47 protein-coding genes and 1 pseudogene (1 of these 48 running past the window's edge) are annotated in these 57459 nt (G+C 70.6%); 23 read left to right on the forward strand and 25 right to left on the reverse strand.

What is annotated here, in order from left to right; all coding sequences use genetic code 11:
* Window positions 1–310: 310 nt before the first annotated feature.
* On the forward strand, window positions 311–4213 hold the full coding sequence (locus tag OHA25_RS25080) for a metallophosphoesterase (RefSeq protein ID WP_327589947.1): 3903 nt from the start codon (window positions 311–313) through the stop codon (window positions 4211–4213).
* Between the two features lie 70 nt (window positions 4214–4283).
* Window positions 4284–5405 (forward strand): HupE/UreJ family protein, encoded by a 1122-nt coding sequence (locus tag OHA25_RS25085; protein WP_327589948.1) that lies wholly within the window; start codon window positions 4284–4286, stop codon window positions 5403–5405.
* Between the two features lie 66 nt (window positions 5406–5471).
* Here the strand turns inward: OHA25_RS25085 and OHA25_RS25090 are convergent, their stop codons facing one another.
* The 3 genes from OHA25_RS25090 to OHA25_RS25100 all read right to left on the reverse strand — a co-directional run bounded on the left by OHA25_RS25090 (window position 5472) and on the right by OHA25_RS25100 (window position 8778).
* Window positions 5472–7232, reverse strand: a complete 1761-nt coding sequence (locus OHA25_RS25090) for a S1 family peptidase (RefSeq protein WP_327589949.1) — start codon at window positions 7230–7232, stop codon at window positions 5472–5474.
* 132 nt (window positions 7233–7364) lie between these two features.
* Window positions 7365–7694, reverse strand: a complete 330-nt coding sequence (locus tag OHA25_RS25095; RefSeq protein WP_327589950.1) for a hypothetical protein — start codon at window positions 7692–7694, stop codon at window positions 7365–7367.
* Window positions 7695–7698: 4 nt separating this feature from the next.
* Window positions 7699–8778 (reverse strand): LacI family DNA-binding transcriptional regulator, encoded by a 1080-nt coding sequence (locus OHA25_RS25100; protein WP_327589951.1) that lies wholly within the window; start codon window positions 8776–8778, stop codon window positions 7699–7701.
* Between the two features lie 254 nt (window positions 8779–9032).
* Here OHA25_RS25100 and OHA25_RS25105 point away from each other — a divergent pair, with 254 nt between their 5' ends.
* The 3 genes from OHA25_RS25105 (at window position 9033) to OHA25_RS25115 (ending at window position 14884) form a co-directional block, all read left to right on the forward strand.
* The gene (locus OHA25_RS25105) at window positions 9033–11762 is read left to right on the forward strand and encodes an exo-rhamnogalacturonan lyase family protein (protein WP_327589952.1); all 2730 of its coding nucleotides are present in this window, start codon (window positions 9033–9035) and stop codon (window positions 11760–11762) included.
* Window positions 11763–11866: 104 nt separating this feature from the next.
* On the forward strand, window positions 11867–13720 hold the full coding sequence (locus OHA25_RS25110; protein ID WP_327589953.1) for a DUF2264 domain-containing protein: 1854 nt from the start codon (window positions 11867–11869) through the stop codon (window positions 13718–13720).
* A gap of 156 nt (window positions 13721–13876) precedes the next feature.
* A complete protein-coding gene (locus tag OHA25_RS25115) occupies window positions 13877–14884 on the forward strand; it encodes a hydroxyacid dehydrogenase (RefSeq protein ID WP_327589954.1) in 1008 nt (335 codons plus the stop codon).
* A 5-nt stretch (window positions 14885–14889) separates the two neighbouring features.
* On the opposite strand, the gene OHA25_RS25120 is transcribed toward OHA25_RS25115, so the two are convergent.
* Both OHA25_RS25120 and OHA25_RS25125 read right to left on the reverse strand, forming a co-directional pair.
* Window positions 14890–15996 carry a sensor histidine kinase gene (locus OHA25_RS25120; RefSeq protein WP_327589955.1) on the reverse strand — a complete coding sequence of 369 codons (1107 nt, stop codon included), beginning with the start codon at window positions 15994–15996 and terminating at the stop codon, window positions 14890–14892.
* Window positions 15993–16646: a response regulator transcription factor gene (locus OHA25_RS25125; protein WP_327589956.1), complete on the reverse strand. Its 654-nt coding sequence runs from the start codon at window positions 16644–16646 to the stop codon at window positions 15993–15995. Before OHA25_RS25125 ends, OHA25_RS25120 begins: the two co-directional genes overlap by 4 nt.
* Window positions 16647–16752: 106 nt before the next feature.
* Between OHA25_RS25125 and OHA25_RS25130 the strand changes: the two genes are divergently transcribed.
* On the forward strand, window positions 16753–17088 hold the full coding sequence (locus OHA25_RS25130; protein ID WP_327589957.1) for a hypothetical protein: 336 nt from the start codon (window positions 16753–16755) through the stop codon (window positions 17086–17088).
* Here the strand turns inward: OHA25_RS25130 and OHA25_RS25135 are convergent.
* The gene (locus OHA25_RS25135) at window positions 17074–17400 is read right to left on the reverse strand and encodes an ArsR/SmtB family transcription factor (protein ID WP_327589958.1); all 327 of its coding nucleotides are present in this window, start codon (window positions 17398–17400) and stop codon (window positions 17074–17076) included. The two genes, OHA25_RS25130 and OHA25_RS25135, sit on opposite strands and share 15 nt — an antisense overlap.
* A 104-nt stretch (window positions 17401–17504) precedes the next feature.
* On the opposite strand from OHA25_RS25135, the gene OHA25_RS25140 reads away from it, so the two are divergent.
* Window positions 17505–18503 carry a zinc-dependent alcohol dehydrogenase family protein gene (locus OHA25_RS25140; protein ID WP_327591040.1) on the forward strand — a complete coding sequence of 333 codons (999 nt, stop codon included), beginning with the start codon at window positions 17505–17507 and terminating at the stop codon, window positions 18501–18503.
* A gap of 33 nt (window positions 18504–18536) precedes the next feature.
* On the opposite strand, the pseudogene OHA25_RS25145 reads toward OHA25_RS25140, so the two are convergent.
* From OHA25_RS25145 to OHA25_RS25155, 3 genes and pseudogenes are all read right to left on the reverse strand, one after another.
* Window positions 18537–19865, reverse strand: a pseudogene (locus OHA25_RS25145) (HAMP domain-containing sensor histidine kinase); the annotation flags it as partial.
* On the reverse strand, window positions 19862–20563 hold the full coding sequence (locus tag OHA25_RS25150; protein ID WP_305915290.1) for a response regulator transcription factor: 702 nt from the start codon (window positions 20561–20563) through the stop codon (window positions 19862–19864). The gene OHA25_RS25150 and the pseudogene OHA25_RS25145, both read right to left, overlap by 4 nt.
* Before the next feature lie 45 nt (window positions 20564–20608).
* Entirely contained in the window at window positions 20609–21556 is a 948-nt protein-coding gene (locus OHA25_RS25155) for a metallophosphoesterase (RefSeq protein WP_327589959.1), read from the reverse strand.
* A 127-nt stretch (window positions 21557–21683) separates the two neighbouring features.
* Here OHA25_RS25155 and OHA25_RS25160 point away from each other — a divergent pair, with 127 nt between their 5' ends.
* Together OHA25_RS25160 and OHA25_RS25165 are read left to right on the forward strand one after the other, a co-directional pair.
* Complete coding sequence (locus OHA25_RS25160; RefSeq protein ID WP_327589960.1) at window positions 21684–22190, forward strand: SigE family RNA polymerase sigma factor; 507 nt, start codon at window positions 21684–21686, stop codon at window positions 22188–22190.
* On the forward strand, window positions 22187–23284 hold the full coding sequence (locus tag OHA25_RS25165; RefSeq protein ID WP_327589961.1) for a hypothetical protein: 1098 nt from the start codon (window positions 22187–22189) through the stop codon (window positions 23282–23284). Before OHA25_RS25160 ends, OHA25_RS25165 begins: the two co-directional genes overlap by 4 nt.
* 49 nt (window positions 23285–23333) lie before the next feature.
* Here OHA25_RS25165 and OHA25_RS25170 read toward each other — a convergent pair whose 3' ends face one another.
* From OHA25_RS25170 to OHA25_RS25180, 3 genes are read right to left on the reverse strand one after another with little or no spacing between them, the layout of a single operon-like run.
* On the reverse strand, window positions 23334–24707 hold the full coding sequence (locus tag OHA25_RS25170; protein WP_327589962.1) for an ABC transporter substrate-binding protein: 1374 nt from the start codon (window positions 24705–24707) through the stop codon (window positions 23334–23336).
* Between the two features lie 23 nt (window positions 24708–24730).
* The gene (locus OHA25_RS25175) at window positions 24731–25654 is read right to left on the reverse strand and encodes a carbohydrate ABC transporter permease (protein ID WP_327589963.1); all 924 of its coding nucleotides are present in this window, start codon (window positions 25652–25654) and stop codon (window positions 24731–24733) included.
* A complete protein-coding gene (locus OHA25_RS25180) occupies window positions 25651–26571 on the reverse strand; it encodes a carbohydrate ABC transporter permease (RefSeq protein WP_305915284.1) in 921 nt (306 codons plus the stop codon). The genes OHA25_RS25175 and OHA25_RS25180 overlap by 4 nt, the downstream gene beginning before the upstream one ends.
* A gap of 319 nt (window positions 26572–26890) precedes the next feature.
* Between OHA25_RS25180 and OHA25_RS25185 the strand changes: the two genes are divergently transcribed.
* Entirely contained in the window at window positions 26891–27937 is a 1047-nt protein-coding gene (locus tag OHA25_RS25185; RefSeq protein WP_327589964.1) for a LacI family DNA-binding transcriptional regulator, read from the forward strand.
* Window positions 27938–28108: 171 nt separating this feature from the next.
* Here the strand turns inward: OHA25_RS25185 and OHA25_RS25190 are convergent, their stop codons facing one another.
* Window positions 28109–28351, reverse strand: coding sequence for a hypothetical protein (locus OHA25_RS25190; protein ID WP_327589965.1), 243 nt, complete (start codon window positions 28349–28351; stop codon window positions 28109–28111).
* Between OHA25_RS25190 and OHA25_RS25195 the strand changes: the two genes are divergently transcribed.
* The 5 genes from OHA25_RS25195 to OHA25_RS25215 all read left to right on the forward strand — a co-directional run bounded on the left by OHA25_RS25195 (window position 28326) and on the right by OHA25_RS25215 (window position 34412).
* The gene (locus OHA25_RS25195; RefSeq protein WP_327589966.1) at window positions 28326–30413 is read left to right on the forward strand and encodes a beta-galactosidase; all 2088 of its coding nucleotides are present in this window, start codon (window positions 28326–28328) and stop codon (window positions 30411–30413) included. The two genes, OHA25_RS25190 and OHA25_RS25195, sit on opposite strands and share 26 nt — an antisense overlap.
* A 227-nt stretch (window positions 30414–30640) precedes the next feature.
* A complete protein-coding gene (locus OHA25_RS25200) occupies window positions 30641–33100 on the forward strand; it encodes a sensor histidine kinase (protein WP_327589967.1) in 2460 nt (819 codons plus the stop codon).
* Window positions 33081–33506: a roadblock/LC7 domain-containing protein gene (locus tag OHA25_RS25205; protein ID WP_305915280.1), complete on the forward strand. Its 426-nt coding sequence runs from the start codon at window positions 33081–33083 to the stop codon at window positions 33504–33506. The genes OHA25_RS25200 and OHA25_RS25205 overlap by 20 nt, the downstream gene beginning before the upstream one ends.
* Entirely contained in the window at window positions 33503–33850 is a 348-nt protein-coding gene (locus OHA25_RS25210) for a DUF742 domain-containing protein (RefSeq protein ID WP_327589968.1), read from the forward strand. Before OHA25_RS25205 ends, OHA25_RS25210 begins: the two co-directional genes overlap by 4 nt.
* Window positions 33831–34412 (forward strand): GTP-binding protein, encoded by a 582-nt coding sequence (locus tag OHA25_RS25215; RefSeq protein ID WP_327589969.1) that lies wholly within the window; start codon window positions 33831–33833, stop codon window positions 34410–34412. Before OHA25_RS25210 ends, OHA25_RS25215 begins: the two co-directional genes overlap by 20 nt.
* An 18-nt stretch (window positions 34413–34430) precedes the next feature.
* Here the strand turns inward: OHA25_RS25215 and OHA25_RS25220 are convergent, their stop codons facing one another.
* The 4 genes from OHA25_RS25220 to OHA25_RS25235 are packed head-to-tail and all read right to left on the reverse strand — an operon-like array spanning window position 34431 to window position 38584.
* A complete protein-coding gene (locus tag OHA25_RS25220) occupies window positions 34431–36074 on the reverse strand; it encodes a thiamine pyrophosphate-binding protein (RefSeq protein WP_327589970.1) in 1644 nt (547 codons plus the stop codon).
* A 13-nt stretch (window positions 36075–36087) separates the two neighbouring features.
* On the reverse strand, window positions 36088–36858 hold the full coding sequence (locus OHA25_RS25225) for an amino acid ABC transporter ATP-binding protein (RefSeq protein ID WP_327589971.1): 771 nt from the start codon (window positions 36856–36858) through the stop codon (window positions 36088–36090).
* A complete protein-coding gene (locus tag OHA25_RS25230) occupies window positions 36855–37694 on the reverse strand; it encodes an amino acid ABC transporter permease (RefSeq protein ID WP_327589972.1) in 840 nt (279 codons plus the stop codon). The genes OHA25_RS25225 and OHA25_RS25230 overlap by 4 nt, the downstream gene beginning before the upstream one ends.
* On the reverse strand, window positions 37691–38584 hold the full coding sequence (locus OHA25_RS25235) for an ABC transporter substrate-binding protein (RefSeq protein ID WP_327589973.1): 894 nt from the start codon (window positions 38582–38584) through the stop codon (window positions 37691–37693). Before OHA25_RS25235 ends, OHA25_RS25230 begins: the two co-directional genes overlap by 4 nt.
* Window positions 38585–38688: 104 nt before the next feature.
* On the opposite strand from OHA25_RS25235, the gene OHA25_RS25240 reads away from it, so the two are divergent.
* Window positions 38689–40143, forward strand: coding sequence for a PucR family transcriptional regulator (locus tag OHA25_RS25240; protein WP_327589974.1), 1455 nt, complete (start codon window positions 38689–38691; stop codon window positions 40141–40143).
* Here OHA25_RS25240 and OHA25_RS25245 read toward each other — a convergent pair.
* Window positions 40133–41260 (reverse strand): acyltransferase family protein, encoded by a 1128-nt coding sequence (locus OHA25_RS25245; protein ID WP_327589975.1) that lies wholly within the window; start codon window positions 41258–41260, stop codon window positions 40133–40135. The two genes, OHA25_RS25240 and OHA25_RS25245, sit on opposite strands and share 11 nt — an antisense overlap.
* Before the next feature lie 85 nt (window positions 41261–41345).
* Between OHA25_RS25245 and OHA25_RS25250 the strand changes: the two genes are divergently transcribed.
* Window positions 41346–41948, forward strand: a complete 603-nt coding sequence (locus OHA25_RS25250) for a TetR/AcrR family transcriptional regulator (protein ID WP_327589976.1) — start codon at window positions 41346–41348, stop codon at window positions 41946–41948.
* Entirely contained in the window at window positions 41945–43564 is a 1620-nt protein-coding gene (locus OHA25_RS25255) for a CocE/NonD family hydrolase (protein ID WP_327589977.1), read from the forward strand. Before OHA25_RS25250 ends, OHA25_RS25255 begins: the two co-directional genes overlap by 4 nt.
* Before the next feature lie 78 nt (window positions 43565–43642).
* On the opposite strand, the gene OHA25_RS25260 is transcribed toward OHA25_RS25255, so the two are convergent.
* The 3 genes from OHA25_RS25260 to OHA25_RS25270 form a co-directional block, all read right to left on the reverse strand.
* Complete coding sequence (locus tag OHA25_RS25260; RefSeq protein WP_327589978.1) at window positions 43643–44929, reverse strand: RNA polymerase sigma factor; 1287 nt, start codon at window positions 44927–44929, stop codon at window positions 43643–43645.
* Window positions 44926–45270 (reverse strand): YciI family protein, encoded by a 345-nt coding sequence (locus tag OHA25_RS25265; protein WP_327589979.1) that lies wholly within the window; start codon window positions 45268–45270, stop codon window positions 44926–44928. Before OHA25_RS25265 ends, OHA25_RS25260 begins: the two co-directional genes overlap by 4 nt.
* A 344-nt stretch (window positions 45271–45614) precedes the next feature.
* Complete coding sequence (locus tag OHA25_RS25270) at window positions 45615–48023, reverse strand: sensor histidine kinase (protein WP_327589980.1); 2409 nt, start codon at window positions 48021–48023, stop codon at window positions 45615–45617.
* Between the two features lie 399 nt (window positions 48024–48422).
* Between OHA25_RS25270 and OHA25_RS25275 the strand changes: the two genes are divergently transcribed.
* Genes OHA25_RS25275 through OHA25_RS25290 form a run of 4 tightly spaced genes read left to right on the forward strand, consistent with a single transcriptional unit; the run spans window position 48423 to window position 51997 of the window.
* On the forward strand, window positions 48423–49415 hold the full coding sequence (locus OHA25_RS25275; protein ID WP_327589981.1) for an ABC transporter substrate-binding protein: 993 nt from the start codon (window positions 48423–48425) through the stop codon (window positions 49413–49415).
* A 34-nt stretch (window positions 49416–49449) separates the two neighbouring features.
* Window positions 49450–50427, forward strand: a complete 978-nt coding sequence (locus OHA25_RS25280) for an ABC transporter substrate-binding protein (RefSeq protein WP_327589982.1) — start codon at window positions 49450–49452, stop codon at window positions 50425–50427.
* On the forward strand, window positions 50424–51203 hold the full coding sequence (locus OHA25_RS25285) for an ABC transporter permease (RefSeq protein WP_327589983.1): 780 nt from the start codon (window positions 50424–50426) through the stop codon (window positions 51201–51203). Before OHA25_RS25280 ends, OHA25_RS25285 begins: the two co-directional genes overlap by 4 nt.
* Window positions 51200–51997, forward strand: a complete 798-nt coding sequence (locus OHA25_RS25290) for an ABC transporter permease (RefSeq protein WP_327589984.1) — start codon at window positions 51200–51202, stop codon at window positions 51995–51997. Before OHA25_RS25285 ends, OHA25_RS25290 begins: the two co-directional genes overlap by 4 nt.
* On the opposite strand, the gene OHA25_RS25295 is transcribed toward OHA25_RS25290, so the two are convergent.
* From OHA25_RS25295 to OHA25_RS25310, 4 genes are all read right to left on the reverse strand, one after another.
* Entirely contained in the window at window positions 51988–52989 is a 1002-nt protein-coding gene (locus tag OHA25_RS25295; RefSeq protein WP_327589985.1) for a nitrilase-related carbon-nitrogen hydrolase, read from the reverse strand. The genes OHA25_RS25290 and OHA25_RS25295 overlap by 10 nt on opposite strands.
* Window positions 52986–53423, reverse strand: a complete 438-nt coding sequence (locus OHA25_RS25300) for a hypothetical protein (protein WP_327589986.1) — start codon at window positions 53421–53423, stop codon at window positions 52986–52988. Before OHA25_RS25300 ends, OHA25_RS25295 begins: the two co-directional genes overlap by 4 nt.
* 3 nt (window positions 53424–53426) lie before the next feature.
* Window positions 53427–54806: an aldehyde dehydrogenase family protein gene (locus OHA25_RS25305; RefSeq protein ID WP_327589987.1), complete on the reverse strand. Its 1380-nt coding sequence runs from the start codon at window positions 54804–54806 to the stop codon at window positions 53427–53429.
* 69 nt (window positions 54807–54875) lie between these two features.
* Window positions 54876–55715, reverse strand: a complete 840-nt coding sequence (locus tag OHA25_RS25310; RefSeq protein ID WP_327589988.1) for an SDR family NAD(P)-dependent oxidoreductase — start codon at window positions 55713–55715, stop codon at window positions 54876–54878.
* 87 nt (window positions 55716–55802) lie between these two features.
* On the opposite strand from OHA25_RS25310, the gene OHA25_RS25315 reads away from it, so the two are divergent.
* On the forward strand, window positions 55803–57459 hold the 5' portion of the coding sequence (locus OHA25_RS25315; RefSeq protein WP_327589989.1) for a helix-turn-helix transcriptional regulator. Its footprint extends 1184 nt past the window's final position; the window shows 1657 of its 2841 coding nt (coding positions 1–1657); its start codon is at window positions 55803–55805; the stop codon falls past the right edge of the window.

Genomic DNA, 57459 nt, shown 5'->3' on the forward strand with positions numbered 1-57459 from the left:
TCCTCTCCTTCATGGGGCCACCTCCTGACACTCCCTGAGCTTCGTCCTGGGTTGACCGGGAACCAATGGAGATTTCCGGGTTGCCGCGTGCAGTGCCCGGTTGTTCCCGTCCTGTGACGGATGACCAGAATGAGTTGATCGTTCCTCGTCCCTTCAGCCTCTGGACGCACACCGTTCACTCGTGCACTCGAGGGTGTCCGCCCGGAGGGCAAGCCGCCCGACGACAAGCCACTTGGCACGTCAATAGAAGGGACCGCACCCGATGCAGCAAGAGTTACTGGGTGCCTTACGGAGGCGAGGACGTCTCGGTATGGCCGCCGTGGTCGCGGTGCTGCTGGCGAGCAGCCTCGTGACGGCGGCGTACGCCGACCCGGGGGAGCAGGATCGGGGACGGCCCACCCCGACGCCGACCAGCTCCCCGAGCCCCCCGACGCTCACTCCCGCCGGCGGTTCCTACCTGGAGGGCACGGTGAAGGTCGCGGCGGTGCCGGCCGCGGCCGGTGACAGCGTCGCCAAGCTCGACATCGACGGCACCGCGCTCAACGCCACCCGGACCTTCGGCGTCTCCAAGCTCAGCTTCGACGTCGGCTCGAACTCGACCTCGGGGCTGTACCACAACTACGTGCTCGTCAACGGCGCGTACCGGAGCGACATCGGCGACCACGTCAACGAGCGGGCGACCATCGAGATCCCGAACGAGCACCTCGTCAAGGGCGAGAACACCGTCGAGATCGTCGTCGGCGCCATCTCGTCCTCGTGCGGCCTCAACTACGACGACTTCGTGCTGTTCGATGTCGGCCTCGAACTGCTCGGCGAGGTCGCGGACGGCGAGGAGAACCCCTACTCCCTCGCCTTCGGCGACGGCGATTGCGGCACGAACACCTCGCTGCTGAAGCGCGCCACGCTCAAGTTCTTCGTCCTGGGAGACCCGCAGGGCACCACGGGTCTGGCCGCGGACGTGGACACCACGACGCTGGCCAACGGCGAGCACGCCATCACCGCCACGACCGCGGCAGGGGTGACGGTCAAGAACACCGTGACCGTGAACAACGCCCCCGCCGGCGCGCCGCGACTGCTGCCCACGGACGGCACGCTCGTGGCCGGCACCAAGCCGGTCTTCGCGAACGTCCCGGCCGCCGGCGAGGGCGGCGTCAAGTCCCTCACCGTCGATGGCAAGGAACCCGCCACGAAGGCCACCCTGGGCAACGGCGCCGCGATGCTCGCCTTCGACGTCGGCGCGGACTCGATCGATGACAGGCACGACAACTTCCTGCTCGTCAACGGCAAGCGCATCGACCTGGGCGGCTCCTGGGCGAGCCGGCGCGTGACCGTCGCGGTCCCGGCCCGGTTCCTGGCGCCCGGCGACAACACGATCAAGGTCGTCACCGGGGACTATCGGCAGGCGTGCGGCAATGACCGCGACGACTTCGCGATCTCGAACCTCGCGCTCACCCTCGACGGCGCCACCGTGGCCGGCCAGGACATCAAGCCGGCGTACGAGATGGGCGACGGCGCCTGCGGCAGCAGCCAGACCGCGCTGCGCGAGGCAGAGTTGCGCTACACGATCGACGCCCCCGCGGTGCACATCGTCGAAACGCTCGGCTCGGGCAACGCCACCCTCAGCTTCAACGTGGGTGCCAACGCGATCGAGGCCCGCTATCAGAACTTCGTGCTCGTCAACGGCCAGAAGATCGTGCTCGACGGCGACTTCCTGAGCCGGCGCGTCGACTTCACGATCCCGAACGAGTACCTCGTGCCCGGCTGGAACACGATCGATTTCGTGACCGGCACGTTTCCGACGTCCTGCGGCAACAACCGCGACGACTTCACGATCTCGAACATCGTCCTCACCCCGGCGCAGGGCACGGCGGCCGGCCAGATGCTCAAGACCTCGTACGGCATGGGCGACGGTAACTGCGGAGACAACGTCAACCCGCTGAGGGAGATCGACCTCGAGTTCCTCGTGACCGCGCCGGCCCGTGGCCTGCGCGCGGACCTCGACACCACCAAGCTCGAGGACGGCAAGCACACCATCGCCGCGGTGTCGACCACCGGGGAAACCGCCACCCGGCTCCTGATCAGCGACAACTCGGCCCCGAAGATCGCCCAGAGCGTCCCGGCGGCGGACGAGAAGATCACCGCCACGGTCGTGCTGGACGTCAAGCTGGAGGACGCCAACGGCGTCGTGTCCGGGCCGGACGTCAAGCTCGACGGCCAGCCGATCGCGCTGGGCGCCAAGGTGGGGCCGGGCCTGCGGGCCGGCAAGCACACGCTCGCCGTGACCGGCGCCGACGGCCTCGGCAACACCGCGACCCGCGAGATCGTGTTCGAGTCCGCGGGCATCCCGGACGTTCCCGCCGACTTGTCCCCGGCGTTGGGCGCCGTCGACGTGTCGGACCCCGTCAAGCTGTCGGCGAAGGTGGCCGAACCCGACGGCGGCCAGGTGACGGCGACGTTCTCCGAGGCCAAGATCCTGACCCCGAACCAGGTGTTCCAGGGCACGGCCCAGTCCGTCCCCACGACCCTGCGGGTCCCCGGCGAGAAGCAGGTCAAGGGCGACGGGCTCGAGCCCGCCGACGGCAGGACCCTCGACGCGCCCGCCGGGCAGGACCTCACCTACCAGCGGTACGACATCCAGGTGAAGGGCCACGTGGACTCCCCGGTCCTGCGCTGGGAAGGCGCCATCGACCCCGAGCGCCTGGCGTCGTTGCGGGTGTGGAACACGAAGAGCAAGGCATGGGACCTGCTGACCAGCGCCCGCGGCGCGGCCGAGGGCAAGACCGTGCTCAGCGCCGTCGTCGACGCGGACTACATCGACAGGCAGCAGGTCCACGTCATGGTGACGGGAGAGGACCCGTTCGCCGACGACATCGAGCCCGGTGACCCGAACGGCTTCGCCGACCCCGCCACGTACGACTTCTCGATCGCGCACTTCACCGACACGCAGTACATCTCCGAGGGCGCGGTCGAGCAGGAGAGCGCCGAGGAGCGCGCGGTGTGGGAGTCCGCGTACGCCGGCATCGTCAACTGGATCAAGGACAACAAGGACCAGCGCAAGATCTCGTACGTCGCGCACACCGGCGACATCATCGAGAACAACATCCGCAAGCCCGCCGACGAGGCCATGCAGCGGCAGGTGACCGGCGAGTTCGAGGTGTCCTCGAGGCAGCAGCGGGTGCTGGACGACGCGAAAATCCCGAACGGTGTGGTCGCCGGCAACCACGACAACCAGTCGGGCACCGAGAACGGGCCGGAGGCCATCTACAACACGTACTACGGCCCCAACCGGTACCAGGACGCCTCGCAGGGCTGGCAGCACGCCGAGTACGGCGGGCCGTGGAAGGAAGGCGACAACCAGAACCACTACGACCTGTTCTCCGCCGGTGGCCTGGACTTCGTCGTGGTCGGCCTGTCGTACGGGGTGACGAGGGAGGAGGCCGAATGGGCCGACTCCATCTTCAAGAAGTTCGCCGGCCGCAACGGCATCCTGCTCTCACACGACTACATCGTGCCGAGCAGCAACCCCGACGGACGCGGCGCCGGGTTCTCCGCGCCCGACGGCTCGGTCTTGTACAAGACGGTGGTCGAGAAGAACCCGAACGTCTTCCTCATCCTCGCCGGGCACGAGCACGGCGTGGGGACCAACGTGAAGCCGAAGGTCGGCCAGGTCGGCAACGGCGTGGTCGAGCTGCTGGCGGACTACCAGTTCTACACGGTGTCGGCCGACCGTCTCGGGCTCACCGAGATCGGCGGCTACAAGCCGGACGACCAGCTGCAGTTCGGCGCGAGCTTCTTGCGGCTGCTGCAGTTCAACGTCGAGCGGGCGGAGGTGAGCGTGGACACCTACTCTCCGCTGCTCAACGACTTCGGCGCCACCGAGTTCGACCCGAGGCGCCGCTACAACGGCCTCGAGGACAACATGGTGCTGCCGGTCGACCTCACCTCCCGCACGACGACCTTCCAGACCGACTCCCTGGCGCTCTACGAGCCCACCCGGATCATCGGCAAGAGCACGGTCGCGTCGGGCCAGGTCGCCTCGGTGACCTGGGACCGTCTCAAGGACAACACGGCCTACGCCTGGTTCGTCACGGCACGCTCCACCGGCGGCGGCGTGACCGCCTCCGAGCCGAGCGTCTTCGTCACGAAGGACGAGCATGGCCGCCCCGGCACGTGGGGGCCTGACTCGCCGATGTACGGCTGGTTCAAGCGCTGACCCATCGCCGCCGTCCCGGACGCCGAGTCCGGGGCGGCGGCCCTGATCCCCGAATCTGGAGAAACGAGACATGCCCTGCTGGCGCCGGCTGTCCGCCGTGGTGCTCGCCGTCATCGCAGGCGTCCTGGTGCTCCCCGCTCCCGCGGCGGCGCACGAGGCGACCACGAAGGCCCACGCCGAGGTGACCGGCACGGGCGCGAACGTCAAGGTCGTGCTCGACCTCGAGTACGACCTGCTCATGAAGTCGGCCTGGCTCTACGCCGAGGCCTACGAGGCGAAGGAGCGGACCGAGCAACTTCGCCAGCTCGCGATCAATCGCGACGCCGTGACCGAGTACGTCACGGAGCGCTTCGCCGTGACGTACGACGACAAGGCCTGCACGCCCACGATGGCCGGCGACGCGGACGTGCGCCTGCGCGGCAAGGCGGCCTTCGCGGTGCTGACCTTCTCCTACGCCTGTGGCGGCGAGGGCGGGGGAGTGCACGCGATCTCGAGCGCGCTGTTCCCCGACGCCGAGACCTTCGTCCACAGCACCGAGACGATCGTCCGCTACGACCTCGACGGGGAGAAGGGCTCCGCGGTCCTGGTCGCCACGAGCCCCACGGTGCGGGTCGGCGAGCATGACATGTGGCAGCAGGCCGGGGAGTTCTTCCTGCTCGGCGCCGAGCACCTGGTGTTCGGCCTCGACCACATCCTCTTCCTGCTCGCCCTGCTCATCGGCGCGCGCGGTCTCCGCGACGTCGTCATCACGGTCTCCGCCTTCACGGCCGCCCACAGCATCACGTTCCTGCTGGCGGCGATGGGAGTCGTGGACGTGCCCGGTGAGATCGTCGAGCCGGTCATCGCGGTGTCGATCATCGTCGTGGCGCTCGCCAACCTCCTGGGCCGCGAGGCGGATCGGCTGGGCAGATGGCGGCTGCCGGTCGTCTTCGCCTTCGGCCTGATGCACGGGCTGGGCTTCGCGGGCGCGCTGGACATCGACCAGAGCGGGTCCTGGGAGCTGCTTCTGTCGCTCCTGAGCTTCAACGTCGGCATCGAGGTGGCGCAGCTCGCGATCATCGCGGTGCTCTTCCCGCTGCTGGCGCTGCTGCGCCGGACGCCGGTGGCCCGCTGGGCCGTGGTCGTGATGTCGGTCCCGATCGTGGCGGTCAGCCTGTACTGGTTCTTCGACCGGATTCCGCTGCCGCTCTGACTCACCTCGCCACTCACGCTCCGCTGACCCGGCCTGGGAGCCCTGGCCGTTGTCAGGGCTCCCAGCTCAGGCGTTCCTGTCGTCCGGCGGAGGCATGAACTGGCCGTAGCGGACGGCGCGGGTCTGGTCCCCGAGGGGCGCCTGGCCCTGCGGGGGCGCGGGGTGTCCGTACTGGCCCGGTCCGTACTGGGCGTTGCCGTTGTGCGGGGCCGATCCGTACGGGGCGTTGCCGTTGTGCGGGGCCGATCCGTACGGGGCATTCCCGTTGTGCGGGGCCGATCCATAGTGCGCGGCTTCGTTGCCACCAGCGCCATAGCCCTGCCCGTAGGCACCCTGCACCGGAGGCGACACCTGGGCCTGGCCCGCCGGAAGCTGCTGCCACGGGGGCGGCGGCACCGCGCCGTACGAGGGCGGGGCGAAGGACGGCTCGGGGCGCCGGCGCCGGCGTCGGCGTCGGCGCAGGACGCTGACCAGCACCAGAGCGATCACGATGGCGACCAGCACGCCGGCCCCGATCAACACCCACACGAGGATCGACTTGGGCGTTTCGTCCTTGCCCGCGGAGATGGCCTGCTGAGTGTCGCTGATGTACTTGGCCACGTACGGGTGGTTCGGGAACAGCGCCTGCACCTCACGGAACTTCGGCAGCGCGGCCGAGTAGTGGTGCCGGAAGAAGTCGTTGAGCGCCTCGTTGTACCGGGTCGTCGTGATGGCCTGGGCCGGCTTGATGTTCTTCTCGCCGAGCTTCTCCTTGATGATGCCCACCGGCAGGACGAAGCTCTCGCTCTCGGAGGCCTCGCCGCCCTCGCTCACCGTGCCGGCGATCAGCATGCCGACGACCTTGCCGTCCTTGCTGAACACCGGGCCACCGGAGTTGCCCTTGTAGGAAGGCGCCTGGGTCTGGATGTACGGCACACCGGTCTGCGTGGTGCGCTTGGCGTTGTACGGGCCCTCGGTCAGGGCCGGCTCCAGCTTGGACTCCAGGCTGAAGAACGGCGTGTTCGTGACCAGGCCGGGGAAGCCGCTGATGTACAGCGTGTCGCCGGTACGCACATCGGCGTCGTCACCGAGCGGCACGGTCGGCAGGTTCTGCTGCCCGTTGACCTTGAGCAGCGCGAAGTCCTTGCCGGGGTAGCTCTCGCCCACCGACACCAGCTCGGCCGGGACCGCCTTGGCGGTCTTGTCCACGCCACCGCCGGGCAGGCTCTGCATCACATTCAGGCTCTGCTTCAGGCCGCTGAGCTTCATGTTGTTGGTGTTGAACGTGATGTAGATCTGCTGCGCGAGCTTGAGGATCTCTTCGTCGGCCGCGAGGTCGCCCAGGCCGCTGATGATCTCTTTAGCGTCCTGCTCGTTGAACTTCTTCAGCGCCTGCTGCGCGAACAGCTGGCTGAGCTCGGTCTCGCCGACCTGGACGCAGTGTGCTCCGGTGACCATGTAGCCGTCGGGAGTGACCCACCAGCCGGTGCACATGCCGCCGACCTCGGCGTCGACCGTACGCTCGGGGGTGGCCGCGGAGACGTAGGTGTCCACGTTGGCCGCGATCTGCTGGAATATCCACTTGGCGATGCTGCGCTCGTCCGAGGAGATCTTGCCCGCCGTCACGGCCTCGACGGCCTGCTGACTGAGCTGCTCGATCTGAGCCTGGTTGATCGTGTTGGACGGCACGGAGACCGTCGCGGTGTAGGTGAAGGTGGTCAGCTGGACTGCCGGCTGCGTGCGCGCCGCGAGCCAGGTGCCGACGGGCACGTCGGGCCGCTCGTCGGTCGCGGGGTCGGCCAGCGCGGGTGACGCAGGCAACGCGACCGCCATGACGACCACCGCCACTGCGGCGATCTTCGTAAACCTTTTCCTGATATTTCCGTCCACAGCTGGAATGGTGGGGGACGGCTCTTGTGGGTGGCTTGGAGTCGACTGGGCTGCTGCTCTCCAGCCCTTCAAGACAAGGGGAAGGCCCTCTCAAAACACGGGAAGCTCTACCCGCCGCCCCAATCCGAACTCCCCTGCCTTGTCGTGCGTGACCATGGCGAACGCGCCGCCGGGCACTCCGTCGAGAACGACCGCGCGGGAGGCGATGCTCAGGAGCGTGACCTCTTCGGCCCCGCTGATGAAGAAGACATAGACGTCCCCAAACTCCTCACTGTCGTCGAAGACCTCCGCCTCCCCCTGCTGCTCCCTCTCGAAGATGAACTCGTCGATCACATCGATCCACGGAAAGGCGTAGTCGTCTTCGGAGACCCGTGGATCCGCGACCAATGGAACGTGGATCTCCACGACAAGATTGGCCATGCCCCTATTGTGCCTGGTTCCTGAGGGGGCGGACCGAGTCGCGGACGATGATGTGGGTGCCGAGCAGGACGTGCTCGGCCATGCCCGACCGGTCCTGCGCGCGTTCGAGGGCGAGGCGTACGGCGGTGCGGCCTAGCTCCTCGTGCGGCACGTGCACGGTGGTGAGGTCGATGTCGGCGGCCGGTGGCAGGTCGTCGAAGCCGACCATGGACACGTCGTCGGGAACACGCAGCCCGTGCTCGCGCAGCGCCTGGCGGGCGCCTGCCGCGATGAGGTCGTTGCCGGCGAAGACGGCCGTGAAGTCGCGTGGCCCGGCCGCGAGCCGTTCGCGGACCATGCGGTAACCCTCCTGCCGCTCCATCGTGCCCTCGACCTCCAGGCCGGGATCGTGCGGCACGCGGTGGTCGGCCAGGGCGTTGCGGTAGCCGGTGATGCGGCTCTCCGGCGTGGTGTAGCCGTCGCGCCGGCCGAGGAAGAGGATGCGCCGGTGGCCTGCCGACAGCAGGTGGCTGGTGATGGCGTACGCGCCGCCGGTGTTGTCGTACTCGACGACGAGGGCGGGCACGCCGGGGCCCAGCGGCGGGCGCCCGCACAGGACGAGCTGCGAGCCGGCGAGCGCCAGCGCGCGGGCGTATTCGGCCATGCGCCCGCGATAGGCCTCGTCGTTGACGACATTGCCGACGAGGATCACGCATTCGGCGTGCTCCTGGCGCATGAGCTGCACGGTGGCGAGCTCGCGCTCCGGGTCGCCGCCGGTGGTGCCGACGATGCACAGCTTGCCTTCGAGCGCGGCCTGGGCGTGCACGCCCTGCGCGACGTGGGCGTAGTGCGGGGAGACGACGGAGTTGACGATGATGGCGACGCTGCGGCTGCTCGCGCCGGCCAGTCCGCGCGCGTTGGCGTTGGCCACGTAGTCGAGCTCGCGGACCGCGCGCATGACCTTGCTGCGGGTGGCGGGTGCGCTGGGGTAGGTGCCGGACAGGATCCGGGAGACCGTGGCGACGGACACGCCCGCGTGCGCGGCCACGTCGCGGATCGTCGTGGGCCGCCGCCCCTCGTCACCGGACGCCGCACGCCGGGCCATCCCACCTCCTGAAACGCGGGGGTAAACCGCTTTCATGCGATGGTTCCCCGTCGCCGCAGGCGTGTCAAATCGCTGCTCGCAGGCATGCAGGCCAGCAGGGTGCGGTCCGTTTGGCGCAGGTCGTCCATGCAAACGCATCCCATGGTTGCAGCGGGCTCTTGACAGCGACTACAGCTCATGCTGCGATCTGCCCTTAGTAAACGGTTTAACAACGCGCCGTTTCATCGCTGTTACGCCTACCGAGTGGAGCCCCCATGGCGATGATGTCCCGACGAAACCTTCTCCTGAGCGCGGCGGCGGTCGGAGCTGCCGGGCAGGTCGGCTGGACGGCGGGACCGGCGCGTGCCGAGGCCGTGCAACCGGCGACGGCGAGCGGCGCGCTCGAGGACGGCGTCCAGCTCCGGTGGCTGGAAGGCGGCGTGCCCCGGCAGCTCGCCGCGGGGTCCACGTGGGGCGTGCCGTGGCCGAAGGGCACCGTGCCCAAGGACCAGGCCTTCGCGTTGCGGACCGCCGCGGGGCAGCAGGTGCCCGTGCAGACCTGGGCCACCGCGTACTGGCCTGACGGGTCCCTCAAGTGGACCGCGCACGCCATCGGCGCCGAGGTCGCCCCGGCCGAGCAGTACGTGCTCACCGCCGGACAGCCGGCCGCGCCCGCCGCGACCGTGACGGTCAAGAACGGCGACGACCAGATCGAGGTGAGCACCGGCGTCATCCGGTGCCTGATCCCGAAGAAGGGCGACCGGCTGGTGAGCGCCATCCTGCGCGGCGAGCGCGAGATCGCCCGCGACGGCGAGCTCGTCTGCCTGCGACAGAGCGAGCCCGGGGACGACGAGGGCGGCTCGGTGAAGCAGGAGAGGTTCACCGGCCGGACGGAGAAGGTGACGGTCGAGCAGTCCGGCCCGGTCCGCGCGGTGGTCAGGATCGAGGGCGCGCACCGGCACGGCAACCGGTCCTGGCTGCCGTTCACCGTGCGCCTGTACTTCTATGCCGGCAGCGACGGCATCCGCGCGGTGCACAGCTTCGTCTACGACGGCGACGAGAAGGAGGACTTCATCCGCGGCCTCGGCATCCGGTTCAAGGTGCCGATGCGCGACGAGCTGTATAACCGGCACGTGCGCTTCGCCGGACCGGGCGACGGCGTTCTGGCGGAGGCGGTGCGCGGCATCACCGGCCTGCGCCGCGACCCCGGCGCCGCTGTCCGCCAGGCGCAGGTCGCCGGGAAGGCCACCCCGCCGGTGGCGACGTGGGACACCCGGGTCAGCTCCCGCTTGCACCTCATCCCGGCCTTCGGCGACTACTCGCTGCGCCAGCTCACCGCTGACGGCTTCCAGATCCGCAAGCGGACCAAGAGCGGTCACGGCTGGATCCCGGTGGACGCCGGCGGCCGGGCCGGCGGGCTCGGGTACGTCGGCGGTCCCACCGGCGGCTTCGCCTTCGGCATGCGCAACTTCTGGCAGCTGCACCCCACCCAGCTCGACATCCGCGGCGCGGCGGGGGAGAACGCCGAGGTCACCGTGTGGTTGTGGTCGCCCGACGCCGGGCCCATGGACCTGCGGTTCTACCACGACGGCATGGGCCAGGACACCTACGCCGAGCAGCTCGAAGGGCTGGAGATCACGTACGAGGACTACGAGCCGGGCTTCGGTACCCCGTACGGGATCGCGCGCACGACGGAGCTGATGTTCTGGGCGCTGGAGGCCACCCCGGCCGCCGAGAAGGTGGCGGAGCTGGCCGAGGCCGTGCAGACGCCGCCGCTCGTCGTCGTGCCGCCCGCGCACATGCACGCGGCCAAGGTGTTCGGCGACTGGTCGCCGGTCGACCGCTCGACCCCCGCCAAGGCCCGCATCGAGGACCGGCTGGACTTCCTGTTCGACTTCCACAGCGAGCAGGTCGAGCAGCGCTCCTGGTACGGCTTCTGGGACTACGGCGACATCATGCACAGCTACGACCCGGACCGGCACGTCTGGCGTTACGACGTCGGCGGCTACGCCTGGGCCAACTCCGAGCTGTCGCCCGACCTGTGGCTCTGGTACCACTACCTGCGCAGCGGCAAGGCCGAGGCGTTCCGCTTCGCCGAGTCGATGACCCGGCACACCGGCGAGGTCGACGTCTACCACCTCGGCAAATGGCGGGACCTGGGGACCCGGCACGGGGTGCAGCACTGGGCCGACAGCGCCAAGCAGCTGCGCATCAGCACCGCCGGCTACCGGCGGTTCATGTACTTCCTCACCGCCGACGAGCGCATCGGCGACCTGATGCACGATCTCGTGGACTCCGACAAGACGTTCCTGGTGCTGGACCCCATCCGCAAGATCCGCACGGGCCCGTACGAGCCGGACCCGCACGCCCTGTCCGTCGGCACCGGCACCGACTGGAGCGGCCTCGCCCTGGCCTGGCTGACCGAATGGGAGCGCGGCGGCGACCCGGTCGCCAAGGAGAAGCTCCTGAACAGCATGCGCTCCATCGCCGCGATGCCCAACGGCTTCGCGCGCGGCGGCGGCCTGTACGACCTCGACAACGGCACCTTCAAGCCCACCGAGCCCGCCGTCAGCGTCGGCTCGCTCGGCTCGGTGTTCGGACTGGTCGAGGTGTGCAGCGAGGTCATCCACCTGACCGGGGACGAGGCGTTCACCAAGGCGTGGCTGCAGTACTGCCGCCTCTACAACGGCACCGCCGCCGAGCAGCAGGCGGAGACCGGGCAGTCGTGGGGCAACCTGAACCTGCGCCAGGCCCACTCCCGGCTCACCGCCTACGCCGCCGCCAAGCTCGGCGACGCGACCCTGGCCGCGCGGGCGTGGAAGGAGTTCGACACCGGCCACGCCGGATACCCCAAGACTCTGGAGTTCAAGGCGGTGCGCGTGGAGGGCTCGAAGGTGCTCAAGCCGGTCGACGAGACCACCTTCGCCTCGACCAACGCCTCCTCGCAGTACGGCCTGGCCGCCATCCAGTGCCTCGCCCTCGTGGGCGACCACCTTCCCGCGTAATGGCGGGTTCCACGTCCACCGCGTCGGCTCTCGCGGGCACCCGCCCATGCCCGCCCCGGCCGAACATCACCTACGCAGGAAGCTAAGCTCCTTTGTCTATGTCGATGCGCCTCCCAACGCCCGATGACCGACGGTCCCGCTACACCGGCTGGACCCGGGCGCATTGGGAGGCCACGGCCGACCACCTGCTGTCGTCCGTGGTGCCGTACGCCACGGACGACTTCGCCCAGTTCCGCCTGCCCGGCAGGACCAGCAGGTCGGGGCAGGTGAGCGACGGCCTCGAGGGCTTCGCCCGCACGTTCCTGCTCGCCGCCTTCAGGATCGCCGGCGCGCGCGGGGACGTGCCGCCCGCGCTGCTGGAGCGGTACGCGAGCGGCCTCGCCGCCGGGACCGATCCGGCGCACCCGTACGCGTGGCCGGCACTGACGGACATGTCGCAGCAGCTCGTCGAGGCGGCCTCGGTGGCGCTGGCGTTGCACGAGACCCGGCCGTGGATCTTCGACCGGCTCTCGCCCGCCCAGCAGGAGCGGGTGGTGGCGTGGCTGGCCGGGTTCGTGGGGCGGCGGACGCCGGACAACAACTGGGTGCTGTTCCGGGTGGTCGTCGAGCAGTTCCTGGCCGAGGTGGGCGGGCCGCACGAGCCCGGCGAGATCATCGGCGGGCTGGAGCGGATCGAGGAGTGGTACGTCGGCGACGGCTGGTACTCCGACGGCACGGGCAAGAACTACGACTACTACTGCGGCTGGGCGATGCACCTGTATCCGTCCTTGTGGGCACGGATGGCCGGCGACACCGCCAGGCAGGAGCTCTACGCGGCGCGGCTGCACCGCTTCCTCGGCCACTACCAGCACTTCTTCGCCGCCGACGGCGGCCCGGTGCATCAGGGGCGCTCCCTGACCTACCGGTTCGCGACGGTCGCGCCGCTGTGGCTCGGCGCGTTGACCGGCGCCTCGCCGCTTCCGCCCGGCCGGACCCGGCGCATCGCGAGCGGCGTGCTGCGCCACTTCGCCGAGCGGGGCGTGCCGGACGAGCGCGGGCTGCTCAGCCTCGGCTGGTACGAGCCTTTCCTGCCGGTCACGCAGGACTACTCGGGTCCGGCGTCGCCGTACTGGGCGAGCAAGGCGTTCCTCGGCCTGCTGCTCCCGCCCGGGCACCCGGCCTGGACGGACCCGGAGGAGGCCGCCCCGGTCGACCTCGCCGACCAGACGGTGGCCATGACCGCGCCCGGCTGGCTGCTGCACGCCACGCGCGCGGACGGCGTCGTGCGGCTGGTCAACCACGGCAGCGACCGGGACCGCGTCCAGGACCCGACCGGGCCGCCCGACCCGCATTACCTCAAGTTCGCCTACACCAGCCACACGGGACCCGAGGTGGGGGAGAAGGCGTCCGGCGTGGACAACCACCTGGCCGTCATCGCACCCGACGGGACCGCCTCACGCAGGCGGCACATCGAACCCCTGGCCGTGTCGGACCGGTTCGCCGCCTCCGCCTACCAGGACGGCCCGGTCCGGGTGGTGACGGCCTCGGTCGTCGACGGCGCCGCCGAGATCAGGATTCACCGGGTCACCGCACCCGCCGGACATCAGGTGCGGGACGGCGGCCACGCCCTGGCCGCGGCGGTTCCCCTCGACCTGCGCGAAGGCGACGGCGTGGCGCTGGCCCGGCGGCCGGACGGGCTGAGCAGCGCCGTGCGCGGCCTGCACGGTTACACGGGCGCGGGCCTGGTGACGGCCGAAGGCGCCAACGCCTTCGGCGCGCACTCGGCCACGCCGTACGTCATCGCCGACGCCCATCCCGGCGGCACCGCGATCTACGTGAGCCTCGTGCGGCTCGCGGTCACGGAAGAGGAGCCGCCCGTGCCCGGCGTGCGGGTCGAGGGCGACCTGGTCGTCCTGACGTTGCCCGCCGGGGAGACGGTGACGGTGCGCCTGGGCGACGTCCCGGCGTATGAACGGTGACGGTGCGCCTGGGCGACGTCCCGGCGTGCGAACGGTGACGGTACGCCTGGGCGACGTCTCCGCGTCCGGACGTTGACGCGGGCCTGCGGCCGCTCGTTGATCGACGCGCCCGTAGAGTGGTGAAACCGTTTACATCCACCGATAGGAGCTCACTCCGTGCCACGGCGACCCGTCGCGGTCTTCGCCATCGCCCCCTGGGCAGTCAGCGGCGTCTTCCCTCCTGACCTCGTCACCCGATTGCGGCAACTGGTCGACATCGACCCGGGGACGACGTTCACCTCGTTCGAAGGCGCCGAGGCGGCCTTGGCGGAGGCGGACATCCTGGTCACCGGATGGGGATGCCCCCGCATCGACGCCGGCGTGCTGGCGGCCGCGCCGCGGCTGCGTGCCATCGTGCACTCCGCCGGCACGGTCAAGGCCATCGTCGATCCCCTCGTGTTCGAGCGCGGCGTCGTCGTGTCCTCCGCCGCCGAGGCGAACGCCGTCCCGGTGGCCGACTACACCATGGCCATGCTCGTCCTCGGCGCCAAGCAGGCGTTCAGCCGCGCCAGACGCTACGCGGCCGCCGTCGAGGGCACGCCCAGGGACTGGCTGGCGGGCGAAGGCACCGGGCTTCATGACTGCACGGTCGGGGTGATCGGCGCCTCCCGGATCGGCCGCCTCGTCCTGCGGCGGCTCCAGTCATACGACGTCGAGGTCCTGCTCTACGACCCGTACGTGACCGCCGCTGAAGCGTCAGACCTCGGCGTCGAGCAGGTGAGCATGGACGAGCTCTGCCGCCGCAGCGACCTCGTCACCGTGCACGCCCCCGCCCTGCCAGAGACCCGCCACATGCTCGACGGCCGGCGGCTGGACCTGCTGCCTGACGGCGCCGTCGTCGTCAACACCGCCCGCGGATCGCTCATCGACACCGAGGCGCTGACCCGCTCGTGCGCCGGCGGCCGGATCTCCGCCATCCTGGATGTGACCGACCCGGAGCCGCTGCCGCCCGGGCACCCGCTCTTCTCCCTGCCGAACGTCATGATCACCCCGCACCTGGCCGGAGCTCAGGGCCGCGAGCTGCGGCGCCTCGGCGAGTTCGCCGTCGACGAGGTGGGCCGCTTCCTCAGCGGCGCGCCGCTGCTCGGGCGGGTGGAGCCGGAGCACCTCTCCTACATCGCCTGACCGCGTCAGGGGAAGGTGACGGTCACGTCGAGCCCGCCGTCGCGGCGGGGCCGGGTCTCCAGCGTGCCGTGGTGGGCGTCGGCGATGGCGGCCACGATCGACAGGCCCAGTCCCAGCCCGTCGCCACTGGCCTTTCTGCCGCCATCCAGGCGCTGGAAGGGCTGCACGAGCAGGTGGACCCGGTCGGGCGGGATCACCGGGCCGCTGTTGGAGACCCGGAGTGTGGAGCGGCCGGAACGCACGGCCGTCTCCACCAGGATCCATCCGCCGGGCACGTTGTACCGCACCGCGTTGTCCAGCAAGTTCGCCACCAGGCGTTCGAGCAGAGCGCGATCTCCGGAGACGGGTGCCGGGTCGAGAGAGGACGTGACCCGGATCCCGTCATGGTGGTCGAGGGCCTGCCTCGTGATCGCGGCCAGGTCGACGGGCCCGCGGTCCTGCAGGCCCTGCTGGCTGCGGGCGAGGGTGAGCAGGGCCTCGATGAGCCGTTCCTGGTGCTTGCCCGCGGCCACCACACGTTCCAGCACGGTGCGCAGGTCCTGGCTCCCGGCCTCCGGGTCGGCCAGCGCGACCTCGGCCATGGCCCGCTGCAACGTCAGCGGCGTGCGCAGTTCGTGGGAGGCGTTGGCGACGAAGCGCCGCTGCGCCGTGAACGCCGCCTCCAGCCGGTCTAGCAGCTCATCGAACGTGTCGGCCAGCCGCTTGAGCTCATCGTCCGGCCCGGAGGCACCCAGCCGCCGGTCGAGCCGGTCGGCCGTGATGCGGCGGACGGTGGCGGTCATCTCGCCCAGCGGCCGCAGCACCCGCCCGGCCATGAGCCAGCCCAGCAACGTCGCCGCCACCGCCATGACGGCCAGCGCGATCAGCGAGTTGACCAGGAGCCTGCGCAGGGTGTCGGACTGCTCGGCCCGGGGCGTCGGCGGGGGCAGCTCGAGCCCATCCGGTGCGGGGTCGGGCGACGGTGCGGGGGGCTGTGGCTCGGGGGCGACCGGCGCCGCGGGGAAGGGTGAGTACTCCACCAGGAGGTAGATGAGGGCGACCAGCACCACTCCGGCCATCAGGAACAGGCCGCTGTAGAGCAGGGTCAGACGCAGCCGTACGGTCCGCCTCATAACCGGTATCCGGCCTGCGGGACGGTCTCGATCAGCGGCGGGTCGCCGAGCTTGCGGCGCAGCCGGCTGATCGTCACCTTCACCGTCTGGGTGAACGGGTCGGCGAACTCGTCCCAGCAGCGCTCCAGCAACTGTTCGGCGGAGACCACCGCGCCCTCGGCGGCCAGCAGCAGCTCCAGGACGGCGAACTCCTTGGGGCTCAGCGGCAGCCGCCGCCCGTCACGGGTGGCGATCCGGGTGGCGGCGTCCAGCCGCAGGTCGCCGCGGACGAGCACCGGCGGGAGCGCGCGGGCCGACCGCCTGGCCAGCGCCCGGACCCGGGCGACCAGCTCGGCGAAGGCGAACGGCTTGGGCAGGTAGTCATCGGCGCCGACGCCCAGCCCGGTCACCTTGTCGTCGATCGTCCCCGCGGCGGTGAGCATGAGCACCCGGGAGGGATGGCCGGCCCCGGCCAGCGACCTGCACACCTCGTCACCGTGCAGGCCGGGCAGGTCCCGATCGAGCACGACCACGTCGTAATGGTTGACCCAGGTGTGTTCGAGCGCGGCATGGCCGTCCAGCACCACGTCGACGGCCATGCCCTCGCGGCGCAGGCCCGCGGCGACCGTCTGGGCCAGTTCCTCGTGGTCCTCGACCACCAGCACCCTCATGATCTCCAGGATGCCTCGTCAGGGGGTAACAGCGCGGTAACCGTCGCCGTTGCCGTCGTGTAACCGGTCCTGGACTTTGCTGGGCGCACCGAGAAAAGGAGGCATCATGTTCGGCTCGACGATCAGAAGGCTGGTTCTGGCCGCGGCGGTCCTCGTCGCCGTCACGGGCGGAAGGGCGGCCGCCTCGGAGGAGGCGCCCGCCGGGGACGTCACGGAATTCACCGCCTGCATGCGCTCGCACGGGCTGCCCGACTTCCCCGAGGTTGCGTTCTCCTCGGACGGGCTGGTCAACCTGCACATCAAGGGTGAGCGGGTCGACGTCCTGTCCGAGAAGTACGGGGCCGCGGTCCAGGCGTGCCAGTCGGTGTTGCCCGCCGGGACCCGGCTGCCGAAGGCACCGGCTGCGCCGCCCGCGCCGGCCGCGCCGTCACTCCCGTCCTGACAAGGCGCGCAGCAGCCCGGGGAACGCTTGGTCGATCTCGTCGCGGCGCAGCGCGTTCATGCGGGAGGTGCCCACGTAGTACTGCCGGATGAGACCGGCCTCACGCAGCACATTGAAGTGGTGGGTGGCGGTGGACTTGCTGACCGGCAGGTCGAAGGTGCCGCAGCGCATGTCCTGGCCGGCGGCGTAGAGCTCGCCGACGATCCGGCGGCGCACCGGGTCGACCAGGGCATCGAGCACCTGCTGCAAAGTGATCGTCTGGATGTCCGGGTGGGGCGGGATGCGGTCCCGCCCTGCTTGCCGCGTTGCCACCTCACCATCGTACGACACCCATCGAAGTACGATGAACATCGAAGTTTGACAGCGATCGTACTTTCCGCTTGAGTGAGGACCCGAGCGTGAAGGGGTGATGGGTGATGGTCAAAACGGTGCGGTTCCATGAGCTCGGCGGTCCGGACGTGCTGCGGCTGGAGGACGTGGAGGTCGGCGAGCCCGGTCCCGGTGAGGCGTTGATCCGGGTGGACGCGATCGGGCTCAACCGGGCCGAGGTGTTGTTCCGCGGCGGCCACTACATCGAGCCGGTCAAGGAGTTCCCCGCCCGGCTCGGCGCCGAGGCGGCGGGAGTGGTCGAGGCCGTCGGCGCGGACGTGGCGGGATTGGAGGCCGGGCAGCCGGTCAGCGTGGTGCCCGCGTTCTCGATGAACGACTACGGCGTCTACGCCGAGCGCGCGATCGTCCCCGCGGCCGCGGTGCTCCATCGCCCCGACGGGGTCGGCGCGGTCGAGGGTGCGGCCGTGTGGATGCCGTACGTGACGGCCTATGGGGCGCTGGTGGAGATCGGCGGGGTGCGGGCCGGGGACACGGTCGTGCTGACCGCCGCCTCCAGCAGCGTGGGACTGGCCGCGATCCAGGTCGCCAACCGTGTCGGCGCGGTGCCCATCGCCACCACCCGCACCCGGGCCAAGGCCGAACGGCTTCGCAAGGCGGGGGCGGCCGAGGTGATCGTCACCGGCGAGGAGGACGTCGTCGCCCGCGTGCTCGACCTCACCGCGGGACGAGGCGCCGCATTCGTCTTCGACGCCATCGCGGGCCCCGGCGTGGTGGATCTGGCCAAAGTGGTTGCCCCGGGTGGCACGCTCTTCGAATACGGTGCGCTGAGCGGTGAGGTGACCCCCTATCCGGGGTTCGCGCTCGGCATGCCCGCCCTGAACATGCGCACCTACACCGTCCACGAGACGACGACCGACCCGGAGCGGCTACGCCGGGCCGCGGCGTTCGTCTCCTCCGGCCTGCGGAGCGGCGCCTTCGAGCCCGTCGTGGACCGGGTCTTCGGCCTGGACGAGATCGTCGCAGCGCACCGTTACCTGGAGGCCGGCGACCAGGTGGGCAAGATCGTCGTCACGGTGAACCATTGATCGGTGCGATAGACGGGACCCGTCCACCGTGAACCCGACCGCCGCCCCGCCGCCGGGCCGGGCTCTGGCGAAGACCGCGCCGCCGTGCGCCTCGGCGACCTCGCGCACGATGGCCAGGCCCAGCCCGGACCCGGGCAGGCGGCGGGCGGTGCCGGCCCGGTAGAAGCGGTCGAACACCCGTGCCGCGTCGTCGGCGGGGATGCCGGGCCCGCGGTCGGAGACGGTGATCGTGCCCTGGCAGATGTGGACCTCGATGGGCTCGGCGCCGTCGTCGAACTTGGCGGCGTTCTCCAGCAGGTTGCTGATCGCGCGTTCGAGTCGCTGGCGGCGACCGCGGACCACGGAGTCGTCGGCGTCGATCCGCACCGGCCGGCCGGCGCGCCTGCGCAGGCGCTGCGCGGCGCCGTGGGCCGCCGCGGCCAGGCTCACGGGCGCCTCGGCCTCGTCGTTGTACCGGGCGAGTGCGAGCTCGACGAGCTCGTCGACCAGGTGGCTGAGCTCACGCGCCTCGCCCTCGACGTCGTCGAGGAGCCGGGCGCGGGCGTCAGGGGAGAGCTCGGCGTAGCGGCGCAGCACACTGGTGTTGGTGCGCAGGCTGGTCAGCGGGGTCCGCAGCTCGTGGGCGGCGTCCTCCACCAGCCTGTCCTGGGCCTCGCGGGCGGCGGCGAGGCGGGCGAGCATCGTGTTGAACGCGGCCGAGAGCCGGCCGACCTCGTCGGAGCCGTCCACCGGCACCTTACGCTCCACGGGCCCGTGGACGCTGACCTCTTCGGCCACCTTGGCGAGCCGTACCAGGCGCCGGGTGATGCGCCCGGCGACCAGCCAGCCCAGGGCCGCGGCGACGAGCATGACCGCGAGGCTGAGCGCCGCGATCTCGTTGGCCACGCTGCCCAGCAGGCGGTAGGTGGGGTCGAAGTGGATCGCGACCTGCAGGGCTCCGCGGCCCCCGCCGAGCGCGGTGGTCAGCAGGCGATAGCAGTGCGAGTCGACGAAGACCTCGGCGGTGTGCGTGCCCCCGGGGGCGGCGGAGGCGGCAAGGGCGCGGGTGACGTCGGAGACCGGCAGCGTGATGGTCGCGCCGCCCAGATGCCGGGCCGTGCCGTCGCGGGCCACGGCCTGGGCGACCATCTCATACCTGTCGTCGTCGTCCCGGCTGGGTGGGGGGCGCATGGCCAGGCTGGCGGGGAGCTCCGGCGCCTGGCCCGGGCCGTTGGCCAGGATGGCCGTGGTGTCCCGCAAGGAGCGGTCGATCTCCGCGGTGATGCGTTCGGAGGCGGCGCCATAGCTGAGCACGCCGACCAGCGACGACACCACGGCGGCGACCACGGCGAAGGCGAGTGCGAACCGCGAGCGCAGGCTCATGGCCGCCGGACCACGTAGCCCACGCCGCGCACCGTCTGGATCACGTCGTGCCCGCCGGCTTCGGCCAGCTTCCGGCGCAGATAGCCGATGTAGACCGCCAGGTTCTTGGAGTCCGGGCCGAAGTCGTAGCCCCAGATCCGCTGGTAGATCGTCGAGTGGTCCAGCACGATTCCCGCGTTGTGCACCATGAGCTCCAGCAGGTCGAACTCGGTCTTCGTCAGCTGCAGCTCCGCGTCGGCCCACCAGGCCCGCCGTGCGGTGGGGTCGACGCGGAGGGATGCGAGCTCGAGCACGGCGTCGTCGTGGCCCGGCACGTGCGCCGCCTGCGCCAGTGTGGCGCGGCGCAGCAGCGCCCGCAGGCGGGCGAGCAGCTCGTCGAGCTCGAAGGGTTTCGGCAAATAGTCGTCGGCGCCGGCGTCCAGGCCGGCGACCCGATCGGGGGTCTCGACCCGGGCGGTGAGCATCAACACCGGGGTGCGGTCACCCTCGGCGCGCAGCACACGGCACACGGCCAGGCCGTCGACATGCGGCATCATCACATCGACCACCAGGGCATGGAAACTGTCCCGGCGGGCCCGGGTCAAGGCCTCCACCCCGTCGACCGCGGCGACGACGTCGTACCCTTCCAGCTCCAGCGCCCGCGCAAGGGACTCGCGGATGGCACGATCGTCGTCGGCGATGAGGACACGATTCGGCACCTCTAAATGGTGCCTTATGTCGCGTCTACTTCAACCCTCCCGATCTCAGGCCGGTACGGTCTGCGGCTCCCAGGAGAAGACAGCGGCCGACTTCGGGTCGGCGGTGACGCGCAGCCAGTTGGCGGCGGTGTCGCCGTACGTCTCCAGGCGGGTCAGGTTGGGCACCCCGGCGTAGCCGGGCTCCACCTCGTAGACGTGCTCGTCGCCATGCGCGAGCACGACCGGCTTGCCGTAGGCCCGGGCCCGCTCCACGATGCGCGCCCTGATCTCGGCGAATCCGGGAGTGTTCAGGGGCTCGGCCTGCATCATCAGCAGCACGCCCGGCGCCTGCGTACGGCCGGCGACGGCGAAGGCGTTGTCGATCCAGTCCAGCGCGGCGGCCTTGCGCGCCTCGAACTCCGCCAGCCGCTCCGCGGGCCGGTCGCCGCCCGGCAGCTGGCTCCAGGGGGCCAGGTCGTTCTCACTGCCGACCACGTGCACCGTGGCGAAGACCACACCGGATCGGGTGAAGAGCACGTTCTCCCGGTAGTCGCGGTGACGGGCGTCACGGGCCTGGGTGCGCACGCCCATCGGGTGGCCGCCGATGGTGCGTCCCGCGATGGGATAGAAGATGCGGCGGACCGCCTCCAGCCGTTCGGTGGGGACGTAGCCGCCGGCGGCCGTGCGATGGCAGTCGGTCCACTCGTTGTCGCCGGGCGTCAGCACGAACGGGTCGTCGAACGTGCCGAACAGTCCGGCCAGCGTCGTGAAGCGGGCGTCGTCGCAGGTGGAGGAGCCGTTCTTGACGTCACCCGCGTGCAGGACGAAACGGACGTCCGGGTCGGCGTCGATGGAGTCGACGAGCTTGGGGAACACGGCCTGCTGGGCGTCGCCGTAGGGGGTGTCGCCGATCAGGGCGAACGTGACGGAGGGCCCGGAGGAAGCCTGCGCCGGGACGGACGGCACGAGCAGGGACGCGGTGATCAGGGCGGACAGAAGCAGAGATTTACGCATGCGCGAATCTCTAACAGCCACGGGAGGCTTGCCGATGAAGCCGAGCCGACGGGCCGGGAAACGGAGAGTCGGGGGTGCAACCTTTGGGCCAGTGGGTCGCGTTGGGAAGGGGCGAGAGGAGAGCACATTGGATCAACACGAGGGCTTCCGCGAGTTCGTGCTGGCCCGCCAGCAATCGCTGATGCGGACCGCGTACCTGCTCATGGGAGACGCCCATCTCGCCGAGGACCTGCTGCAGAGCGTGCTGTCCAAGGTCGTCGGACAGTGGTCCAAGCTGTCCAGGAGCGGCAACCCCGAGGCGTACACGCGCAAGGCGCTGGTCAACCAGTACATCTCCTGGCGGCGCCGTCATCGCCCTGAGTTACCGAGCGCGCACCCGCCCGAGCGGAGCGCCTCCTATGACGAAGCCACGCTCGATCGGATCGTGCTGCGGCAGGCACTGGCCCGGCTGGGCCGCAAGCAGCGCGCCGTGATCGTGCTGCGCTTCTGGGAGGACCTCACCGAAGCGCAGACGGCCGACGTGCTCGGCTGCTCGATCGGCAACGTCAAGAGCCAGACCCATCGCGCGCTGGCCCGCCTGCGCGAGATCGCGCCCGAGCTGATGGATCTACACGTCGAGGAGGTGGCCCGATGACGAGGCTGCGCAACGCGCTGGAGGGTCTCGCGGCGGAGGCCCCACCGGTGAGCCTGGCCGACGTGGCCATCGAGGGCCATCGGCGCAGGCGGCGCACCACATTGGCGGTGGTCGCCGCCGCGACGGTCGTGGCGCTGGTGGTGACGACGGCGGGGGCCGTCATGGCCTGGCCGCGTACCGACCAGACGGCCACGCAGAAGCAGGTGGACACGGTGCCCGACCTGCCCGATCGCAACGTGGGGGCGATCAGCCACGCCTACCAGACGCCCTGCGAGATCGACGAGGTGACGCGCAAGGCCGACTGCAGTGCCGTGGAGTGGCGGGTGGTCACGCGGAGCGGCAAAACGTACCGGGTGCCGGACGCGCTCGTCTCGACCCGCAAGGGCCGGCGGGGGCCCCTCGCGATCAGCCGGGACGGGAGCATGCTCGCCTACTACGAGCGCCGCGCCCAGACGTTCGTCGTCCACAAGCTGGAGACCGGCAACAGGACGGTCTCCCCTGTCACGGTGAAAGAAGATCGGATCGGCGTCGGCGCCCTGCTGGCGGTCTCCGACGACGGCCGGTACATGGCCTTCGACCCGCGCGAGGGAAGCAAGGAACCCGGCCTGCTGATCGACCTGGCCAACAAGGCGGTGCCGATACCCGGCAAGTATGAGGTGATCAGCATCAGGAACGGCCTGGTCGAGCTCGTCCGGTACGTCAAGACGGACCTGTGGCTGATGCCGGTCAAGGGCGGAGGCAAGCCGGTGCGCTTCGACGGCGTGTTCATCCACTTCAGCGAGCTGTCTCCGGACGGCCGCACGGTGGCCGCCGTCGAGTTCTCGGACGCCAACAAGGCGGGCTTCGGCAGGCTCACGCTGCTCGACGCCAAGACGGGGCGCACCCTGCGCAAGGTGACCGTCCGCGGCCTGCCGAAGAAGGGCGTCGTCGACGGCACCAGCCTCTGGCTGAGCCGCTCCGAGGTCCTGGTCAACGTTGGCGACAAGGACCACATGTACTCCTACGCGGTCGACGTCACCACCGGGCGGGCGAAGCGCTGGGCCGACTACTCCGACGAGCGCAGCGCGGCCCTCGTCCTGCCCGGAGTGAGCTGAAGCAGCGGCCCGGCGGGGGGCACCTCCCGCCGGGCCGCCGTTCGTCCGGTCAGCCGCTCGAGAGCGTGAAGCCCTGCTCGGTGCCGAAGGCGGTGATGCGGTCCTGCCACGTCTTCAGCGCGGCGGACAGGTCGCCGCTGCCGTCGAGGGCCTGGCCCACGGTGTCCTTGAAGATGCTGTTGGCGTACACCTGGAACGGGAGGTACTGCCAGTCGGCCTTCACGGCGGCCGAGGCGTCGCCGAGGACCTGGTTGATCTTCTGCCCGCCGAAGAACTCCTGCGGCGCGTCACGGAAGGACGGGTCGTCGAGCAGCGTCTTGGTCGCGGGGAACAGCCCCGCCTCCTCGTTCAGCGACTTGACCGCCTCCGGGTCGGAGTTGAGCCACTGCGCGAAGGCCACGGCGGCCGGGATGTTCTTGCTCTGCGGGATGACCGCCACCGACGAGCCGCCGTTCTCGGCGTTGATCGGCTTGGCCGCGTCGTGCTGCGGCATCGGGGCGACCGCCCACTTGCCCTTCGTCTGCGGGATGGAGTTGATGATGCCGTTCGGGGCCCACGCGCCTGTCATCCAGACCGCGTACTTGCCGGAGCCCATGCCCTTCCACCACTCGTCGGTCCAGCCGGGCTGCGGGTCGACCAGCTTCTCGCCGAGCAGGGTGCCGAAGGTGCCGACGAACTGCTTGACGCCGGGGTCGGTGGCGAGCGTGACGCTGACCTGGCTCTCGCCCGAGGTCTTGAACGGCGTGCCGCCCGCCTGCCAGATCAGGCTGTCCACGCCGCCGGCGTCGCCGGGGTCGATGGAGGTGATGAAGTTGTCCGCGTTGTCGGCCTTGATCTTCTTGGCCGCCTCGATGAACTCTGCCCACGTCTTCGGCGGCTCGATCTTCAGCTTCTCGAAGATGTCCTTGCGGTAGAACATCGCCATGGGGCCGGTGTCCTGCGGGATGCCGTACACGCCGCCGTTGATCGCCACCTGGCCCCACGCCGCGGGGGCGAACTTGTCCTTGAGCGCGTCGGAGCCGTGCTCGGCGAGGTTGACGACCTGCTTGGAGAGCGCGAACTGGGGCAGCGCGAAGTACTCGATCTGCGCCACGTCGGGCGCGCCGGAGCCGGCCTTGATCGCGGTCTGCAGCTTGGTGTACTGGTCGGCGGACTGCCCCGCGTTCACCACGTTGACCTTGATGTTCGGATATTTCGCCTGGAAGCGGGCGACGGTCTTCTCGATCCCCGTGACCCACGTCCAGAAGGTCAGCTCGGCCGGCTTGCTCAGCGCGTCCTGGACGGCGGCCGACGCGCTCGGGGCGGCGGCCGGGGCGGTGGTGGCGCCCCCGCCGCTGCCGCCGCCGCACGCGGCCAGTGCCAGTGACAGGGCGGTGGCGACCCCGGCGGTCATCACACCGCGCCGCGATGGAAGAGTTCTCATGGGCGTTTCCTTATTCACGGGGGTTATTGCTTGACGCTGCCGGTGGCCAGACCCGACTGCCAGAACCGCTGCAGCACCAGGAAGGCGATGATCAGCGGCACGATGGACAGCAGGCTGCCGGTCAGGATGAGGCTGTAGGTGGCGTCGACGGCGCCGGAGGTGCCGCTGTTGGCCTGGGCGTTCCACTGGTTGAGCCCGACGGTGAGGGGGAACCAGTCCGGCGTGTTCAGCACGATCAGCGGCAGGAAGTAGTTGTTCCACGTCGCGACCAGTGAGAAGAGCAGGACCGTGACGAATCCGGGGGCGAGCAGCCGCAGCGCGATGGTGCGGAAGATCCTGAACTCGCCCGCCCCGTCGATCCGGGCCGACTCCAGGATCGAGTCGGGGACCGCGTCGGCCGCGTAGACGCGCATCAGGTAGAGGCCGAACGGGCTGCACAACGACGGGATGAGCACCGCCCACGGGGTGTCGACGAGGCCGATCTGGCTGAACAGCAAATACGTCGGCACGGCGAGGGCCGTCCCCGGGATGGAGATCGCGCCGAGCACGACCGCGAACAGCAGCTTGCGGCCGGGGAAGTCATACTTCGCCAGGGCGTATCCGCCGATGGTGGCCAGCAGGGCCGCCCCGCCGGCGCCCACCACGGAGTAGAGCACGGTGTTGCCGAACCAGCGCAGGAAGATGCCGTTGTTGTAGCTCAGGGTCTCGGCGATGTTGGCGAACAGGTGGAAGTCCCCGCCGAACCAGAGCCCGAAGGTCGAGAACAGATCCGCGCTGGTCTTGCTGGAGTTGGCCAGCAACCAGAACAGCGGCAGGACCGCGTACCCGAACATGACCAGCATGATCAGGGTGAGGACGGGGCTCTTGCCCCGGCGCCTGGCCTTGATGGATCGGTGCGCGCCCCGCTGGGCGGTGGTGGCGGCGGGCGCGCCGGCGACGGCCGTCACAGCGTCTGCTCCCTTCTCGCCGTGATGAGCTGCACCACGTACGCCACCACGACGGTGACCAGGCCCAGCACGACGGCGACGGCGGCCGAGTAGTTGATCTGCTGGCCGTTGAACGCCAGGTTGTAGGCGTACATGTTGGGCGTGTAGCTCGTTGTGATCACCGAGGGCGCGAGCTTCTGGAGGATGTTCGGCTCGTTGAAGAGCTGGAAGCTGCCGATGATCGAGAAGACGGTGGCCACGAGCAGCGCGGGCCGCAGGGCGGGCAGCTTGATGCTCCAGGCGATACGGATGGCCCCCGCACCGTCCATTTCGGCGGCCTCGTAAAGCTCATCCGGGATGGCCCGCAGCGCGGCGTACAGGATGATCATGTTGTAGCCGACGTACTCCCAGGTCACCATGTTGCCGATGGAGCCCAGCATCCAGGAGCGCGACATCAGGTCGGGGAGTGTGACGCCGAAGACGTCGCCGATCTGGCCCACCAGGCCGAACTCGTCGCCGTACATGTAGCCCCACATGAGGGCCGCCACGACGGCCGGCACCGCGTACGGCATGAAGATCGTGATGCGGAACAGGGACGGCCAGCGCAGCCGGCCGCTGTCGATCGCGAGCGCGCATCCCAGGGCGATGAGCAGCATGATCGGCACCTGCACGACCAGGAAGAGCGCCACGCGGAGCAGGCCGGCGCCGAACAACGCGTCGCCGACGGCGCGGGTGTAGTTGGCCAGACCGGCGAAGACCGTGCCACCGATCAGGCGGTCCTGGAAGAAGCTCAGGTAGATCGCGTACAGCAGCGGCGCGACCACCGTGATCAGGAAGACCACGAAGAACGGCAGGAAGAAGGCGTAGCCGGCGACGCGCAGGCGCACGAACGGCCGGGCGAGGCCGGCCTGCCGGAGCCCGGTGGCCGGCGCGGTCATTCCGTGCTCCAGTGTGATGTTCGCGTTGCCATGGGGACTGGCACTGAACTCTCCTTGTCGGGGCGTCTACGGCCTGGCAACCGCAGCGCTACCTGCGCCACCGTGTCCTGACTCCAGTGGCAGTCGCGATGATCGTGTGTTTGCGCAAACATGATGAAGACGATCTGTAGTCTGGACTTGCCGCCGGAATCATGTCAATAGGTAACCGTCAGTTAACACAACTGCCTATTTTCGCCACATTTGTTGCCGACCGAAGCGGTCGTTGACGGACCGGCCATGTTTGCGTAAACATCATGCGAGACTTCGTACGGAGGTGTGAGTGGACGGCGCCACCCAGGAAACGGCGGCAGGACGACGCACGCGCAGGCGGCCGTCCATGGCCGATGTCGCCGCGATGGCCGGGGTCTCCAGCCAGACGGTCTCCCGGGTGGCCAACAACCGCACCAACGTGGAGGACGAGACCCGCCAGCGGGTCCTGTCCGCCATGCGGGTGCTCGGCTACCGGCCCAACACGGCCGCGCGTGCCCTGGTCACCGGCCAGTTCCGCACCTTGGGGCTGATCAGCTTCGGGCTCGGCAGCTTCGGCAACGCACGCACGGTCGACTCCATCACGCGCGCGGCGCAGCGGGCCGGCTACACCGTGAACATGATCGCCATCGAGTCGCAGACCGAGCAGGCCGTGCACGAGGCGTTCGACCAGCTCACGATGCAGGCGGTCGACGGCATCGTGCTCATCGAGGCGCAGATCCTCGACACGCCGGCGCTGCGCCTGCCGCCGGGCGTGCCGGTCGTGATGGCCGACGGCGACGTCAGCCACCGCCATCCCATGGTCGACACCGACCAGGCGCTCGGCGCCCGGCTCATCACCCGTCACCTGCTCGACCTCGGCCACGAGACGGTCTGGCACGTCGCCGGGCCCGAGGACTCCTACGCCGCGCGGCGGCGGGCCGAGTCGTGGCACGCGACGCTCAAGGAGGCGGGCGCCGCGGTCCCGCAGCTGCTGTACGGGGACTGGAGCGCGGGCAGCGGCTACGAGGCCGGCCGCGTCCTGGCCCGGCGGCCCGGCGTCACGGCCGTCTTCGCCGCCAACGACCAGATGGCGCTCGGCGTGATGCGCGCGATGGTCCAGGCGGGCCGGCGCGTCCCCGAGGACGTCAGCATCGCCGGGTTCGACGACCTCGACGAGTCGGCTTACCTGTCCCCGCCGCTCACCACCGTCCGCCAGGACTTCGACGTGGTGGCGGATCGGATCGTGTCGCTCATGATCGACCAGATCGAGGGCGGCACGGTCCCGTCCGCGACCGCTTTCGTCGGCCCCGAGCTGATCGTGAGGGAGAGCACCGCCGCGCCGCCGCCATCGGCCTGATCCCGCCGCCTCACCCCGCCCACCCGCCCGTCCACTACGCCCACCATCCAACAGCCCGCACCGGCTCCACGGGCCGCGACGAAGAAAGACGACCCGTCTGCCCGACGGGGCACCGACGAAGAACACGACCTGTCGGCCCGTCCGGCCGGGCCGACGAAGAAAGGCGACCTGTCAGCCCGACGGGGCGCCGACGAAGAAGAGGACCTGTCGGCCCGACCGGGCGCCGACCAGGAAGAAGACCTGTCGGCCCGACCGGGCCGCGGTGACGAAGATGACCTGTCGGTCCACCGGGCCGCGACGAAGAAAACGATCCCGGCGGCCCCACCGGGCCGCGACGAAGAGAAGGGAGGAGCGGCGGACCTCGCCCGTCGAGGCCGCCGCGCCGACGATGAACGCCGTACCTGACGATGTCACGCCGGTCTCCGGCACCGCCGGAGCCCCGTCCTCGGGCGAGCGGCTCTGGCGCCGGCTGGGCGGCGTGGCCTTCGGCGGCGACTACAACCCCGAGCAGTGGCCGGCCGAGACGAGGGCAGAGGACCTGCGGCTCATGGCCGAGGCCCGGGTGAACCTCGTCACCGTCGGCGTGTTCGGCTGGGCCCGCGTGGAGCCGGCACGCGGAGCGTACGACTTCTCCTTCTTCGACCAGGTCCTGGATGACCAGCACGCGCACGGGATCACCGCCGACCTGGCCACCATGACCGCTTCGCCGCCGCCGTGGCTCGTCCACGAGCATCCTGAGATTCTGCCGGTCACCGCGGACGGCACCGTGCTGGGTCCGGGCGGGCGCCAGCACTTCTGCCCGTCCAGCCCCGTCTACCGGGAACGGGCCGCGCTGCTGGTGGAGCGGCTGGCCGCCCACTACCGGGGCCATCCGGCCCTCGGGCTGTGGCACGTCGGCAACGAGTACGGCTGTCACATCCCCGCCTGCTACTGCGAGGTGTCGGCTGACGACTTCCGCCGCTGGCTGCGGGAGCGGTACGGCGACGACGTCGAGGCGCTGAACGACGCCTGGTCGACGGACTTCTGGTCGCAGCGTTACGCGTCCTTCGACCACATCCGCCCGCCCAGGGTGGCTCCGACCTACCCCAATCCGGCCCAGCAACTCGACTACCTGCGCTTCAGTAACGAGGCGTTGCGCGCCTGTTTCGACCTGGAGGCCGGCATCCTGCGGCGGGTCACCCCCGAGGTGCCGATCACCACGAACTTCCTGATGGGGCTGAAGGCCGTGGACGTCTTCGACTGGGCGCCGAGGCTGGATGTCGTGGCGGTCGACTCCTACCCCGACCCCCACGACGAGCGGCCGCATCTGTTCCCCGGCCTGGTCTACGACACGATGCGCGGCGCCGGAGGAGGGCGGCCCTGGATCCTGATGGAGCAGGCGCCGAGCGCGGTGAACTGGCGGGCCAGGAACGCGATCAAGCAGCCGGGCCAGATGCGGCTGTGGAGCTGGCAGGCCATCGCGCACGGCGCCGACGCGATCCTCTACTTCCAGTGGCGGCAGTCACGCGGCGGCGCCGAGAAGTTCCACTCGGGCATGGTGCCGCACGCGGGGCCCGACAGCCGGGTCCACCGCGAGATCGCCGCGCTCGGTAAGGAGCTGGCCTCGGTGCCCGACCTGGTCGGCACGCGGGTCCGCAACCGGGTGGCGATCCTGCTCGACTGGAACAGCTGGTGGGCTCTGGAGCTCGACTCCCACCCCTCGGACGGCGTGCGCCAGGAGGAGCGCCTGCTCGACCACTACGGCCCCCTGTTCGACCTCGGCGTGGGCGTGGACGTGGTGCCGCCCTCGGCCGACCTGGCCGGCTACGCGCTCGTCGTTGTGCCGAACCTGTACCTCTTGTCGAGCGAGGACGCGCAGCGGGTCTCGGCGTACGTCTCCGGCGGCGGCGCGCTGGTCGTCTCCTTCTTCAGCGGGATCGTCGACGAGCACGACCGGGTCCACCTGGGCGGTTATCCGGCGCCACTGCGTGAGGTCCTCGGGGTGCGGGTCGAGGAGTTCTGCCCGGCGGCCGAGCGCGAGACGTTCCCCGTCCGCGGCTACGGGGCGCTCGCGCACCTCGAAGGTGTCGCCGACCTGTGGCGCGAGGATCTCCGGCTGGCCGGCGCCGAGCTGGAGATCGCCTTCGACTCTCCGGACTGGGCCGGCCGCCCGGCGGCGACCCGGCACGAGTTCGGCCAGGGGACGGCACGCTACCTCTCGACCCGGCTCGACCCCGCCACCATGCGGGCGGTGCTCGGTCGGGCGCTCGCCGAAGCGGGAGTGACTCCCGTCGTCGAGGGCCTGCCTGCCGGGGTGCAGGCGAGCGTCCGCGAAGGCGCCGGGCGCAGCTTCCTGATCTTGCTGAATCACACCGGCGACAAACACGACATCACCCTCCCCGGTGGGTGGACCGCCGCACTCGACTCATCCGGGGAAGAGGGCGGCGTCGTCACCCTGCCCCCGTCTGGCGTCACTGTGCTCCGGCGAGTCCAATAAGCATCACTCTGCGTGAGATCTCCGTCGTAACGGTCACGAACCGTGCGCTGACAAAGAGTCAGCACGACTTTCGGGACAATTGTTCGCATCCGTACCTTGAAGTCCATGTGCCCCATGGGCATAGTGGACCAACCACAGGCGTCCCAGTCGTGGCAGGCACTCTCGGGGGGGTACCGGCCCGCGACTGCCCAGAGGCGCACCACCCCGTGCGGAATTGGACAAAATGGATGAGCTCGCCCCCGACGATCCGTACCAAGCTGCTCAGGATCCTCCTGCTCCCGCTGGTATCCATGGTCGCTCTGTGGGGATTCATCGCCTACTCCAGTGTGGCGGAGATCGTCACGGTCTCCCAGGCGCAGGACCGCTGGGAGGAGATCGGGTCGCCGGTGCTGCAGCTGATCGTCGAACTGCAGCGGGAGCGGCAACTGTCCGCCGAGGCGGCGGGTGACACCGCGGCGTCCGTTCCTCTGGCCCACCAGCGGCGGGTCACCGATGCCAAGGCCGAGCAGCTGCGCCAGGTCATCGGATCCGTTGACGTGACCTCGGACGGCGCGGAGACGCCCGCCCAGGTGCGGGCGTTGTTGCAGGCGCTCGACGGGTTACGGTCGCTGCGTGAGTCCGCCGACGGGGGCGTGCTGGCTCCGCCACTGGCGATCACCGACGCTTACAACAAACTGATCGACGTCGCCAACAAGCAGTTCAGCGACCGCGACGCGCTGAGCGACGTCTCGTCCTTCCGCTCGGTGCGCGGGATGGCCGCCTACAGCGCCGCTGGGGAGTATCTGGGCCGGGAGCACGCGGTGCTCACCAGCACGATGGTGGTGCGCAGGATGACGCCCACCGACCGTGCCGCGTTCGTCGCCGCGTTCACCAGCCGCCGGATCGTCTTCGCCAACGCCGAGCGCGACGTCGACGCCGATATGCAGGTGAGGCTCAACAAGCTGGTCGAGAGCGCCGCGTACAAGCGGCTGCTGGACATCGAGGACGAGCTGTTCACGTGGGACACGAGCGGCGGCGCGCCACCTGTCGACCCCGTCGAGTGGAAGAGCGACGCCGACTCCATGCTCGGCGCGATGTACCTCGACACGCGGCATGAGCTCAACCATGTCCAGGCCCAGGCGGCGGAGCAGAAGACCGGGGCGTACTGGCGGATCGGGCTGGTCCTGGTCCTCGGCCTCGCGGCGGTGCTCGCGTCGGTGGCGCTGTCGTACCGGTTCGGCCGCTCGCTGATCGACGAGCTCAAGAGACTGCAGGCGGCGGCGGCCGAGATGGCCGAGCAGCGGCTGCCCCGGCTGGTCGAGCGGCTGCGCCGCGGCGACGACGTGGACCCGGCCACCGAAGCCCCCGTCCTCGACCCGGCCGGCACCGCCGAGGTCGATCGCCTGGTGCACGCCTTCTCCGAGGTGCGCCGGACCGCGGTCGAGGCCGCGGTGGGGCAGGCGAGCCTGCGCAAGGGTGTCGGCCAGGTCTTCCTCAACCTGGCCCGGCGTAACCAGGCGCTGCTCCACCGCCAGCTCGCCCTGCTCGACACCATGGAGCGGCGGGCCGACGAGCCCGAGGTCCTGGAGGACCTGTTCAAGCTCGACCACCTGACCACCCGCATGCGGCGGCACGCGGAGAACCTGATCATCCTGTCCGACTCCGCCCCGGCGCGCCGCTGGCGTGACCCGGTGTCGCTGTTCGACGTCGTCCGCGCGGCGGTGCTGGAGGTCGAGGACTACACCCGCGTCACCGTCACGCCGATGCCGAACGCCCCGCTGCTGGTCGGTGCCGCGGTCACCGACGTGATCCACCTGATCGCCGAGCTGGTGGAGAACGCCACCGTCTTCTCCCCGCCCGACACGAGCGTGCAGATCCGCAGCATGACGGCGGCCAACGGCTTCGCGCTCGAGGTGGAGGATCGTGGTCTGGGGCTGAGCCAGGCCACCCTCGACGAGATCAACGCCCGGCTGGCCCAGCCGCCGGAGTTCGACCTGGCCGACAGCGACCGGCTCGGGTTGTTCGTGGTGTCCAGGCTGGCCGCGCGGCTCGGCATCAAGATCATGCTGCGGCGCTCGCCGTACGACGGGACCACCGCGATCGTACTGCTGCCCTCCGCATTGCTCGCCGGCGCCGACGCCCCGGCCGTCACAGCGCCGCAGCGCTCGCCGCGACCGGCCGACCACGCCGCCCGCCAGGGCCGGCCGGTCGGAGCTCGGCGGGCGCTCGGCGCGGCGCAGCCCGGCCTGGACGAGGGTACGCCGGACACGCCCGAGGTCGCGACCTGGTTCGAGGCGAACCCCGCGCCGAGGCCGCGCCAGGCGAACGGCATCGGGCCGGTGAACGGGCCGGCACCGGGCAACGGGTCCACCGCCGAGCCGGACGCCGGGCCCGTGCTGAGGCAGGCGCACGGCGCCGCCAAGCCCCCCGCGCCGGACGTCGAGTGGAGCGTCACGGTGCCGCCCCAGGAGACGACCGAGGACCTCGACGGGCTGCCGATGCGGATCCCGCAGACCAGCATGGCTCCCCAACTGCGTGCCACCAGGCGCGTGGAGCCGCGCGCGGTCTCGGTGCGCTCGCCGGAGGAGCACGCACAGCTCATGTCGTCCATGCAACGCGGCTGGCAGCAGGGCCGCCACCAAGCGGAGCAGGGACAAGACGTGTGGAATCGAAAGGACGACCATCCCGATGCCCGACCCCAGAAGTGAACTGAGCTGGCTGCTCGACGACCTCACCCAGCGCGTCCCCGGCATCCGGCACGCCATCGTGCTGTCCGCCGACGGGCTGGCCATGGGCGGCTCCCGGGAGCTCACCCGGGAGGACGCCGAGCACCTGTCCGCCATCTCCGCCGGCAGCCACAGCCTCGCCATGGGCGCGGGACGGCACTTCGGCATGGGCGGTGTACGGCAGACGATCATCGAGCTGGAAGGCGGCTTCCTGTTCGTCACCGCGGCGGGCCAGGGCGCCCGGCTGGCCGTGCTCGCCTCGGGCGACGCCGAGCTGGGCATGGTCACGTACGAGATGGCGCTCATGGTCAAGCGGGTGGGCGAGCACCTCACCGCGCAGCCGAGGGGGGCGGCACCGGCACCCGCCTGGAACGGCGCGAGAGCGTGACAGGGGAGGATCCCGGGCCGCTGATCCGGCTGTTCGGGCTGACCGGGGGCAGGGCGCGCCCACAGGGCGAGACGTTCGACCTGGTCGCCATCGTCACGACGGTCGGCGGCTCGTACGTGTCGGAGCTGATCCCGGAGCATCGCGCCGTGCTGTCGTTGTGCCGCCGGCCCACGCCGGTGGCCGATGTCGCGGCGCACCTCAGGCTGCCCCTCAACATCACCCGGGTGATCCTGGGCGACCTGCGACGCGAGGGCTTTGTCACCATCGAGCGCCCGCGCCCGGTGGCGCAGACGATCGACGAACGCATCTACAGGGAAGTGCTGCATGGACTACGCAGCCTCTGAGCCGGGGACGACCGCGGTCGCCTCGGCCTTGGCCATCAAGATCCTCATCGCGGGTGGCTTCGGCGTCGGCAAGACGACCATGGTGGGCACGATCAGCGAGATCCGGCCGCTGCACACCGAGGAGCTGCTGAGCGAGCGAGGCGTCGGGGTGGACGACACCTCGGGCGTGGAGGCCAAGACCACGACCACGGTGGCGCTGGATTTCGGCCGCATCACGATCCGCGAGGGGCTGTGGCTGTACCTGTTCGGCACGCCCGGGCAGGACCGGTTCTGGTTCATGTGGGATGAGCTGGCCGTCGGCGCGCTGGGCGCGGTCGTGCTCGCCGACACCCGCCGCCTGGAGGACTGCTTCCCCGCGGTGGACTACTTCGAGCAGCGCGGCCTTCCGTTCGTGGTCGCCGTGAACTGCTTCGACGGCGCCCGCCGCCACGACACGGCGAAGGTACGGCGGGCGCTCTCACTGCACGAGATCATCCCCATCGTGCTGTGCGACGTGCGCGATCGCGAGTCGGTCAAGCGGGTGCTCACCACGCTGGTCACGTACGCGGTGGAAGGCCCATGACCGTGCGGGCGGTTCGCATCATCCCAGGTGCGTCGGGGCGAACATGCGCAGGGTCGCGGGCAGGACGATGACGCTCGGTCCCGGCGTTCGCAGCGCCCGCGCGAGGTCGCCTTCCAGGTCTGCCGGGGTGGTGCGGCAGGCGGGCACGCCGAAGGCGGCCGCGAGCGCGACGAAGTCCGGCCTGGCCAGCTCGGTCGCCGTGGCGACGCCGAACGCGCCGGTCATGTACTCGCGCAGGATGCCGTAGCCGCCGTCGTCCACGATCAACCAGGTCACGTCGAGGTCATGCTGGCGGAGCGTGGCCAGCTCGGCCAGGCCGTACATCGCGCCGCCGTCACCGCTGACCGCGAGCACCGGCCCGCCGGTGGCGGCGGCCGCGCCGAGCGCCGCGGGAAGCGCGTAGCCGAGCCCGCCCGCGCCCTGCGCCGACTCCATCGGCCGCGGCCAGGCGGACCAGGCCCAGTACGCGAGGATCGTCATGTCCCAGAAGCTCAGCGCCTCCGCCGGCAGCGCACGGTCCACGGCCGCGAGCAGTGCGCGCTCGACCGCGAGGTCTTGTGCGTCCAGGCGCTCGGCGACGCGCGCGAGCACGTCACGCACCGCATCCCGGGCCGCCGGCCCACGGCCGGGGTTCGACGCCGCACCCTTGACGGCCGGCGCCAGCGCCTCCAAAGCCAGGCGAGCGTCCGCGTGGACGGCCAGCGCCGGATGGTTGGATTCCAGCTTGCCGAGGTCGGCCTCGATCTGGATGACGCGGCCGTGTGGCCGCATCGTGTGGTAATTGCTGGACAGTTCCCCCAGGCCCGAGCCGACGACCAGCAGCACGTCGGCGTCCTCCAGGAACGCCGTCAGATGCCGGTCCTCCAGCCACGACCGCAGCGACAGCGGATGATCCCAGGGGAAGGCGCCCTTCGCGCCGAACGTGGTGGCGACCGGTGCATTCAGCTCCTCGGCCAGCTCCAGCAGAGCCGCCTGAGCGCCGGCGCGGACCACGCCACCGCCGGCCAGGATCACCGGGGCGCTCGCCTGGGCCAGCAGGTCCGCCGCCGCGGTGACGAGCTCGGCCCGCGGGGTGAGCGGCCTCGGCGCCACCCGGAGCTCGGCGACCATGGGAAGGTCGGTCGCGCCGAGCAGCACGTCCTGCGGGATCTCCACCCAGACCGGGCCGGCGGGTGCGGTGAGCGCGGCTTCCCACGCCTGCGCCAGCGCCGGCACGATCTGACCGGCTGTCCGCACCACGTGGACCGACTTCACCACGTCACGGAAGGACGCGGCCTGGTCGGGCAGCTCGTGCAGGTAGCCCTTGCGCCCGCCGCCCAGCCCGTCCGCCGGGATCTGGCTGCTGACGCCCAGGACGGGGACGCTCGCCGTACGGGACTCCATGAGCGCGGGCAGCGTGCCCAGCGCGCCCGGACCGGTGGACACCAGGAACGGCGTGACCGAGCCGGTCGCACGGGCGTGACCATCGGCGGCCAGCGCGACGCTCAGCTCTGTCCGGCACCCCACGTACCGCAGGGGTGCTCGGCGTAGTGCGTCGAACAGGCCGAGCGCGTGCTGCCCCGGCTCGCCGAAGACCGTGGTGGCGCCGAGCGCGGCGAGCGACTCGACGACCAGGTCGCCGCCCGTCCGCACGGGTTTCGGCGCGGAATCGACGGATCCCATGAGGTCCTTTCGCCTAAAGGACCTTGGCCAGGAAGGCCTGGGTCCTGTGGTGCCGGGGATTGGTGATCAGCTCGCCGGCCGGTCCCGCCTCGACGATCATCCCGTCGTCCATGAAGACCACGTGGTCGGCCACCTCGCGGGCGAATCCGATCTCGTGCGTCACCACGACCATCGTCATTCCCGCGCCGGCCAGGTCCTTCATCACGTCGAGGACCTCGCCGACGAGCTCGGGGTCGAGCGCGCTGGTCGGCTCGTCGAACAACATCAGCTTGGGCTGCATGGCGAGGGCCCTGGCGATCGCGACCCGCTGCTGCTGACCGCCGGAGAGCTGGGCGGGGTAGTGGCCGGCCCGCTCCTCCATGCCGACCCGCCGCAGCAGGTCGAGCGCCGCCTGCCGGACGGCCTCGCGGGGCCGGCCGAGCACGTGCAACGGCGCCTCCATGACGTTCTCCAGCGCCGTGCGGTGCGGGAAGAGGTTGAAGCTCTGGAACACCATGCCGATGTCACGCCGCTGGTCGGCCACCTCGCGCGGGCGCATCTCGTACTTCTTGCCGCCGGAGCGGCGGTAGCCGACCAGGTGGCCGTCGACCCAGATCTCACCGCCGTCGAGCCGTTCGAGGTGATTCACGCACCGCAGGAACGTCGACTTGCCCGAGCCCGACGGGCCGAGCAGGCACACCACCTGGCCGGGGTGCACCGTCAGGTCGATGCCCTTGAGCACCTCGACCTTCCCGAAGCTCTTGCGTACGGCCCGCGCGACGAGCAGCGGCGTCACGTCACTCATGCGTGCCCTCCGAGTCGCCGTTCGAGCCTGGACTGGGCGAAGGTCAGCAGCGTGGTCAGCGCGAGATACCAGAGGCTGGCGACGATCAGCAGCGGGATCTGCTGGAAGTTGCGGCCGTAGATCAGCTGCGCGCTGGTCAGCAGGTCCGGCAGGCCGATGACCAGCACCAGGGAGGTGAGCTTGAGCATCGAGATCGTTTCGTTCGCGGTCGGAGGCACGATCACCCGGGCCGCCTGGGGCAGGATGACCCGCCGGTAGACCAGCGCGGGCCGCATGCCGAGCGCCTCGGCCGCCTCCCGCTGCCCTCGGTCCACGGAGCCGATGCCCGCCCTGACGATCTCGGCCATGTACGCGGCCTCGTTGAGCCCGAGGCCGAGAATGGCCGCGGTGAACGGGGTGATCAGCGTGTTGACCGGCGCGGAGAAGAACTCGGGCCCGAAGGGGATCCCCACGCTGATCCGCGGCATCACCGCGCCGAGGAAGAACCAGAACAGCAGCTGGACCAGGATCGGCGTGCCACGGAAGAGCCACACGTACGCGGCGGACACCCAGCGCAGCAGCGGGTTCTCCGAGAGCCGCATGATCGCCAGAGCCGTGCCGAGCACCACGCCCGCCAGCATGGCGAGCACCGTCAGCTCGATCGTGAGCAGCAGCCCGCGCATGATCGACAGCTCGAAGAGGTAGCCCGCCACCAGGTCGAGCCGCAGGGCCGGGGTGGTCACCACGAAGCTGACTGCCATCGCGGCCAGCACCGCGAGCACCGCCGCGGCCACCCACCTGCCGGTGCGCCGCAGCGGCACGATCGGCTCGGCCGCGTGCTCCTCGACGCTCGTCATGAGCCCGCGTTGATCGCGGCGTCCTTGAACGCCTGCGCCTGCAGGTTCCACTTGGCCAGCAGCTGGTCGTAGGTGCCGTTCGCGATGACCTTCTTCAGCGCGGCCTGAACGGCGTCCCGCAGCTGCGGCTTGCTCTTGGGGATGGGGATGCCGACGGGCAGCGGGTCGATCGCGCTCACGGCGACCTCGAACTGCTGCGGCGCCTGCTTCACGCTGTAGGCCAGGGTCAGGTCCAGCGCGGCGACCATGTCGGCCCGCTTGGACTGCAGGGCCTGCACGGCGCTGGCCTGGTCGGGGAAGGGCACCTTCTCCACGGCCGGCTTGCCGGCGTCGGCGCACTTCTTCGTGACGTCGTCCACGAGCAGGTCGCCGGTCGCGGCCTTCTCGACGGCGACCTTCTTGCCGCACATGTCGAGGACCTCCTTGACGCCCTGCGGGTTGCCCTTGGGCACCATGAGCGCCGAGCCGGACTTGAGGTAGTCGACGAAGTCCACCTGCTGCTGGCGCTCCTTCTTGTCCAGCATGCTCGTCAGGCCCAGGTCGTAGCGGCCGGCGTTGAGCCCGCCGATGATGCCGTCGAAGTTGACGTTCTCGAAGGCGAACTCCACGCCCAGCACCTCGCCGAGGGCCTTGCCCAGGTCGGCGTCGAACCCGAGCACGGTCTTGTTGTCGGTGTCGAAGAACTCCATCGGCGGGAAGGAGACACCGGAGGCCACACGCACCTTGCCGGCCTGCTGGACGTCCGCCGGGAGCAGCTTGGCGATCGCCTCGTCCTTCGCGCCCGCCGAGATCTGGGTCGTGGGGGCGGCCGTGGTCTCCTCGGGCGCGGCGCAGCCGGCGAGAGCCAGGCCGGCGAGGCCGGCGAGGGTGATGGCAAGTGCTCTTCTCATGTGGTGCCCGTGCCTTCCCATACAGGTGGATGGCATTGAGTGTGGGGGCCGTACCGCGGACCTTCAATCGGGGCAGACCTGAAGACGCGCCATATCCTTTGTGGGTGACCACAAAAGTGTCGGTGGAGGACCTACTGCGCTCTCCCGCTCTCCAGCTGCGGCTGCTTGCCGGCGAGGCGGGACTGGGGCGGTCGGTGTCGTGGGCGCACGTCAGCGAGCTCGACGACCCCACGCCCTGGCTGCTCGGCGCGGAGGTCATCATGACGGCGGGGATCGCGATCCCGCGCCAGGCCGCCAAACAGCGCGCCTATCTGGAGCGGCTCGACGACGCGGGCGTGTCCGCGCTCGCCCTGTCGGCGCAGCTGCACGTACCGCCGCTGCACGATACCTTCTTCCAGGCCGCCGAGGAGCGGGGGATGCCCGTGCTCGAGGTGCCGCTGGCGGTGCCGTTCATCGCGATCGCCCAGGAGGTGGCCGCGGCCGTCCAGGAGGACGCCAGTCAACGCCTCGGCGCACAGCTCCAGGTGTTCGGCGCGCTGCGCTGGCTGGCGGCCGAGAATCTCGGCACCGCGACCTTGTTCAAACGTCTCGAGCGGCTGTCCGGCTATGAGGTCTACCTGTGCACCCCGCAGGGGCGGCCGTTGTTGCCGGGAGTGCCGGTGCCCGATCTGGCCGTGCTCCCGTCCCAGCCGGAAGCGCCGCCCACCATTCCCGGCGGCTTCGTCCTGCCCGTGCCGGCGCCGGGCGGGCCCGCGGGCTTTCTCGTCGCCTTCGAACGCCAGGGCGCCAGGCCGGCGGGGCTTGCCGTGGTGCAGCACATCGCCACCGTGGCCGCCCTGCAGGTGGCCATGACCCGCCACGAGCGTGAGACGCTGCGCCGCCAGGGCGCGGAAACCCTGTCCGAGCTGCTCCAGGACGTCCTCGATCCGGCCACGGCGCGGCGCCGGCTGGTCAGGATGGGGCTGCCCGTGGACGCCGAGCTGGCCCTCCTCGTGATCAGGAACGTGCCCGATGAGGCCATTCACCGCGCGCTCGACGATCAGCCGCACCTCATGCTCCGCAGGGGCGACGACCGCTACGTGCTCGGCTCACCCGCCCTCGAGGCTGCCGTCGCGGCGCTGCCCGACGTGGCGGCGGGCATGAGCAGGCCGTTCCCACCGGGGGAGTCCCTGCAGGTCCCCAAGCGGGAGGCGGTGTGGGCGGCGTCCTCGGCGTCGGAGTCGGGGCGCGCCCTGGTGCACTACGGTGACGACACCACCGGCAGGTGGCTGCCCGACGATCCGTGGGCGCTCACCGCGCTGGTCGAGAACGTGCTCGGCAAGGTGCTCGCCTACGACTCCGCGCACGGCTCGCAGCTGCTGACGTCCGTGCGGACCTGGATGGAGCGTGACCGGCGCACCGAGGACGCCGCGGCCGCGCTGCACATTCATCCCAACACGCTGGCGTACCGGCTGCGCAGGTTCGCCGAGCTGACGGGCCGCGACCTGTCGTCCACCGCGGCGTTCGCCGAGGTGTGGCTGGCGTTGCGAGCCGGGCGCCAGCTCGGTCTCATGGACTGAGGTCCCGTTCGCGGCGGATCAGGCGTTTGCCGAGGCGCTGGGCCGGCGCCTCGATCAGGTGGTACGAGGCGACGCTGAGCGGGAGGAGGACCACGAAGTACAGCACCAGGTCCGGCAGCACGTGCAGCAGGAGCGGGTGCAGCAGGTAGAGGGAGAAGCTGATCACGCCCAGCTGCGGCAACCAGCGCGGGACCAGCCTCCGGCGCAGCGCGTACGCCAAGGCGAAGACGCCGAACGCCAGCAGGACACCCGGCGCCCAGGCGGGATCGTCCTTGGCGGGCAGCGCGCATCCCAGCACCGCCACCACTGCGACGCCGGCCGCACGCCAGGAGATCGTCCCCTGCTCGGCGCGGTAGACGGCCGTCCCCGCGAACATCGTCGCCAGGATGATCATGCCCTGCCAGGTGCCGGCCCGGCTGCCCAGGACCACGAGCGCCAGCCCCAGGAGACCGCCCGCGACCGCCGCCGCCGTACGGACCCTGCCGTGTCCCAGCACGGTCACCGCGATGGCCGCGACGACCGCCAGGCCGAGCGACGCGGCAGCCAGGTCGGCCCGGCCGCCGATGCTCGCCCGGGGGAGCAGCAGGCCCATGGGCACGGCGGTCAAGGCCAGGGCGACGGCGATCCCCGCCGACCGGTGTGCCTGCCTGACGGTGAACAGCGCGACGCTCATCAGGTAGAACGCCATCTCGTACGACAGCGTCCACGTCACGCTGATGACGGCGGGCAGATTGAGCAGTTCCTGCAGCATCGTCAGGTTGCCGAGCACGACCAGGGGCGGCGGGCGCTCGCCGAGCCCGGGGTGAAGAGGCAGCACGCCGGCCAGGGCGAGCAGGAGCGCCAGGCAGCAGGCGGCGAGCAGGAGGGGGAGGAGGCGGAAGGCCCGGCCGGTCCAGAAGGCACGCAGGTCGCCGCGCCGCTCCAGGGAGGCGGGGATGATGTAGCCGCTGACGAGGAAGAACACGAACACGCCCCACGTGCCCAGATCGATGCGCCGGTCCACCTCCGCCCAGAGGCCCGGGACGAAGGTCCAGCCGGCGTGGTGCATCGTGACGGCCAGCGCGGCCGGTCCCCGCAGGGCGTCCAGCCAGGCCAGCCGGGCGGGGGCCGCGAACATCTGCGGGAGTCTAGACCATCAGCGCTCGCACCCCTAAATAATTGACACTTGCCTTCTTATTTACATGTGTCCATTATCTTGAGGTATGCCACTGCAGTCGGGCGCGCTCGCCCCCGCACAGGACCGCCGGGTGCGGCGTACGCGCTCCGCTCTCCTGCGGGCCGCCGTCGCCCTGGTCGCCGAACGAGACACGGCGGCCGTCCCGATCGCCGACCTCGCCGCGGCCGCGGACGTGAGCAGGCAGGTGGTGTACCAGCACTTCGGAGATCGCGACACGCTGCTGCTGGAGGCCGCGCTCGACCTCGCCCGGCGCGAGCTTTTGCAGCGCATCGAGGACGCCTCGCCTTCCGGTGACAGGCGCGGCCCGGCTTTGGCCGCGATGCGGCATTTCGCCGAACACCGGGCCTTCTACCGGGCGATGTTGACCAGCTCGATCGCGTTCGCCCTGAACAAGGCGCTGTCCGAACTGCTGATGCCGGTCAACAGGCGGCTCGCCCGCCGGATGGGCGGCGATCGGCTCGACCCGCGCACGGCCGACGACCTCGCCCTGTACCTGACCGGCGGCGCGGCCGCCTTCGTCAATGCCTGGCTGGTGGAGGGGGACGATCCGCTCGACCCCGAGGAGTTCACCGAACGGCTCATGCGCATGCTGCACGTCCTCCTCGAGCACAAGGAACAGGACCGATGAACATGATCAGTCATCTCCTCCAGCGCTGGCTGAAGCTGCCCCCGCCGGTGACCAGGAACCTCGCCGTCCAGCGGGATCTCCGGGTGCCGATGCCCGACGGGGCCGAGCTGCTGGCCGACCGGTGGGCGCCGCGGAGCGGGGGCGAGGCGCTGCCGACCGCGCTCATCCGCTGCCCGTACGGCCGGCGGGGCGTGCTGGCCATGGCCATGGCCAGGCCGCTGGCCGAACGCGGATTCCAGGTGCTGATCCAGAGCACCCGCGGCGGCTTCGGCTCCGGCGGCGCCTTCGACCCGCTGCGCCAGGAGCGCGAGGACGGCCTGGCCACGCTGGACTGGGTGATCAAACAACCCTGGTTCGGCGGCTCCATCGTCCTGGTGGGCGTCAGCTATATGGGGTATGTGCAGTGGGCCGTCGCCGACGCCCTGCCTCCCGAGGTCAAGGCGATGATCCCGCAGGTGACCGAATCGGCGCTGACCCTGGAGTTCCTCCGCAAGGACGGCATGTCACTGGAGACGCCGTTCGGATGGGGCGCCCTGATCGCCGTGCAGGAACGACCCTTGGCGATGCTCCGGCAACCCTTCCAGGCCAAGAAGATCCGCCGCGCCCTGAGCACCCTCCCGCTCAACCAGGCCGACGTCGCCGCCGTCGGCCGCCGCTCGGACTACATCCAGGACATCCTCACCCACGACGCCGACGCCCCCCGCTGGGCCGGGCTCGACCACAGCGACCGGGTGGCCCAGGTGACGGTGCCCGTCAGCTCGATCGGCGGCTGGTACGACATCTTCCTGCCCGGCCAGCTCCGCGACTTCCGGATCCTGCAGGAGGCGGGCCGGCCGGCCAGGGTGACGGTCGGGCCGTGGACGCACACGGCGTTCAACAACACGGGGGTGCTGGAGGCCATCGAGTTCGGGCTCGCCCATGCTCGCGGCGAGCAGCCCCCGCACCGCCTGCCGGTGCGGCTGTTCGTGATGGGCGAGGAAGCCTGGCGCGACTTCGAGACCTGGCCGCCGCCCGGCTACTCGCCGCAACGTTTCCACCTCCAGCCTTCCGGTGCGTTGTCCACCGAGACGGCCGGTGATTCGGTGCCCGACCGGTACCGTTACGACCCGGCGGACCCGACGCCCGCGGCCGGGGGCGTGGTCATGAACGGCGGCGGCCGCGTCGACAACGGGTCTCTGGAGGCCCGCGCGGACGTGCTGACCTACACCAGCGACGCGCTCGAGGAGGACGTCGAGGTCATCGGCGAGGTCGGCGCCGAGATCTGGTTCCGCTCCAGCCTGCCCTACGCCGACGTCTTCGTCCGGCTCTGCGACGTCGACCCGGGCGGCCGCTCGGCCAACGTCTGCGACGGCCTGGTCAGCCTGTCCGGCGCCGAGGAGATCACTCGCGCCACCGTCAAGCTCTGGCCGACCGCGTACCGCTTCAAGCGCGGCCACCGGATCAGGGTGCAGGTCTCCAGCGGCGCCTTCCCCCGCTACGCCCGCAACCCCGGCACCGGCGAATCCCGCGCCACCGCCACCACCCTCCGGGCGGCGGACCAGGAGGTCTACCACGACTCCGCACACCGCTCGGCGGTCATCCTGCCGATTCGAAGCGCCGGATCCACTGGTCAGTGAAGGGAGTCTTGCCGCGCCGTCTCCCCAGCCCACCGGATGACGGCCCGCGCAGTCAGGTCGCTGACAAGCATCCGACCGCTATGTGGAGAGCTGGGCGGCGCGGTCGAGCAGGGCTCGGCGTTCGGGTTCGAGGTGGGAGAGGGTGGCGGCCCGCCGGAACAACGCCGCGGCGCGATCCCGGTCGCCGTGGCGGGCGGTGAGGTCGGCCTCCGCCGCCAGGGCCGGCGGGTAGTCGTCGAGCGTGCCACCGGCGCGGGCCGCCGCTAGCAGCCTCAGCCCGGCCGCGGGCCCGTGCGCGTAGCCGTGCGCCACGGCACGATTCAGCTCGATCACCGGTGAGGGTTGGATGCGGGCGAGCTCGTCGTACCAGGTCGCGATCATCGGCCAGTCGGTGGCGTCGGCGGAGGCCGCCGTGGCGTGGCAGGCGGCGATCCTGGCCTGCAGCGCGTACGGGCCGTCCTGCCGCGTCCTGGCCAGGACGTCCAGGCCCTCGGCGATCGCCGCGTGGTCCCAGCGAGACCGGTCCTGCTTGTCGAGGGTGAGCAGATTGCCGTCGGCGTCGCGGCGGGCGTCACGCCGGGAGTGCTGGAACAGGAACAGGGCCAGCAGCGCGGAGATCTCCGGCTGATCCGGCATGAGCTGCTCGAGCAGCCGGACGAGCCGGATCGCCTCGTCCGCGAACGCGGGCTCGCCGCCGGCATCGTAGCCGCGCGTGAACAGCAGGTACAGCACGGCGAGCACGCCGGGCAGCCGCTCGGCCAGCGCCGGGCCGGTCGGCACCCGGTACGGGATGCCGGCGTCCGCGATCTTCGTCTTGGCCCGGGTCAGGCGGCGGGTCATGGTCGACTCGCTGACCAGGAAGGCCCGCGCGATGTCGGCCGTCGGTATCCCGCAGATCGTTCGGAGCGTCAATGCCACGCGTGCGTCGAGCCTGAGCGCGGGATGGCAGCAGGTGAAGATCAGCCGTAGCCGGTCGTCCACGACGTCCTCCTTCCGTACGGGGGCGGGACCGGTGTCGGTGGTGAGTGCGAGGGACGCCAGCTCCTGCAGCTTGCGGCGCTCGGTGGAGACCCGGCGCAGGATGTCGATGGCGCGGTTGCGGGCCACCGTCATGAGCCAGCCGCCTGGGTTGGCGGGGATGCCCTCCGTGGGCCAGCGTTCGAGGGCCAGCGTCAGTGCCTCCTGCGCGCAGTCCTCGGCCAGCGTCCAGTCGTCGGTGACGCGGATCAGCGTGGCGACGATCCGCCCGAAGGCGTCCTTGCCGACGACGCCGACGACGCCGGCCACCTGCGCGACGACGTCCACGGCCTCCCCGCCTGCGGTGGCTTGCGCCGCGCCGCCGCAGGCGGGGCTCGTGCCGGTCACGCCGATCGGTGCGGCAGGTCGGCGAACGGGCGCAGCTCGATCCGTCCTTCCCTGGCCATGGGGTGGGTGCGGGCGACCTCGATCGCCTCGTCCAGGTCGGCGCATTCGAGGAGGTCGTAGCCCACGATCACCTCTTTGGTCTCCGTGAACGGACCGTCGCTGACCAGCAGCTCGCCGTTGCGCACCCGCACCGTCGTCGCCGCGGTCGTCGGGGCCAGCTCGTGGCCGTCCAGGCGCCGCCCGCGGGTGTCGTTCTCCGTCACCCACGTGTCGATGTCGGGCAGGCCGGCCTTGTCGGTGTCCGGCTCGGTGTCGGTGCAGACGAACATCATGTACTTCATCTCGCGCTCCTTCGTGTCAGGATCTCACCCCTATGACGAACGGGTGCCGCGCTTCCGGACAGGCACGGTGAAAACTATGCGCGGTTCAGAAGACAGGCACGCAGGGCGGCGGCGACCCTGCGGGAATCCGCTTCCCGGCTGTGCCAGGAGGTGGTGGCGAGTTCGTCGATCGCGGCCGGGGCTGCTGTCACGGGGCACTCGCAAGGCCCGGATCCACGTCGGCGAAACCGTCGCGATCGCAGGGGTCTTGTCCGCCGCGACGGTGGCGTGGACGGTCGTGTGCGTGCCCGCCCCTTCCGTGGCCGGAAGGCAGGCCGCCGTCGTCATCAGCAGGGCGGCGACGGTCAGGAGGTGAAGGGCGGGAGGTCGCCGGTGCTGATGCGGGTGCGGGCCTGCCGGCACCCCTGCTGGAAGCTGCTCAGGCGGCTGCGGATCAGCTCCGGCGAGAGCCGGGGGATGGGGGCGACGCCTCGGGGTGCGGACGCGGTTTCGGCTGTGCCGGGCACCAGATTGGCCTTGGGGACGCGTTTCGGCAGGCCGGACGGGGTGGCGCCGGCGTTGGACGGGGTGACCACGGCCTGGGCGGCGCTCCACCCGGCCTCGGCCGAGCCCCACGTCGCGCCGCCGCCGTTGCCGCGCTCGAACCAGGCCGACTGCACCTGCGCGAAGATCGGCAGGTAGTCGTCGTCAGCGGCCGAAGCAGGCAGGGTGACCGGAATGGGGCCGGTCACGGTCGCTGAGTCGGTATGCGTCCGGGGTGTCCAGCGGCTGGCCGACGCGTCAGCATCCGGCCAGGGCGGCTGGCCGCCGGACGCCGCATAGGAGAGTGGGCCGGGGCGCGTTCTGGTGGGGCGGGGATACGCGGGGACGGGTGCGTGCAGCAGTGCGTCGGGCAGGAGCACCATGGCGATCAGGCCGCCCGTCTCGTGGGGACGCAGGTGCACGCGAATGCCATGGCGGTAGGCCAGCCGGGCCACCACGTACAGCCCCATGCGGCGCGAGACCGACACGTCCACCTCGGGCACACGCGCCAGGCGCTCGTTGGCCCGCACCAGCTCGTCATGGGTCATGCCGATGCCGGTGTCGGCGACCGACACCATGATGCCGCCCTCCATCCTGCCGGTGGAGACGACCACGCGGGTGTCCCGCGGTGAGAAGGACACCGCGTTCTCGATCAGCTCGGCCAGCAGATGGACGGTGTCGTTGACCGCCGGCCCGGCGAGCGCGCCGTTCACGGTGATCTTGACGGTGACGCGCTGGTAGCCCTCCACTTCGGAGAGGGCGGCGCGGACGACGTCGGCCAGGCCTACCGGATGGTTCCACCGCCCGGGCGGTTCCTGGCCGGCCAGGATGAGCAGGCTCTCGTTGTTACGCCGCATGCGCGTCGCCAAGTGGTCGAGTGCGAAGAGGTCGGCCAGCCGCCGCTCGTCCTCCTCGCCCTGTTCGAGTCCGTCGATGAGCTTGATCTGCCGCTGTACCAGCGTCTGGCTGCGCCTGGATAGGTTGACGAACATGGCGTTGATGTTCGCGCGCAGCCGGGACTCCTCCCCGGCCAGCCGGATGGCCTCGCGATGCACCTCGTCGAAGGCCCTGGCCACCTCCCCGACCTCGTCGCAGGAGTCGACGTCGATGGGCGCGACGGTGAGGGTCGATTCGTCGCTGGTCTCGCGCAGCCGGCGCACCGTCTGGGGCAACCGCATGCCGGCGATGTCCAGGGCCTCCCTGCGCAACCTGCGCAGTGGTCTGACCAGGGACTGGGCCACGAAGGTGGTGATCAGCAACACGAACAGCAGGAGCAGGAGGATGTAGGCGGCGGCCACGATGGCGTCGCGGCGGGCGGCGTCCTCCAGGGTCCTGCTCTGCACGGTGATCGATGAGCCGAGCCGCTTCTGCACCGTCCACATGCCGTCGACGGTGCCGCTCATCGCCGCGAACCAGAAGCCGGCGTCGTCGTCGCTTTCCGGGGCGATGTCGATCGGACCGCTCTGCCCGGCCTGCGCGAGGGCCCGCAGCCGGATCACTTCGGCCCGATCGACCGGCGTGCCGGTGACGGTGTCGTCGTACGCCTGCCGATCCTGCTGCGTGGCCACCGACCGGAAAACCTCCAGCTCGCTGTCCTGCTGGGCCCGGGCGGCCATGTACCGGTCGAGCTCACCGCTCTGGAAGCGGCCCGCCGAGGCCACCGCCGCGAGCAGGCCGCGCTGCTGTGACGCGGCCTCGCGGCCCTTGGCGAGCGCGGACAGCGCGCGCACGTGCGCGGCCAGCGCCTCGTCCTCGCCGCCCTGACCGATCTCGTCGTGGAACTGCTGGAAAGCGCCGATGATCGCGGCGTACCTCGTCAGCGTGGGCAGGGCGAGCACCTCGGTCCTTAGCACCGTGGTGCGGGCCGCGTCGATCTCGGGCAGGCGGGTGAGGATCTGCCGGCTGAGCGTCCAGGCGCTCTCCCCGTGGTCGGTGGTGACCGCGGCGGCCTTCGCGCGCATGGCGGCGGCGGCCTTGTCGACCACGGCGAACTGCGCGCGCAGCGGCTCCTCCCGCTCCGGTGTGCGACCGGCGGCGATGTAGTGCATCGCCAGGTCCCGTTCGAGCGCGAGCTGATGGGTGACCTCGGTGATCGATGCGCTGAGCTCGGCCTTGTCCAGGATGCGGTGGTACTGGTCGGCCGCGTTCCATGAGGCGATGACCTGCTGTGCCCCGACCAGGACCCCCAACATGGTCGGGATGAGGATCAGCGCGATCAGCCGCGAGCGCACCTTCAAATCGCGGAGCCGGAATCTGCGAGGACGTGTACTTTTCGTCCGGTTATGCGCTGATTTGGGGGCTAAGGGAGGAGTGGCAGGACGTATGTCCACAGTCGCAGGATTCACCCGACTGGCTCCCTCTCACCGAAAAGGCGTCTTGGTACCGGAGGTGCTTCATACACGTCCTTGTGCAGGGAGAGCCATTTGAGCATAGCGGGAGAAGATGGACCAGTCCCGCCAGACTTACAAAATTTCTGACTTTTCAGAAAATGCCCGATTGACTCTGATTTCCGGACATGTGGTGACAAGCGGTGACGATTGACTGAGCCGTTCATCAGGATTCTTTCATGACAATCCCCGTAGCGGGTAAGATCACCGTCCGGCCTTTCTTGACCCGGCAAGGGAGAACTCATGGAATCGGGGCCCGCTCTCCGGGCTTGGCTGGCGGTGCTCGGCACGATCCTCGTGACCGCGGCGTGCACCGTGGTGGCCACCGGGCCGGTGCCGAGCAGCCCGGCAGGGTCCGGCGGCCTGGAGAAGACCTCGCTGCTCATCGGCATCAGCCCCACGCCGTCCTCCGCCGGGGTGTTCATCGCGGACCGCAAGGGCTTCTTCAAGGAAGAAGGCCTGACCGTCACGATGGAGACCATCCAGGCGCCGCAGGCGGTGATGCCCAGGATCCTCAACGGCGACATCGACGTCTTCAAAGGCAGCTACGTCTCGCTCATCAACGTTCAAGGCAGCGGCACGGCGCGGCTGAAGATCCTCTACGATGCGCTGCAGGCCTCGCCTGGCATCGCCGGCGTCGTGGTGCCGCGGGATTCGGAGCTGCAGAAGGCGCAGGACCTCAAGGGCAAGACGATCGCCGTCAACTCGCTCAACAACCTGGGCACGATGTCCGTGAGCGCCCACCTGAAGCCCTACGGCCTGACGCCGGAGCAGGTGAAGTTCGTCGTCGTGGACTTCCAGAACCAACTGGTCGCGCTCAAGAACGAGCAGGTGGACGCGGCGTGGATGGTCGAGCCCTTCCTGTCCAGCGCCCAGAACGCCGGGGTGCGGCTGCTGCTGGACACCAACACCGGGCCGACCGACAAGCTGCCGATCGACGGGTGGGCGGCGACGGAGGACTGGGTGCGCCGGCATCCCAAGACCGCGGCCGCCTTCCAGCGAGCCCTGGCGAAGGGGCAGGCGCTGGCCGCGACCGACCGCGTCCTGCTGGCCGAGACGGTCGCCGGCTACACCCAGACACCCAAGGAAGCGGCGATGACCATGGCGATGGGGACCTTCCCCACCTCGCTCAACCCCACCCGCATCCAGCGCGTCTCCGATTTGATGTTCGAGTTCGGCTACCTCAAGAACAAGGTCGACGTAGCGTCGATGGTGGCCGCCGGTCCCGGCCGGTAGCCGCGTGGCGCGCTCCACCAAGGAAGGCAGTGGCATGAAGCTGGCCAGGATCGTCGTCGCGGGCATGGCGGTGGCGCTGACACTGAGCGCGTGCGGAGGAGGAGGCGGTGCCGCCACGGGCGGCGCCGCGTCCACCGGCGGCTTGGAGAAGACACAACTCTTGATCGGCGTGGTGCCGGTGCCGTCGTCGGCGCCGTTGTTCATCGCGGAGAAGCGGGGATTCTTCAAGGAGGAAGGGCTGACCGTCAAGACCGAGATCATCCAGGCGCCGCAGGCGGTCATGCCGAAGATCCTCAACGGCAGCATGGACGCCTTTCTGACCAGCTATGTGTCGCTGATGGCGATCAACGACTCGGGCGCGGCCAAACTGAAGCTCTTCCAGCACAGCCAGGAGGCCGCCCCGAACGTGGCAGGCGTCGTGGTGGCCAAGGACTCGCCGATCAAGACGGCCGCCGACCTCAAGGGCAAGACGATCGCGGTCAACGTGCTGAAGGCGCTCGGGCAGACGCTGACCAACGCCCACCTGCAGGAGGCGGGGCTCAAGCCGGAGGACGCCAAGTACGTCCAGGTGCCGTTCGCCGACCAGCTCAGCGCGCTGACCTCCGGCAAGGTGGACGCGGCCTGGCTGGTGGAGCCGTTCCTGACCGCCGCCAAGAAGGGCGGCGCCACTCAGATCATCGACACCACCTCCGGCGTCACGGCCGGCGTGCCGATCGACGGGTGGGGCGTGAGCGAGGACTGGCTGGCCAAGAACCCGAAGACGGCCGCCGCCCTGCACCGCGCGCTGGCCAAGGCTCAGCAGATCGCCGGCTCCGACCGCAAGGCGATCGACGAGGTCGTGCCGACGTACACACAGATCCCGGCGGACGCGGCGGCGGCCATGACGCTCGGCACGTTCTCGATGCAGGCTGACACGGCCAGCGTGCAGAAGCTGGCCGACCTGCTGCACGGCTACGGCTACCTCAAGGCGAAGGCGGACGTGGCGCAGCTGTTCGCGCCGATGAGCGGATGACCGGCGGGCGCCTGGAGCGGGGGATCCTGGGGGCCGTCGGCGTCATAGGGTTCCTCGCCGTCGCCGAACTGGCGGGACGGACCGGGCTCGTTCCCGACGTGATGCCGTACATGTCGGATGTGCTGGTGACGGCGGCGCGGCTGCCAGCGGACGAGCAGTTCCGCGCCGACGTGCTGGCCACGCTGGCGGCCTGCCTGAACGGGCTGGCGATCGCCGTCGCGGTTGCCGTGCCGGCGGGGCTGCTGTTCGGCTCAGTGCCGTTCCTGGAGCGTTCGACGCGGCCTTTGGTGGAGTTCCTGCGGCCGATCCCGTCGGTGTCGCTGATCCCCGTGGCTGTGTTCGTCTTCCCGGCCAGCCACGACGCCAAAACGGCGCTGGTCTTCTACACCTGTTCGTGGCCGGTGCTGATCAACACGCTGTACGGCCTGAGCGACGTCGACCCGCTGGCCAAGGACACGCTGCGGAGCTTCGGCTTCGGCCCGCTGGCGGTGGTGCTGCGGGTGAGCCTGCCGAGTGCGGCGCCGTTCATCGCCACCGGCGTGCGCATCGCCGTGTCCGTCACCCTCATCGTGGCGGTGAGCGTGGAGCTGCTGGCGCCGGGTGGGGGCGGGATCGGCGCGTTCCAGTCGCTGGCGGGCAGCGCGAACCGGGCCGATCGGGTGTTCGCGGCGGTCGTGTGGGCCGGTCTCATCGGGCTGGCCGCCAACCTGCTGTTCACGGCCGCCGAGCGGCGCGTGTTCCGCTGGCACCAAGCCCGGACGGGGGAGGCCGCATGACCCGGCAGCCGGTCTGGTCGCGGCTGGGATGGTATTGGCTGCTGCCCGTGGCCGTCATCGCCTGGGAGCTGGCCACGCGGGAGACGCAGGCCGCCTACTTCCCGCCGCCGTCGCGGATCGTGGCCAGGCTGCATGAGATGTGGTTCTCCGGGCCGATCGGACGGGTGTTCCTGACCGACGAGGCCGTCGCCGACCTGCTGCCGAGCCTGGCCAGGTTGTTCGCCGGCTGGGCCATGGCGTGCGCGGCCGGCGTTCTGGCAGGGGTGGCGCTCGGCCGCTCATACCTGCTGTCGGCGCTGGTGGAGCCGCTGGTGCACTTCGGCAGGTCGGTGCCGCCGGCGGCGCTGCTGCCGGTCTTCCTGTTGCTGTTCAAGATCGGCACCCCGATGGAGCTGGCCGCGATCGTGTACGGCGTCATCTGGCCGGTGCTGATCAACTCCATGGACGGCGCCCGCCACGTCGACCTCCAGTACATCGAGACCGGCACGGTTTTCCGGCTGAGTGCCTGGCAGCGGCTCACCCGGATCATCCTGCCCGCCGCCGCCCCGAAGATCTTCGCCGGGTTGCGGCTGAGCGTGTCCCTGGCGCTGATCATGATGGTCATCTCGGAGCTGGTGGGCAGCAGCGAAGGCATCGGCCACCGCATGCTGGAGGCGCACAGCCAGTTCGACATCCCCGCCATGTGGGCTGTGATCGTGCTGCTCGGGCTGCTCGGCATCGCGCTCAACACCGCGTTCGTGGGGGTGGAGCGGCTGGTGTTGTCCTGGCACCGCGGCGCCCGCGGTCAGTCGTAGAGCCGCTCGATCGTCTCGGCCTGCCGGGTGCGGAACCACGCGCGGTCCTTGGCGCCGCCGGCCAGGCCGCCGGGTCGCTCGCCGTCGTGCCTGGCGTACTCCTCGGCCCACAACCCGGTCTTCACCCGGCTCGGCAGGTTGGCCATGCCGGGCCGCCACCGTGCCCGGCGCAGCACGGCGAGGTCGAGCTCCGCCGCGGCCACCAGCGACTCGCCCGCGCCGGCCTGCGCGAGCACCCGCCCCTCGTGGTCGATCAGCTCGGAGCCGCCGTTGGTCGAGTCGCCGGGGATGGCGATGCCGGTCAGGCCGCCGGTGTTGGCCGACACCACGTAGGCCAGGTTCTCCACCGCCCGGGCGCGGCGGGCGATCGCCTTCGGTGTCAGGGCCGGGGACGACGCCTCGGAGGTTGGGTGGCAGAACACCTCGGCCCCGCGCAACGTGAGCGCGCGGGCCAGTTCGGGCATGAGGATCTCCTCGGAGGCCAGGACCGCCAGGTTGCCGATCTCGGTACGGGCCACCGGCAGCACGGCGTCCATGCCGTAGATCTCCACGTAGTCGCCCCACACGTCGTACGGCGTCGGCGTGAACATCGAGTGCAGCCTCCGGTAGCGCAGCACCACCTTGCCGGCGGGGGAGAGGATCACCGACGCCTGGAAGTACAACTCGGGGAAGTGCTCGTCCCGCTCGTAGGCGTTCACGCACAGGAACACGTCGTGCGTGACGGCGATCCCGGCGAGCGCCCGGTACTCGGGGCCGCCGGGATCGAGCGCGGCCCGCTCCCGCCACTCGGCGAAGGTCTCCCGCATCGGAAATCCAGTCAGCACGTACTCGGGCAACACCACCAGCCGCAGGCCCGGCCCGAGCCACGCCTTCGAGCCGCCGACCTGTGCGCCGATGCGATCGATCGCGGCGCGGATCTCGGCCCGCGGATCGTCGGCGCCGTTGATGGCCTTCGTCCGCACCTGCAGCGCCAGAGCGGTGAAGGCCGTCATGCCACGCGCCTCTCGTCGATCAGGGTCCGCCGCACGCACACGCCGTCCTCCAGCCACTGCCAGACCCGGCTGCGCGACCTGCCGTCCGCGCTTAGCACGATCATCTCGAACAGCCGGAGCGGCTGCCCCTTGTACCGCCAGGTGAGGTAGATCGTGCTGTCGTCCACCTCCCAGAACACGCCCGTGAGCCGCTCGGTGTCGAACCCGCACCGCCCCCTGCCGAGGTACGTGCCGGGGAACTCATGCACCTCGGTGCGCCCGTCGTCCCAGGTGTAGCGGTTGACCTGGTGGTAGGCGGCGTCGCCGACGATGCGGCAGGTCATCTGGACGCGGTGCCGGTCGAGCAGGCTCCCGTCGCGGCCGAGGTGCAGGTACTCGCCCTCCCACTCGCCCTCGTGCCGCGCCAGCAGCGGCATGTCCGCCCGCAGTCCCATTCGTTACCCCTTCGTCGCGTGCCACCACGGGTCGGCGGCGTCGGATCGGTTGACCAGGAAGGCGCGGCGGCGCAGGAACCGGCTGATGGAGGCGGGGCCCATGCGGGAGCCGCCGAGCCCGGACAGCCGGAAGGAGTGCTTCTCGCCCTCGTGCACGAGCGCGGTCAGCGAGGCGTCGTTGACGCTGACCGCCCCGGCGTGCAGCCGGGCCGCCACGGCCCTGGCCTGCTCCTCGGTGGCGGCGAAGACCGCGGCCGACAGCCCGTACACCGAGTCGTCGGCCAGCGCGACCGCCTCGTCCACGCCGTCCACGGCCATGACCGGCAGCAGCGGGCCGAACGTCTCCTCCGTCATCACCAGCATCGTGTGATCGACCCTGGACAACACGGTCGGGCGGCACCAGTGGCCGCCGCCGTGCCGCTCGATCGCCCCGCCCGTGTGCACGATCGCACCCTTGGCCACGGCATCGGCGAGGTGCGCGGCGAGCACGTCCGGCTGCTCAGGCGCGATGATCGGCCCGATGGGCCCGCCCTCGCAGGTCAGACCGACCTGGGCGGCCTTGCCCACGAGCAGCGCCAAGAACTCGTCATGGACCTGCCTGGCCACGTAGACGCGTTCGATGGACTGGCAGGACTGCCCGGCGTTGGCGGTGCCGCCCCACAGGATCGCCGAGGCCGCCCGGTCGAGGTCCGCTCCGGCCAGCACGATGGCCGGATCCTTTCCGCCAAGCTCCAGGTACGCGGGCACGAACGCGCGGGCGGCGGCCTGCGCCACCAGCCGCCCGGTCGGCACGCTGCCGGTGAACACCACGGCGTCCACCAGATCCACCAGCGCCGCCCCCGTCGCGCCGTCGCCCTCGACGACCCGCAGCGGCAACCCGTCCGGCACCAGCCGCATCAGCGGCTCGATGAACCTGGGGGTCACCTCGCTCGGCTTGACCACCACCGCGCACCCGGCGGCCAGCGCGGGCACGGCGTCGATGAGGCCGAGCAGCAGCGGGAAGTTCCACGGGGTGATCGCCCCGACCAGCTCGTACGGCACCGCGTCGCCGCCCACGACCACGCCGGGCAACGAGGCGGGGAAGTCGGCAGGCGGCGCCAGGAGGGCGGGCGCCTGGCGTACCCACCGGTCGATCAGGCCGGCCACGATCTGCCGCTCCAGCAGCGACTCCGCCACCCTGCCGGTGTCGGCCACCAGCGCGGCGAGCAACTCGTCGTCGGCGGCGAGCGCGGCGCCGAACCGCGACAGCGGCGTGCCGCGGTCGGTGTCGCGCCAGGCCGGGGTCATCGCGCGCAGCTCCGCCGCGACGGCGGCGAGCCGGTCGGGCGGGACCGGATCGAGCGGCCGCTCGATCCGGCCGGTGAGCGGGTCGCGGACGTTCATGGACCGCCCTTCGTAAGGAGCAGGAGCCTCATTGTGATCATGCCGGGCCAAAGGTGTCCAGCCCGCCGATCAGCTGCCCGGCATGGGCAGCAGCGTGGGGTTTTCGCCGTGGATGATCTGCGTCATCCGGTGCTCGATGTGTCCGGCGTATTCGGGATGCGTCAGGATGTAAAAGCGCTCCTCGCGAATCGCCTGCAGCACCTCCTCGCCGATGGTTCGCGGGCTGAGGCCGAGCGCGAACCCCTGCCGGGCGGCGTCCTCGGACCAGCCGGACGGAAACGGGCCGGCCTCGGCGAATCTGGCCGGCCGGTTGCGGTGGGAATTGAAGATGTTCGTGCTGACCACGCCGGGGCACAGCACCGATATGCGCGGTTTGAAGCCGCCGCCGATGAGTTCCAAATGAACAGTTTCTGAATATGCGATGACGGCCGATTTTGATACGCCGTACAACGAGCCGCCCGTCAGCAGACCCGCTATGGATGCGGTGTTGACGATGTGCGCATCCTCGCCCTGCTCGATCATGACGGGGAGAAAGGTGCGGATTCCGTGCACGACGCCCATCAAGTTCACGCCCAGAATCCACGCCCAGTCGTCCAGCGTGCTCTCCCAGCTCGGCCTGCTTCCGGTGTGGACGCCCGCGTTGTTGCACAATACGTTGACGGTGCCGTATTTCCGCAGCGCGGACTCGGCGAGCGCGGCGACGTCAGGCGCTTGTGAGACATCGGCCGGCACGGCGTGCACATCGGCGCCCCCATCGCACAGCTCGGCCGCCGTGGCGTGAAGGGCGGGCTCTTCCACGTCGCTCAGCACCACACGCATCCCCACTGCGGCGAACGCCTCGGCCATTCCCCGCCCGATGCCGCTCGCCGCGCCGGTGATGACGGCGACTTTGTTCTCGGGGTCTTTCATGACGACAGATTAGAGAAAAGGAGGCTGCCCGCCGAGGCCATATCCCCCAGGTACGTAGTACCGCGGGTGTTAAAGATCTTGAGAGGCATGAGATTTTCCCGTACCGGTCCAGGAAAGCGCTTCATCGGAGGCAGCGACATGCGGGGACGCGAACGTGAATGGCGCCACGTCGACGGCCTGCTGCGCGCGCTGCGCCGGCGTGGCGGGACCCTCCTGGTCGACGGCGAGCCGGGCGCGGGCAAGAGCCGCCTGCTCGGCGAGGCCGCCGCCGCGGCCTCCGCGCGGGGCATCGCCGTGGTGCGGAGCGGTGTGGCGGTGCTGGGGGAGCTCGTTCCGTGCGGCGTGCTGCTGGAGGCGCTCGAGTTGGGCGCCGAGCCCGACGACGCCGCGCCCGTCGGCTCAGGAACGCGGCTGCTGGACCGGCTGAAGACGGCCTTCCACGCCAGGGCGCCGGTCCTGGCCGTGCTCGACGACCTGCACCGCGCGGACCCGGCGACGCTGATAACCCTCCACACCCTGCACGGCCTCCTCGCCGACCGGCCCGTCGGCTGGTTGCTGAGCCGCTCGACCGCGGTGCGAGCCGGTCCTGCGGCCGCGCTGTTCGACCTGCTGGAGCGGCATGGAGCCGCGCGGACGACACTCGCCCCGCTCTCCACGGATGCCGCCACGGCGCTGGCCGCGGACACCCTCGGGGAACGTCCCGACGCGGCCACGCAGGCGCTCGTGGCGAGCGCCGGCGGCAATCCGCTGCTGATCATCGAACTCCTCACCGGACTCCGCGACGAAGGCCTGCTCGGGACGGCCGGGCCGGGCGCGCCTCTGCCGGCCCGGCTGCGAGCCGTGGTGCGGAGCTGGATCGACCCGCTGAGCGCGGAGGCCAGGAGCCTGGTGGAGACTGCCGCGGTGCTCGGCGGCTCGCTGTCGCTCCAGCACGCCGCGTCGCTGCTGGGCACCACGCCGGCCGGGCTGCTCCCGGCGATGGAAGAGTCCACGGCGGCGGGCGTCCTCGTCGTGACCGCGCACGGCCTCGCCTTCCGCCACGAACTGGTCGGGGACGTCGTCGCCGCGTGGGTCCCGCCGCCCGTGCGGCAGGCGCTGCATGAGCAGTTCGGCGTGATCGAGGAGACGACCGGTCCCGCCGTGGCGGGACCGGCCGTCGCCGCCATGGAGTCCGCGATCGCCGCAGGGCGGCTGCGAGAGGCCGAGCGGGTGGTCAGGAGGCGCCTCGCCGATCACGGCTCCGTATCCGACGTGTCTGAGTCCGGCACCCTGTCCGACGTGTCTGAGTCCGGCACCCTGTCCGACGTGTCTGAGTCCGGCACCCTGTCCGACGTGTCTGAGTCCGGCACCCTGTCCGACGTGTCCGAGTCCGGCACCCTGTCCGACGTGTCCGAGTCCGGCACCCTGCCCGGCATGCCCGAGCTGCGATCCCTGCTGTCGGAGATCATGTACCTGAGCGGGCGGGGTGAGGAGGCGGTCAGGGAGGCCGAGACGGTGCTGGCCGTTCCCGGCCTGCCCCAGCACGTCCGCGACCGGGCCATCCTCGTCCGGCTGTACGCCGTCACGCGGAAGCGAAGCGGCGGCGCCGCGGCGGCGTACGCGAGTGAGGTTGTCGAGGAGCGGTCCCGGCACGGTCCCGCGGCCACGGCCGCCGCGCTGATCGCCCTCGCCACGGCCGCACGGGAGGAAGGCAGGTTCGCGGACGCGCTGGCGCTGGCCGAGGACGCCGGCCGGCTGAAGGAGG

It is taken from the genome of Nonomuraea sp. NBC_00507 (genome assembly GCF_036013525.1).
Classification (GTDB): Bacteria; Actinomycetota; Actinomycetes; order Streptosporangiales; family Streptosporangiaceae; genus Nonomuraea.

What these genes read in the sequence shown, in the direction of transcription:
- OHA25_RS25080 (WP_327589947.1), top strand. Translation starts at nt 311, where the DNA reads ATGGCCGCCGTGGTCGCGGTGCTGCTGGCGAGCAGCCTCGTGACGGCG.
- OHA25_RS25085 (WP_327589948.1), top strand. Translation starts at nt 4,284, where the DNA reads ATGCCCTGCTGGCGCCGGCTGTCCGCCGTGGTGCTCGCCGTCATCGCA.
- OHA25_RS25095 (WP_327589950.1), bottom strand. Translation starts at nt 7,694, where the DNA reads ATGGCCAATCTTGTCGTGGAGATCCACGTTCCATTGGTCGCGGATCCA.
- OHA25_RS25100 (WP_327589951.1), bottom strand. Translation starts at nt 8,778, where the DNA reads ATGGCCCGGCGTGCGGCGTCCGGTGACGAGGGGCGGCGGCCCACGACG.
- OHA25_RS25105 (WP_327589952.1), top strand. Translation starts at nt 9,033, where the DNA reads ATGGCGATGATGTCCCGACGAAACCTTCTCCTGAGCGCGGCGGCGGTC.
- OHA25_RS25110 (WP_327589953.1), top strand. Translation starts at nt 11,867, where the DNA reads ATGCGCCTCCCAACGCCCGATGACCGACGGTCCCGCTACACCGGCTGG.
- OHA25_RS25120 (WP_327589955.1), bottom strand. Translation starts at nt 15,996, where the DNA reads ATGAGGCGGACCGTACGGCTGCGTCTGACCCTGCTCTACAGCGGCCTG.
- OHA25_RS25125 (WP_327589956.1), bottom strand. Translation starts at nt 16,646, where the DNA reads ATGAGGGTGCTGGTGGTCGAGGACCACGAGGAACTGGCCCAGACGGTC.
- OHA25_RS25130 (WP_327589957.1), top strand. Translation starts at nt 16,753, where the DNA reads ATGTTCGGCTCGACGATCAGAAGGCTGGTTCTGGCCGCGGCGGTCCTC.
- OHA25_RS25140 (WP_327591040.1), top strand. Translation starts at nt 17,505, where the DNA reads ATGGTCAAAACGGTGCGGTTCCATGAGCTCGGCGGTCCGGACGTGCTG.
- OHA25_RS25155 (WP_327589959.1), bottom strand. Translation starts at nt 21,556, where the DNA reads ATGCGTAAATCTCTGCTTCTGTCCGCCCTGATCACCGCGTCCCTGCTC.
- OHA25_RS25165 (WP_327589961.1), top strand. Translation starts at nt 22,187, where the DNA reads ATGACGAGGCTGCGCAACGCGCTGGAGGGTCTCGCGGCGGAGGCCCCA.
- OHA25_RS25170 (WP_327589962.1), bottom strand. Translation starts at nt 24,707, where the DNA reads ATGAGAACTCTTCCATCGCGGCGCGGTGTGATGACCGCCGGGGTCGCC.
- OHA25_RS25180 (WP_305915284.1), bottom strand. Translation starts at nt 26,571, where the DNA reads ATGACCGCGCCGGCCACCGGGCTCCGGCAGGCCGGCCTCGCCCGGCCG.
- OHA25_RS25195 (WP_327589966.1), top strand. Translation starts at nt 28,326, where the DNA reads ATGAACGCCGTACCTGACGATGTCACGCCGGTCTCCGGCACCGCCGGA.
- OHA25_RS25200 (WP_327589967.1), top strand. Translation starts at nt 30,641, where the DNA reads ATGAGCTCGCCCCCGACGATCCGTACCAAGCTGCTCAGGATCCTCCTG.
- OHA25_RS25205 (WP_305915280.1), top strand. Translation starts at nt 33,081, where the DNA reads ATGCCCGACCCCAGAAGTGAACTGAGCTGGCTGCTCGACGACCTCACC.
- OHA25_RS25215 (WP_327589969.1), top strand. Translation starts at nt 33,831, where the DNA reads ATGGACTACGCAGCCTCTGAGCCGGGGACGACCGCGGTCGCCTCGGCC.
- OHA25_RS25220 (WP_327589970.1), bottom strand. Translation starts at nt 36,074, where the DNA reads ATGGGATCCGTCGATTCCGCGCCGAAACCCGTGCGGACGGGCGGCGAC.
- OHA25_RS25225 (WP_327589971.1), bottom strand. Translation starts at nt 36,858, where the DNA reads ATGAGTGACGTGACGCCGCTGCTCGTCGCGCGGGCCGTACGCAAGAGC.
- OHA25_RS25230 (WP_327589972.1), bottom strand. Translation starts at nt 37,694, where the DNA reads ATGACGAGCGTCGAGGAGCACGCGGCCGAGCCGATCGTGCCGCTGCGG.
- OHA25_RS25235 (WP_327589973.1), bottom strand. Translation starts at nt 38,584, where the DNA reads ATGAGAAGAGCACTTGCCATCACCCTCGCCGGCCTCGCCGGCCTGGCT.
- OHA25_RS25245 (WP_327589975.1), bottom strand. Translation starts at nt 41,260, where the DNA reads ATGTTCGCGGCCCCCGCCCGGCTGGCCTGGCTGGACGCCCTGCGGGGA.
- OHA25_RS25250 (WP_327589976.1), top strand. Translation starts at nt 41,346, where the DNA reads ATGCCACTGCAGTCGGGCGCGCTCGCCCCCGCACAGGACCGCCGGGTG.
- OHA25_RS25255 (WP_327589977.1), top strand. Translation starts at nt 41,945, where the DNA reads ATGAACATGATCAGTCATCTCCTCCAGCGCTGGCTGAAGCTGCCCCCG.
- OHA25_RS25265 (WP_327589979.1), bottom strand. Translation starts at nt 45,270, where the DNA reads ATGAAGTACATGATGTTCGTCTGCACCGACACCGAGCCGGACACCGAC.
- OHA25_RS25275 (WP_327589981.1), top strand. Translation starts at nt 48,423, where the DNA reads ATGGAATCGGGGCCCGCTCTCCGGGCTTGGCTGGCGGTGCTCGGCACG.
- OHA25_RS25280 (WP_327589982.1), top strand. Translation starts at nt 49,450, where the DNA reads ATGAAGCTGGCCAGGATCGTCGTCGCGGGCATGGCGGTGGCGCTGACA.
- OHA25_RS25285 (WP_327589983.1), top strand. Translation starts at nt 50,424, where the DNA reads ATGACCGGCGGGCGCCTGGAGCGGGGGATCCTGGGGGCCGTCGGCGTC.
- OHA25_RS25290 (WP_327589984.1), top strand. Translation starts at nt 51,200, where the DNA reads ATGACCCGGCAGCCGGTCTGGTCGCGGCTGGGATGGTATTGGCTGCTG.
- OHA25_RS25295 (WP_327589985.1), bottom strand. Translation starts at nt 52,989, where the DNA reads ATGACGGCCTTCACCGCTCTGGCGCTGCAGGTGCGGACGAAGGCCATC.
- OHA25_RS25300 (WP_327589986.1), bottom strand. Translation starts at nt 53,423, where the DNA reads ATGGGACTGCGGGCGGACATGCCGCTGCTGGCGCGGCACGAGGGCGAG.
- OHA25_RS25305 (WP_327589987.1), bottom strand. Translation starts at nt 54,806, where the DNA reads ATGAACGTCCGCGACCCGCTCACCGGCCGGATCGAGCGGCCGCTCGAT.
- OHA25_RS25310 (WP_327589988.1), bottom strand. Translation starts at nt 55,715, where the DNA reads ATGAAAGACCCCGAGAACAAAGTCGCCGTCATCACCGGCGCGGCGAGC.